This is a genomic window from Dactylosporangium sp. NPDC049742 (assembly GCF_040674675.1).
Taxonomy (GTDB): domain Bacteria; phylum Actinomycetota; class Actinomycetes; order Mycobacteriales; family Micromonosporaceae; genus Dactylosporangium; species Dactylosporangium maewongense.
In genome coordinates this window covers 1-50,714 of record NZ_JBFANF010000081.1, presented here as the reverse complement: position 1 = coordinate 50,714, position 50,714 = coordinate 1, and the positions used below count along the sequence as shown (strand labels likewise).

The 50,714-nt window shown below is 73.4% G+C and carries 30 protein-coding genes; 14 read left to right on the top strand and 16 right to left on the bottom strand.

Features of this window, described 5'->3' with window-relative positions; translation table 11 throughout:
- The 5 genes from AB0J72_RS52035 to AB0J72_RS52015 all read right to left on the bottom strand — a co-directional run.
- On the bottom strand, positions 1-734 hold a 734-nt coding region (locus AB0J72_RS52035), incomplete at its 3' end, for a hypothetical protein (protein ID WP_363414391.1).
- A gap of 12 nt (positions 735-746) precedes the next feature.
- Positions 747-1,322: a TetR/AcrR family transcriptional regulator gene (locus tag AB0J72_RS52030; protein ID WP_363414388.1), complete on the bottom strand. Its 576-nt coding sequence runs from the start codon at positions 1,320-1,322 to the stop codon at positions 747-749.
- Positions 1,323-1,392: 70 nt separating this feature from the next.
- Positions 1,393-7,779 (bottom strand): RHS repeat-associated core domain-containing protein, encoded by a 6,387-nt coding sequence (locus tag AB0J72_RS52025; RefSeq protein WP_363414385.1) that lies wholly within the window; start codon positions 7,777-7,779, stop codon positions 1,393-1,395.
- Positions 7,776-10,919, bottom strand: a complete 3,144-nt coding sequence (locus AB0J72_RS52020) for a VCBS repeat-containing protein (protein WP_363414382.1) — start codon at positions 10,917-10,919, stop codon at positions 7,776-7,778. Before AB0J72_RS52020 ends, AB0J72_RS52025 begins: the two co-directional genes overlap by 4 nt.
- Positions 10,920-11,047: 128 nt before the next feature.
- A complete protein-coding gene (locus AB0J72_RS52015; protein WP_363414379.1) occupies positions 11,048-14,251 on the bottom strand; it encodes a BTAD domain-containing putative transcriptional regulator in 3,204 nt (1,067 codons plus the stop codon).
- Between the two features lie 226 nt (positions 14,252-14,477).
- Between AB0J72_RS52015 and AB0J72_RS52010 the strand changes: the two genes are divergently transcribed.
- Positions 14,478-15,233, top strand: coding sequence for a DinB family protein (locus AB0J72_RS52010; protein WP_363414377.1), 756 nt, complete (start codon positions 14,478-14,480; stop codon positions 15,231-15,233).
- A gap of 76 nt (positions 15,234-15,309) precedes the next feature.
- Here the strand turns inward: AB0J72_RS52010 and AB0J72_RS52005 are convergent, their stop codons facing one another.
- Positions 15,310-17,439 carry a hypothetical protein gene (locus AB0J72_RS52005; RefSeq protein WP_363414375.1) on the bottom strand — a complete coding sequence of 710 codons (2,130 nt, stop codon included), beginning with the start codon at positions 17,437-17,439 and terminating at the stop codon, positions 15,310-15,312.
- Between the two features lie 135 nt (positions 17,440-17,574).
- Here AB0J72_RS52005 and AB0J72_RS52000 point away from each other — a divergent pair, with 135 nt between their 5' ends.
- Both AB0J72_RS52000 and AB0J72_RS51995 read left to right on the top strand, forming a co-directional pair.
- On the top strand, positions 17,575-18,501 hold the full coding sequence (locus AB0J72_RS52000; RefSeq protein WP_363414372.1) for a TIGR01777 family oxidoreductase: 927 nt from the start codon (positions 17,575-17,577) through the stop codon (positions 18,499-18,501).
- A 134-nt stretch (positions 18,502-18,635) separates the two neighbouring features.
- Positions 18,636-20,591 (top strand): acyltransferase family protein, encoded by a 1,956-nt coding sequence (locus tag AB0J72_RS51995; RefSeq protein ID WP_363414369.1) that lies wholly within the window; start codon positions 18,636-18,638, stop codon positions 20,589-20,591.
- A gap of 20 nt (positions 20,592-20,611) precedes the next feature.
- Here AB0J72_RS51995 and pflA read toward each other — a convergent pair whose 3' ends face one another.
- Complete coding sequence (gene pflA / locus AB0J72_RS51990) at positions 20,612-21,397, bottom strand: pyruvate formate-lyase-activating protein (RefSeq protein ID WP_363414366.1); 786 nt, start codon at positions 21,395-21,397, stop codon at positions 20,612-20,614.
- Between the two features lie 5 nt (positions 21,398-21,402).
- Positions 21,403-23,667 carry a formate C-acetyltransferase gene (gene pflB / locus AB0J72_RS51985; RefSeq protein ID WP_363414363.1) on the bottom strand — a complete coding sequence of 755 codons (2,265 nt, stop codon included), beginning with the start codon at positions 23,665-23,667 and terminating at the stop codon, positions 21,403-21,405.
- Between the two features lie 245 nt (positions 23,668-23,912).
- On the opposite strand from pflB, the gene AB0J72_RS51980 reads away from it, so the two are divergent.
- The 6 genes from AB0J72_RS51980 (at position 23,913) to AB0J72_RS51955 (ending at position 29,763) form a co-directional block, all read left to right on the top strand.
- Positions 23,913-24,695: a thioredoxin domain-containing protein gene (locus tag AB0J72_RS51980; RefSeq protein WP_363414360.1), complete on the top strand. Its 783-nt coding sequence runs from the start codon at positions 23,913-23,915 to the stop codon at positions 24,693-24,695.
- Complete coding sequence (locus AB0J72_RS51975; protein WP_363414358.1) at positions 24,692-25,309, top strand: vitamin K epoxide reductase family protein; 618 nt, start codon at positions 24,692-24,694, stop codon at positions 25,307-25,309. The genes AB0J72_RS51980 and AB0J72_RS51975 overlap by 4 nt, the downstream gene beginning before the upstream one ends.
- Positions 25,310-25,339: 30 nt before the next feature.
- On the top strand, positions 25,340-25,609 hold the full coding sequence (locus AB0J72_RS51970; protein WP_363414355.1) for a hypothetical protein: 270 nt from the start codon (positions 25,340-25,342) through the stop codon (positions 25,607-25,609).
- A 61-nt stretch (positions 25,610-25,670) separates the two neighbouring features.
- Positions 25,671-26,288, top strand: a complete 618-nt coding sequence (locus AB0J72_RS51965; RefSeq protein ID WP_363414352.1) for a CBS domain-containing protein — start codon at positions 25,671-25,673, stop codon at positions 26,286-26,288.
- Positions 26,289-26,432: 144 nt separating this feature from the next.
- A complete protein-coding gene (locus tag AB0J72_RS51960; protein ID WP_363414349.1) occupies positions 26,433-28,046 on the top strand; it encodes an RICIN domain-containing protein in 1,614 nt (537 codons plus the stop codon).
- Between the two features lie 187 nt (positions 28,047-28,233).
- On the top strand, positions 28,234-29,763 hold the full coding sequence (locus AB0J72_RS51955; RefSeq protein ID WP_363414346.1) for a S8 family serine peptidase: 1,530 nt from the start codon (positions 28,234-28,236) through the stop codon (positions 29,761-29,763).
- A 55-nt stretch (positions 29,764-29,818) separates the two neighbouring features.
- On the opposite strand, the gene AB0J72_RS51950 is transcribed toward AB0J72_RS51955, so the two are convergent.
- A complete protein-coding gene (locus AB0J72_RS51950) occupies positions 29,819-30,514 on the bottom strand; it encodes a CBS domain-containing protein (protein ID WP_363414343.1) in 696 nt (231 codons plus the stop codon).
- Positions 30,515-30,702: 188 nt separating this feature from the next.
- Here AB0J72_RS51950 and AB0J72_RS51945 point away from each other — a divergent pair, with 188 nt between their 5' ends.
- The 4 genes from AB0J72_RS51945 to AB0J72_RS51930 all read left to right on the top strand — a co-directional run bounded on the left by AB0J72_RS51945 (position 30,703) and on the right by AB0J72_RS51930 (position 37,549).
- A complete protein-coding gene (locus tag AB0J72_RS51945) occupies positions 30,703-31,137 on the top strand; it encodes a CBS domain-containing protein (protein ID WP_363414341.1) in 435 nt (144 codons plus the stop codon).
- The gene (gene ppdK / locus AB0J72_RS51940; RefSeq protein WP_363414338.1) at positions 31,118-33,781 is read left to right on the top strand and encodes a pyruvate, phosphate dikinase; all 2,664 of its coding nucleotides are present in this window, start codon (positions 31,118-31,120) and stop codon (positions 33,779-33,781) included. Before AB0J72_RS51945 ends, ppdK begins: the two co-directional genes overlap by 20 nt.
- Before the next feature lie 9 nt (positions 33,782-33,790).
- Positions 33,791-34,642 (top strand): universal stress protein, encoded by an 852-nt coding sequence (locus AB0J72_RS51935; protein ID WP_363414335.1) that lies wholly within the window; start codon positions 33,791-33,793, stop codon positions 34,640-34,642.
- Between the two features lie 84 nt (positions 34,643-34,726).
- A complete protein-coding gene (locus tag AB0J72_RS51930) occupies positions 34,727-37,549 on the top strand; it encodes a cation-transporting P-type ATPase (protein WP_363414332.1) in 2,823 nt (940 codons plus the stop codon).
- Positions 37,550-37,574: 25 nt separating this feature from the next.
- Here AB0J72_RS51930 and AB0J72_RS51925 read toward each other — a convergent pair whose 3' ends face one another.
- On the bottom strand, positions 37,575-38,084 hold the full coding sequence (locus AB0J72_RS51925; RefSeq protein ID WP_363414330.1) for an ArsI/CadI family heavy metal resistance metalloenzyme: 510 nt from the start codon (positions 38,082-38,084) through the stop codon (positions 37,575-37,577).
- A 337-nt stretch (positions 38,085-38,421) separates the two neighbouring features.
- On the opposite strand from AB0J72_RS51925, the gene AB0J72_RS51920 reads away from it, so the two are divergent.
- The gene (locus AB0J72_RS51920; protein WP_363414327.1) at positions 38,422-39,693 is read left to right on the top strand and encodes an MFS transporter; all 1,272 of its coding nucleotides are present in this window, start codon (positions 38,422-38,424) and stop codon (positions 39,691-39,693) included.
- Positions 39,694-39,725: 32 nt separating this feature from the next.
- Here AB0J72_RS51920 and AB0J72_RS51915 read toward each other — a convergent pair whose 3' ends face one another.
- The 6 genes from AB0J72_RS51915 to AB0J72_RS51890 form a co-directional block, all read right to left on the bottom strand.
- Positions 39,726-41,153, bottom strand: a complete 1,428-nt coding sequence (locus tag AB0J72_RS51915; protein WP_363414324.1) for a hypothetical protein — start codon at positions 41,151-41,153, stop codon at positions 39,726-39,728.
- A complete protein-coding gene (locus AB0J72_RS51910) occupies positions 41,150-41,647 on the bottom strand; it encodes a SigE family RNA polymerase sigma factor (RefSeq protein WP_363414321.1) in 498 nt (165 codons plus the stop codon). Before AB0J72_RS51910 ends, AB0J72_RS51915 begins: the two co-directional genes overlap by 4 nt.
- A 182-nt stretch (positions 41,648-41,829) precedes the next feature.
- Complete coding sequence (locus AB0J72_RS51905) at positions 41,830-42,816, bottom strand: nitroreductase (RefSeq protein WP_363414319.1); 987 nt, start codon at positions 42,814-42,816, stop codon at positions 41,830-41,832.
- Positions 42,813-45,215 (bottom strand): phosphoketolase family protein, encoded by a 2,403-nt coding sequence (locus AB0J72_RS51900; protein WP_363414316.1) that lies wholly within the window; start codon positions 45,213-45,215, stop codon positions 42,813-42,815. The genes AB0J72_RS51905 and AB0J72_RS51900 overlap by 4 nt, the downstream gene beginning before the upstream one ends.
- A 125-nt stretch (positions 45,216-45,340) precedes the next feature.
- The gene (locus AB0J72_RS51895) at positions 45,341-46,324 is read right to left on the bottom strand and encodes a nitroreductase family protein (protein ID WP_363414314.1); all 984 of its coding nucleotides are present in this window, start codon (positions 46,322-46,324) and stop codon (positions 45,341-45,343) included.
- A gap of 112 nt (positions 46,325-46,436) precedes the next feature.
- A partial coding sequence (locus tag AB0J72_RS51890; RefSeq protein WP_363414311.1) for a LamG domain-containing protein occupies positions 46,437-50,714 on the bottom strand: 4,278 nt, incomplete at its 5' end.

Below are 50,714 nucleotides of genomic sequence, written 5' to 3'. Positions count from 1 at the left end.
ACACCCACGCCAACCCCTGGATCTGGGGACGGCCCGCACCACCGAACCGCACACTCCGCCACAAGTTCGTGTACCACCTTTAACGAACGTTGCACGTAGGCGACCGGGTCCTCGCCGGCGGGCGCGAGCCCGATCGGGCCCGGGTCGCCGCCGCACGCCCACGTGACCGCCGCGTTGACGGCGCTCGCCGCGCCCGGCACCACCACGAACAGCGCGGTGGTGAGCAGGCCGGTGCGGGCGGGCCCGTACCGCTCGCGCAGCGTGCCCCACGTGTAGCCGCGCAGGCTCAGCTCCTCCGGCAGCGCCTCGAGCAGGACCGCGATGACCGCGTCGGTGGCGAGGAACGCCAGCAGCGCGCCCGGATCGAGGTCGCCCCAGCGCAGCCAGCCGGCGGCCGTGCCGGCGCCGAACACGACCGCGGCCGCACCGGCGACGACGGCCACGCCGAGGACGAACCCCAGGGTCGCCTCCCGCGGGCCGGTAAGGCCGAGCCGCGCGGCCGGGGCGCCGTCACGCCGCCGCAGGGCGAGGACGAGCGGCACGGCGATCCCGGCGACCAGCAGCGCCGGCACCAGCCGCGCGGGGAAGCCGGCCAGGCCGGCCCAGCGGGTGACGGCGTCGCCGGCCGCCTGCCCGGCGCCGAGCGCGACCGCCATGACGGCGGCGCCGAGCACGGCCCGCCAGGGGCGGACGGAGGAACGTCGGGTCGGCCGGTCCAGCGTCTGCGCGCGCATCGTCTGCCTCCGTCAACGTCCGGCGAACAGCCGGTCCAGATAGGTGTCCATCGCGGCGACCACGAGCGCCGCCCGCTCCCGTTCGGGCAGGACCAGCGCCTGCACGACGAGCCCGTCCTGCACCGCGAGGATCAGCGCCGCCTCGACGTCCGGGTCGAGGGCGGGGTCGAGGGCGTCGGCCCGCTGCGCCTCGCCGAGGAAGCCGGCCAGCCAACGCTTGAGGTCGCCGTCCATCTCGGCGCTGAGCGGCCCGATCGCCGGCGACACGGGCGCGGCCGCGGCGAACGTCAGCCACACCTTGGCGTCGCGGCTGCGGGCCTCGTCCACCGGCAGCCAGACGTGCAGGACCCGCCGCAGGGCGTCCCGCGGCGGGCCACTCAGGTCCAGCGCCCGGACCCGCTCCAGCAGGCCGTCGGCGACGTGTTTGTAGGCGGCGGTGACGAGCTCTTCCTTGGTGCGGAAGTAGTACTGCACCTGGGCGACGGAGACCCCGGCCTCGGCCGCGACGGCCCGGACGCTGACCGCCGCGATGCCGCCGTCCGCGACCACGCGGACCAGCGCGTCGAGCAGATGGTCCCCACGACCCATCGAAACTCACCGTCCTGTACGAACGTACTGTACATCTGCACTGTACGTTCGTACAGGACGGCCTGTCGAGTCACTCCTCGTCGTAAGGCCACTGCGTCAGGGTCGCGCTGTCGTCGCAGCCGAACGGGGTCCAGCCGCACAACGGCACACCGACGCCGTACCCGCCGACCTGGCCGAGGGCGTAGTCGACGCTGTTCACCATCTGCGGCCCGGAGCTGGAGGCGACCTTCATGGCCACCCTGCCCGTCAGCGGGCCCAGGGCGAGCCCCAGCCCCGTGGTGATCAGTTGCCGGTTGCCCTTGTCCGTCTCACCGCCGAGGTAGTACGCCCCGGCCGAGACCACCCCGATGCCGGTTCCGACCGCCGTACACCAGACGATCGGGCAGAAGCCGAACAGGAACTGCGCGAAGTTCAGGATGTTGCCGACCCTGCACACCGCCTTGCCGCTGGCACACTCGAACGGGTCCTCGTACCCGCCCCCTTGGTACTTCGGTTGTTTGGGGCCGATCACCGTCGAGTAGTTCTCGCAGACGCGCTCCTGCTTGGGCGTCGCAGCGCCCGGGGAGCACGCCGTCTGGTAGGACTTCAGCGGGCAGTACTTGTTGCCGTAGATGTCGTGACGGAACCCGTCGGCGGACTCCCAGCAGATCGCGCCCTTCAGGCCACCACCGCCGACGCCGCTGCACGGGACCGCGGCGCCCAGCTCCTCCTCGGGGGCGCACGGGGAGACCGTGACGGCGCCGACCATGCCCTCCTTGCAGTTGTGGTACACCCACACCTTGCCCTTGTACTTCACGATCGTCGTGCCCGTCGGCTTCTTGGGGTCGGCGCCCTTGTCCGGGATGAACACCCCGATCGGCGGCTCCTCCGCCGGCGGCGGCGGGGGCGGCGTCGGGGCACACTCGTTGCCACGGCAGGCGTAGCGGCCGTCCGGGTCCGACAGCGTCACCGGGCTGTTCTCGGCGTAGGAGTACCCGTTCATGCCCTGCAGCTTGTTCGCGTCCAGGATCGGGTCGACGGAGACGAACCGGCCCGCACGCGGGTCGTACTCGCGGGCGCCGAGGTGCACCAGGCCCGTGTCGTCGGCGTAACCGTTGAGGAACCCGCGCTTGGACGGCCAGGTCACCACCGGGCCGCGCGGGTTGCCGAACGGGTCCGCCCGACGCACCGTCCTGCTCAGGTCCGTCGCCTTGAACGACAGCCCGGCCGTGCCCTGGTGGTCGGCGCACTGCCAACTGAGCCCCTGCGGGGAGCGCACCGCGATCGTCTGGCCGGCGTGCACGTAGCTGCGGGTGCCGGAGGTGGCCCCGCCCGCCAGCCGGTACTCGACGTCGCCCAGGTGCAGCGTGGTGCCGGCCGGGTCCTTCGTCAGCAGCCGCGCCCCTTCGGCGTCGTACAGGTAGGACGTGGTGCCGGCGCTGTCGCTGACCGACTCCAGCTGGTTGGCCGGGGTCCACGTCAGCGTCTGCGACGGCCGGCCGGCGATCGACCGGGTGGTGACGTTGCCGCCGTTGTCGTAGCCGTACGTGTCGGTGCCCGTGCCCGCGCCGCTGGTGGTGATCTGCGTGACGGCGTGCGGCCGCCCGGTGCTGACCCCCTGCGCCGGATACGTGTAGCCGCGGGTGAAGTCCCCGCCGGCGGTGTGCGTCACCTCGCTGGTCCGGTTGCCGCCGGCGTCGTTGACGTACGACTTCCAGTACGCCACCGCGCCGCCCAGCCCGGCGACCGTCGGTGCCGTCGCGCAGTTGCCCGACGACGGGGTCCACGCGTCGCTCAGCCGGAACCGGTCGTCGTACCGGAAGCACTGCACGTCGTCCTGCCCGGCGCTGTACTGCGCGATCTTGTCGGCGATCGACAGCACGTTGCCGGAGGCGTCGTAGGTGTATGTGGCGTTCTTCGCCACGGTGTTCGGGATGTCGCCGTACACGAGATGGTTGGACAGCAGCTTGCTGCCCGGGTAGTACGACCACAGCTGCCGCAGGTTCTTGCCGGCCGCCGAGTCGCGCAGCTGCATGCTGGCGAGCATCCCCTCGGGCTTGTACTGGGTGTCCACGACGTACGTGCCGAGGTTCGACTGCAGCGTCAGCGGGTTGCCCTGCGGGGTGTAGCCGAACTGCAGGGTCTCGTCGGTGAGCCCGCCGTAGTTCGGCACGCTCGCCTTCGCCGACGCGGTCGCCGTGGCGACGGTCCCGTCCGCGTTGTAGGTCGACTCGGTGACGTAGTCGCCGGCGAGGGTCCCGGTCGTGGCGTTCGACGGGATCGTCACCTTGGTCTTCTTCGGCTGGCCTGCCGCCGTGTACTCGGTGACCTGCCGGGTGTAGGCCTGCCCGCCCTGGTAGCGGATCGCCGCGGTGGGCAGCCCGTGCGCCAGCGTGTCGTAGGTCCACTCGGCGGTCTTGTTCGTCGTGGTGCCGGTGTACTCGGTGGTCTTGCGGCCGAGCCCGTCGTACGTGGTGTACGTCGTGACGTTGCGGGCGCTCACCGACTTCGTGACCTTGCCCAGCAGGTCGTACTCGTACGTGTTCTTGCCGGTGTCCGGGTCGTTGGCCTCGGTGACCCGGCCCATGGGGTCCACGACGTACGTCCAGAGGTTCCCGGACCCGTCGGTGACCGAGGCGACCTCCCCGTTCGGGTGGTAGGTGCGGCGCATCACGTCGTGCGCGCCGTTCACCGGGTCGGCGACGTTGCCGCGGTACGTCCACAACGCCGTGAGCCGGTCGCGGGCATCGGTGAACGACGAGGTGGCCGAGCTGCCAGGCGGCGGGCTCAGGTCCTCGCGGTCGCCGCCGTACGCGCGGCTGCTGGTCCACTGGGTGACGCCGCTGAGCTGCCACGCCTGCATGATCAGCCGGCCCGCGCCGTCGTAGGTGGAGCGGGTCTGGCCCGGCACCTCCGTGTCGGTGGCCAGCCGCAGCGTCCCGCTCGGCGCGCCGGTGGCCCCGAACGCCGGCCTGGACACCTTCGCCAGCCCCCGGCTGTCGTAGAGGGTCTCGACGATGACCCGGTTGCCGCCCTCCGCCGGGCTCTGCTCCTGCCGGACGCGCAGCTTGCTGTCCAGCAGCGAGTAGCTGGTCCGGTACCCGGTGCCGGCGGTGTTGAGCCGGCTGGTGGCGATGCTCGACCCGCCGGTCTGGCGCAGGTCGTAGGTGAACTTCACCGACGCCGTCTCGTTGGCGGCCTTGCTGCGGCCCGGCGCCCACACGGACACGACCCGGCCGAGCTTGTCGTAGGCGAAGTCGGTCCGCCGGGTCGTCCCCGGCCCGCTGACGTCCTTGTCGACGACGGAGACGGCGCGGCCGTTGGCGGGGTCGACGTCGGTGTCGGTGACCCAGCCGAGCGGGTTGGTGACGGAGACCTTGGTGACCGGTCCCCCGGTGGCCGGCGTGTAGGCGGTGCCGGTGTGGTAGTTCTCGGCGTCCCACACGTCGACGGACCGGCCGTGCTCGTCCGCGACGGACCTCGTGGTGGTCTGGTAGGCCGGGTTCGTCGCGTTCGGCGTCAGCAGCTGCTCGACCCTGGAGGTGAAGCCCTTGGTCAGGGTCGTGGAGTAGGACGTCGCCCCGTCGTACCACATCCGCACGTCGGAGACGACGTCCGTGACCCGGTTCGGGGTGAGTGCGCAGCGCACCGCGACCACCTCGACCCGGGACAGGTGCTGGATGTTCGTGCCGGCGGCGTTGCTCGCGTACCACTGCCGCACGCACTGGTCGTCGGCGGTCGTGGACAGGTCGGCCTCGTCGTCGACCCGCTCCACCCGGCCGGTGCCGTCGGCCAGGAACGTGTTGGTGGTCCGGGTCTTGCGGGGCGCCCGCCCGCCGTCGAGCGTCGTCGTGACCTGCGTCGACTTCACGTTCGTCACCCACGCCCGCACGGTGATGCCGAGGACGTCCTGGGTGGCGGTCGGCCCGTACTCGTACGGGTCGGTCTTCGTCTTGTCGACCACGGTCGAGGTCTCGCCGAGGTAGTTGATCTGCTCCCGGACGGTGCCGGTGAACCGGTCCTCGTCGGCCCAGCTGCCGCCGTCGGAGTCGGGCACGGATGCGGTACGGGTACCGCTGCTGAGCTTGTCACCGTGCATGCCGCGGAAGTACGTCGTCTCCGTCTTCAGCCGCACGCCGGTCGCGGCGCCGCGCAGCACCCGCACCTTCTGGTAGCCGCGCCACAGCCCCCACGTGCGCCGGTTCGGCATCGCGATGGGGTTCTGGTCGGAGTGCCACGCCGGGTCGCCGATGTACTCGTAGGTGGTCTCCTCGTCCTCGGTGCCGTCGGTCGCGTCGCCGCCGTCGCCCTCGGCGACCTTCTCCACGCGGTACTTGTGGAAGTACTCCAGCTTCGGGCTGCCGGTGCCCGGCGGCACCCAGTACTGCGGGTAGCAGCGCCGGTTGTTGTTGTCGGGTGCGGCCGGCATGGTCTGCCCGGCGACGCAGTCCTCCGCCGAGTAGGTCACGGCGATCGTGTTGCCGGACTCGGTGAGGATCGAGCGCATCCGGTAGCGGGTGATGCTGTTGGTGGTGCCGGCCATGTCGACGCGGTTGCGCATCCCGACGGGGTTGAGCTGGACCGGGGGCGTGCACGCGTCGGCGTCGTCGGTGGTGCCGCAGCCCTTGATGCTGGACAGCCACAGCACCTTCTGCAGGTTGACGCCCGGGTCGTTCCACTGGTGGCTGAGCTTGGTCTGCGTCACCCGGCGCCACGTCCGGTTGCCGGTGGCGACCTCGGTGGTGACCGTGCTGAGCCGTTTCGTGGTGAAGAACGTCGGGGAGTAGCGGCCGGCGCAGCTGGTGCCGGAGCACAGCTGGTCGACCGGGGCGTCGGGGAAGTTCGCCGCGTTGGCCGCGGCCGGCACGCAGGTCGCGCCGGGGGTGATGCACCGTTCCTCGGTGCCGAACACGACCCGGGCCGGCGCGGTGCCGGCGAAGACGGTGTCGGCGCCGGCCGCGTTCTGCCGCGTGCCGTAGTTGATCTCCCGCACGTACAGGTCGCGGACGTACGGTGTCCCGGACGAGTCGGTGCGGTTGCGGGCGTAGTTGTTGACGTGCCGATCGTAGAAGTACGACATGGTGTTCTTGAACGGGTCGACGACGTAGTCGAGGTTCCACCGGTACGCCTGCTGGCACCAGCCGTTCGCGTTGCACGGCTCGCCGGTGTTGTTGCCGTACACCGGCTCGTACCCGACGGACTTGGTCTCGGTGGCCGCGTTGCCGTCCCAGCCGGGCAGCCGGTTGAGGCCGAAGTAGTACTCGGTGCCGTCGGTCGTCGTCACCCGCCAGTACTCGCCGTCGTCGTCGCCGTTGCCGGTGGCGAGGTCGGCGAGCTTCTCGACCTTCGCGCCGTTGTCGGCCGACGGCCGCCACCTGCCGTTCTCCAGCACCAGCGTGCTCGACTGCCCGTTCAGGGTCATGGTGGCGTTCTCGCCCACCCAGCAGACATCGCCGGTGCCGGTCCGGCCGTCGTCGGTGCAGCCGCGGTAGCCGCGCTCGATCGACCCGGGCTGCCAGTTGAAGCCCTCACCGACCCAGCTCGGCTGCGAGTTCGCGGCGGCGGTCATCCCGTCGACGGACTGCGAGGAGTACCCGAGCTGGACCTGCGGCATCGGCCCGCCGGCACCCGGCGGCAGCGGCACCGGGTAGCTCCAGTTGAACCCGCCGGCGCTGCCCCCCGCGCTCCACTTGTTGGCGGCGTTGAGGTCGGTGGCCTTGAAGTCGCCGCCGTCGGAGTCGGGCCCCGCGGCGAGCGCGACGAGCATGCCGGAGCGGGCCTGCGGCGCGGCCGCGGTCGTCGCGTCGAGCCGCTGGTCCAGCAGCGCCGGCGCGGTGACGGCGGCCGACACCACCCCGGTGACCGGGTCGTTCGTCGAGTCCAGCGGCTGCTCCTGGCAGCCCGGCAGGCCCGGGGTGCTCAGCGCGCACTCCGGCAGCGCGACGAGGCGCAGCCGGCGGGACCAGTCGGCGCCGTAGGCGTCGCGGAACCCGGTGTAGTTCACGCCGACGACGACCGCGCCCGCACCGGTACGGCCGTCGCTGCGGCCGACCCGGAACACGACGTCACGCCCGCCGGTGCCGTGCGCGAGCAGGCTCACCCGTACCTTGCCGGGCACGGTGCCGAGCGACTCGCCCGACAGCCGCTGCTGCGGGCCGAGGGCGGCGCCCGCCCGCGCGCCGACCGGTAGCCCCTGCGCCCAGGCGAGGGCCGGGGCGGCCGCCGCCTGCAGCGGGGCCGCGGCGGGCAGCTGCACCTCGGCGGTGCCGGCGGCCGGCCAGGCGACCGTCGGCGCGGCCGTCACGGTCGGCTGCGGGTCCTTCGCCGGCGCCTTGTACACCGCGTCGCGGCCCTGCACCAGCGGCTGGTCCTTCGGCAGCTTGAGGTCGACCGGGGCGGCGTTCGCCGGGATCACGGCGACGCCGTCGGCCAGCAGCGTGAGCGCGAGGGCGACGAGCCCAACCCACCGCGCCCTCACAGCGCACGCACCGTGGCCGGGTCGAGCGTGCCGGTGACGCTCGTCGAGTTCCACCAGCTCAGCTCGGTCTTCGCCGCGCCGGCGACGAACCCGCCGGTGACGACCTTGATCGTGGTGCTGGTCGTGCCGTCGAAGCAGACGATGTCGAACCGGCCGTTGCCGTCGATGTCGCCGCCGGTGAACCGCCAGGACGCGGCGGTGGACGTGCCCGGGATCGCCATGCACGACGCGGGCGCGAAGGACATCCCGGTCGAGATCGCCGCGCACACGCCCGAGCCGGACTTCAGGATCTCGTACAGGTCCTCGTCGCCGTCACCGTCGGCGTCGCCGCTGAAGGTCGTGATGGTGTTCGTCATGCACTTGACGCCGGCGCCGGAGCGGGACACGGGGTTCGTGGCGAGGGTGCCGTCGCCCGGGGCCCGGAAGCGCCAGAGGCCGGTGTCGCAGTTGCCGTAGTCGTACCAGACGAGGATCTCCGCCTTGCCGTCCTTGTCGAAGTCGCCGGCGACCGGCATCTTCAGCCGGTTGCCGTCCCAGTTGCCGGGGCCCGAGTCCCACGACTGGGCCGGCCCGTTGAAGCCGGTGCCGTCGGCCTTCGCCTGGAACAGGAACGTCCGCTCCTGGTTGCCGTCGTAGCGGTAGAACGCGGTGATGTCGGTCCTGCCGTCGCCGGTGAAGTCGCCGGCGACCGCCTGGACCCGGTCGAAGCACCAGCCGCCGGCGCCGGAGTCCCACAGCTGCGCCGCGGCGCTGTAGCCGTTGCCGTCCGACAACCACCACGACAGGGTCATGCGGCAGCCGCCATAGTCGCGGAACATGGCGACGTCGGCGCGGCCGTCCCCGTTGAAGTCGCCGCTGAGCCCCTTGACCGTCGCCATCGGGTACGCCTGCGGGTCGTTGACCACCGGCGTCACCGGCGTGGTCGTGCCGCTGCCGTCGGCCTTCGTCGTCCACCGCATGAGCGACGTCCGGTAGCCGCCCGGGTCGACGACGGCGACGATGTCGGCGTTGTCGTCGCCGGTCGCGTCGGCCCGCTTCCGCGCCGGGGTCCCCGGGTTCGCCAGGAACATCCACAGGCCCGGCGTGTGGAAGCTGCCGACGTTCGGGGCCTGCGGCGACCGGTTGCCGCTGGCGTCGACCGCGACCACGCTGAGGATGTTGATCCCGCCGGAGCCGTCGACGGGCACGATCGGCACGGTCGCCACGCCGTTCGCCGCGGCCGGCACCCAGATGTTCGGGGTCCGCTCCACGGTGCCGACGGAGTAGTAGTAGCCGACCACCCGGTCCAGGACCTGGTCCACCGGGCTGAACGTCACCGTGGCCGGCGCCCCGGCGACCGCCCCCGGGCCCGCCGGGAACGGGAAGTCCTGCAGGTCGCTGCTGGTGAGCAGCGGCTGCGCCGGCGCGGTCCCGTCGACCACGAAGTGGCACCACGGCGAGTAGCCGCTGTAGTGGTTGCCGTCCCACGCCCGCACCCGCCACTGGATGTTGTGGCCGTTGGGCAGCGACGAGCCGGGGACGTTGACGGTGATCGTGCGCGGTGCCGGCAGGCCCGGCGAGTCCGGCACGGTCACCACGCCCGTGCCGGCGGTCAGGTCCTGCCACTCGAACTTGCCGACGATGTTCTGGTCGGTCTCGGCGTCCTGCACCTTGGTGCTCAGCTGCACGCCGTTGTTCGCGCCGATCGCCGGCTGGCCGCTCGTGCCGCTGGAGTAGCAGCCGATGGTGCTGCCGTCACCGGTCGCGGACTGGTCCGAGATCGTCGGCGGGGTGTTGTACTGCACGACCAGGTTCGTGTTCGCCGCCGACAGCTTCTTCCACTGGTGGGAGTCGCTCTCCGAGCCGAGGAACACGAACGTGTAGGCGCCGAACCGGGCGTCGGCCCAGCTCTGCATCTGCGAGGTGAGGATCCAGCTCGGGTTGTTGCCCGGCGCGCTGCAGCTCTGCGCCGACCGCGCCCCGTACGACGTCAGGACCACCGGCGCCCAGCCGAGCCGGCTGCCGTTGAGCCCGGACCCGATCGCCCCGCTCTGCGCCAGGGTCAGGTCGGTGCCGGTGCAGTTCCACGAGTGCGTGACGAGGGTCTTGAGCTCGGCAGCGATGATCTGCTTGCCGTGCACGGCCGTCAGGCCGAACTCGAAGTACGCCCGCCAGTTGGTGCCGCAGCACTCCGGGTTGCGGCCGACGCGGGCGACGTCGCCGACGCCGCCGGAGTAGCTGTAGTTGTCGCTGTTGGCGTACGCGAAGCTGGTCCGCGGCAGGCCGATCTGCGGGTCGACGTACAGCGGCAGGGTGAGGCTCTCGTCGGCCAGCCACGCCGGGTCGGGGCGCAGGACCAGCTCGCCACCGGTCAGCTCGGTCGCGACCGCGCCGGTGCGGGTGAGGTCCTCCGCGCCGCGGGCGGTGCCGCCGCCGGAGGCGTCCCACATGCCGGCCGGCGCCGAGGCGAGCACCGCGGTGCCCGCGCCGTCGAGGACCTCGAACGTGCCGTCGGCGCGGGTGCGGGTGGCGGGTCCGGTGACGGCGACCGCGATGCGGCGCAGCGCCGGGTCCGCCTGCGCCGCGCGGGTCTTCACCACCAGCACGTAGTTGAAGCTGTCGCTGAGCGCCCGGACCCGCAGGTCGACGCCGGCGAGCACCTCGGGGTAGACGACGCTGTCGCCGTCGACCCGGCCCGCGGGCAGCGCCGCCGGCCAGCGCAGCGCGAACGCCCCGGCCGCGGTCTGCACCGTCGCGAAGGGCTGGGTGCCGCCGGTGGAGAAGGTCACGGGCAGCTCGGCGGCCTTGGCGGCGAAGCCGCCGGCCTTCGCGGGCTGCAGCGCCGTGTCGATCGGCGTCCAGCCGCTCGCGGTCTTGACCCGCTTCGGCGTCGCGGACGCCTCGTAGGTCATCGAGCCGTTCGGGTTGGCGAACGTCTGCGACTTGGCGGTGCGGGCGCCGACCACCTCGAAGCGCTTGCCGCACAGGCGCGCGGACGCCCTGGCGGTCTTCTCGTCCTGCTGCACCGCCTCGGCGGCGCACGCGGCGCTCGGCGGGGCGGCGACCGCCGTGTGCGGCACGACGGTGACCCAGCCGAGGCCGAGCCCTAACCCGGCGAGGACCAGTCCGGCGCGCCTGCGCGCCGAGGAGAACCTGCCCATAGTTGTCCCTCCGTGGAACGGGCGAGCAGCAGAGACGTCGGGGCGATCATGGGCAGCGCCGCTCTCATCCGGCTCACGCGCCGCTACCCGTACCCCGCCCGTACCGCCCGCCCGTACCCCGCGGGGGCTCAGTCGGGCGTCGCCGCCAGCTCGTCCCGCAGCTGCGCGGCCTCCGGCACGCCGAGGTCGTCGTAGAGCGCCAGGGCCCGCGCGAAGTGCTCGCGGGCCAGGTCCGGCTCGAACGACGCGCGGTGGGCGTGACCGAGCCCGGCGTGCGCCCTCGCCTGCTGGTCGCGCAGCCCGGCCCGCACGGCGGTGTCGAGCGCGGCGGTGTGGTGCGCGAGCGCGTCCGCCGGCCGGTCGGCGGCGGCCGCCGCCTCACCGAGCCCGTTGCGGGCCCACGCCTCACCGTGCCGGTCGCCGGCCTCCAGGAAGAGGGCGAGGCTGCGCGAGTGGCGCTCGGCGGCCCGCCGCGGCTGCCCCAGGTGCACCTCGATGATGCCGAGGTCGGTCAGGGCGGTCGCCTCCCCCGTCCGGTCGCCGATGCGCCGGTGCACCGCGATCGCCTCCCGGTGGTGCCCCGCGGCCGTCTCGAAGTCGCCGAGCTGGTAACGGACCATGCCGAGGTTGATCAGCGTCCGGCCGACGCCGGCGTCGTCGCGCTGCGACCGGAAGATCGCCAGGGCCGCACCGAAGTGCCCGGCGGCCACCTCGTAGCGGTGCAGCCGCTGCTCGACGGCGCCGAGCCCCACCAGCGCCCGGGCCGCACCCACGGGGTCGCCCGCCTGGTCGAGCACGGCCCGCGCCCGGGTGAAGTGGCCGGCCGCCGTCGTGAGCCGCCCCAGCTGCTGCTGCGTCGCGCCCAGGCCCAGGTCGGCGTACGCGGCGCCGGGACGGTCACCGGCGAGCTCGGCGGCGTCGTGGGCGGCCTGGTGCACGACGAGCGCCTCCTCGGCGGAGCCACCGGCCAGGTAGCGGAACAGCGTCCGGGCCAGAACCCCGGCGTGGACCGGCCAGCCGTGCCGGGCCGTGTACCGCACGACCGCGGTCAGGCCGGGCAGCTCCGCGTCCAGCCACGCCCGGGCCGCCGCCCGGTCCGGCAGGGGCGGGGTCGTCGCCGTCGGCGGCACCGCCGGGCGGTGCCGGCACTCCGCCGGGAACAGCACGTCCATCGCCGCCGCGGCGGCGGCCGCGCAGTGCTCGAACAGCCGCGTCCTGGCGGCGTGCGCCGCAGCGTCGTCGGCGAGCCCCAGCGCGTACGCACGGAGCAGGTCGTGCATCCCGAACCGTTCGCCGGCCGTGACGTCCAGCATGCGGCCCCGCACGAGCAGCCACAGCATCCGCCGGGCGTCCGGCACGGTGACGTCGGCCAGGGCCGCCGCCGCGTACACGTCGACGTCCCCGCCGGGGTGCAGCGCCACCAGCACGAACAGGTGCGCCACCGCCGGCGGCAGGTGCCGCAGCGACCACGAGAACGCCGCCGGCACCGAGCCGCGCGGGTCGCCGCCGGCGTCGAGCAGCGACAGCCGCAGCCGCTGGTCGCCGAGCTCGGCCACCAGCTCGGCGAGGGTCGCCCCGCGGCGCGAGACGACCAGCTCGGCGACGACCCGCAGCGCCAGCGGCAGCCGCGCGCACAGCTCCGCCAGGGCGACCGCGGACCCCGGCTCCGCCTCCGCCCGGACACCGATCAGCCGGCGCAGCAGCGCCCCCGCCTCGACCACCGACAGCAGGTCCAGGTCGACGCGGTGGGCGCCGTGCACCGCCACCAGCCCGGCCAGCCGGTCGCGGCTGGTCACCAGCACCGTGCACGACGCGGTCCCCGGCAGCAGCGGCCGGACCTGCTCGACCGACGACGCGTTGTCCAGCAGGATCAGCATCCGCCGGTCGGCGATCTGCGTGCGGTAGCGGGCGGCCCGCTCGTCGGCGTCGGCGGGCAGGTCGGCGCCGGCCACGCCGAGCGCCCGCAGCAGCCGGCGCAGCGCGTCGGTGGAGCTCATCGGCTCCTCGGGGTCGTAGCCGCGCAGGTTCACGTACACCTGGCCGTCCGGGTACCGGTCCCGGACCCGGTGCGCCCAGCGGATGGCCAGGGCGGTCTTGCCGACCCCGGCGGTGCCGGAGATCGCGGCGATCACCACCGCGGACGGCTGCGCCGCCGGCCCGGTCCCGGCGATCCGGTCCAGCTCGGCCAGCTCCGCCCGCCGCCCGGCGAACCCGGGCACGTCCGGCGGCAGCTGGGCCGGCACGACCGGCGCGGCGGCGGGGACCGGGCCCGGCCCGGCCGTCTCCTGCCGCAGCACCCTGCGGTGGGCGTCGATCAGGTCCGGTCCGGGCTCCACGCCGAGGTCCTCGACGAGCCGCCGCCGGATGTCGGCGTAGACCGCGAGGGCCGCCGCCTGCAGGTCGCCGGCGGCGAGCGCGGCGATGAGGCGGGCGTGCAGCGGCTCGTGCAGCGGGTCGGCCATGGTGAGCTCGCGCAGCACCGGCAGGCACCGGCCGGGCTGCCCGGCGGCGAGGGCCGCGTCGGCGAACCGCAGCGCCACCGCCACCCGCTCGTTCGCCACGGCCGTGACCAGCGGGTGGTGCCGCAGCTGCGGGACGTCGGCGAGCGGGCTGCCCCGCCACACCGCCAGCGCCGCCTCCAGCAGGTCCAGCGCCTCCGCGGGCGCCGCCGCCCGCGCCCGCTCCACCCGCTGCCGGAAGCCGGCGAGGTCGAGCTGGTCGGCGGTGAGGTTCAGCCGGTACCCGCCCGGGGTCCGCTCGATCAGCCCGGCCCGGTCCGTGTTGTCGGGGTCGAGGGCGGTCCGCAGCCGCGACACGTACGTGTGCACCGCGTGGGCCGGCGCCGCCGGCGGATCCACGTCCCACAGCAGGTCCACCAGCTCCGACACCGCGACGGCGGTGTTGGCCGACAGGGCCAGCCGGCCCAGCAGCAACCGCTGGCGCGCCGAACCGATCGCGACCAGGTGCGCACCGCGGTGGACGGCCGCCGCCCCCAGCACCGACACCCGCACAGGGAGTTCGGCGCCGCCCCGCGCCCTGGCGGGCCGCTGCCTGGGCGCGGCGTCCCTGATCGATGCCACGGCCGGTGCGGGTGCCGCCGGCTGCCGGGCCGCCGCGAGCCGGAACGCCGTGGCCTGCGGGCCCGTCAGGCGCAGCCCGCCTGCCAGGGCCTCCACCGACTGCGGCTGCGGCCGTCGCGTCCGCCCCTGCTCCAGGTCGCGCACCGCGGCCAGGCTCATCCCGGCCAGCTCGGCCAGCTGCCGCTGGCTGAGTCCCGCCGCCCGGCGTGCCGCGCGCAGCAGCACCCCGAACTCCTCATCAACGCCGATCATCTTGCGGCCCCCCGGATCCATCGATGCGCACGCACCCTAATGCAGGTACGCACGGCCGGTGCACCGCCGACGCCGGGATTGCCGTGCATCGCACCGAAGCCGCTGAAAGTGCTCTTTGCGCCGTCTGTGTCGCCTGTACCGACCGGCGCCGTGGGCACGGGCGTAGGGTCTGGCGTGGCACACGCCAGTTGCCGCCATGAGCGGCGGTCGATACGGGGGGACAGCGATGGCGACATTCGGCCGTGACGACGAGCTGCGGGGCGCGCGGTTCACGGACGCGGACCTGCGGGGGGCCCGGTTCGCCGGGGCGGACCTGTCCGGGGTCGTGATCCGGGGCTCCGAGCTGCGGGGCGTGGAGCTCGACTCGCCGTGGCTGTTCGAGGGCGGCAACGTCCTGCTGGTCAACGGGGTCGACGTGCTGCCGTTCGTCGAGGCGGAGCTCAACCGGCGATTCCCGGGGCGGGCCGCCCGGCAGGCGGAGGACCCCGACGGGCTGCGGGCGGCGTGGACGGCGGTCGAGGGCGCGTGGGCGGCGACCGTCGCGCGGGCGGCGGCGCTGCCGGACGGCGCGGTCGACGAGGCGGTGGAAGGCGAGTGGTCGTTCGCGCAGACCCTGCGACACCTGGTGGTCGCCACCGACATCTGGCTGGGCAAGGCGATCCTGCGGGTCGAGCAGCCGTTTCACCCCATCGGCCTGCTGTACTCCGGCGCGGAGCAGGACGGCCACGACACGTCGGTCTTCACGGCCGGGACGCCGCCGTTCGCGGAGGTGCTGGAGGTCCGGGCGGGCCGCGTCGCGATGGTCCGCGACTTCCTCGACGGCGTCACGGCCGACGAGCTGGCCGCGACCCGCCACAACCCGCACGCGCCCGAGCACGAGAAGACCGTGCGCTCGTGCCTGCACGTGATCCTGGAGGAGGAGTGGGAGCACCACCGCTACGCCGTGCGTGACCTCGACGCGATCGAGGCCCGCGCGTCCTGACGTGAGACCGGCGGACGCGGGCGGCGGCCAGGCCACCCGCGTCCGACCGGCTGGTCGACCCGGGTACGGGCACTCGTCAGGGCAGGTACGCGATCTGCGGCACCCACACGGTGGTGTCGTAGCCGTTGTTGCCGTTCTTGTTGACGTTGAAGTACAGCCACTCGCCCTTGGTGACGGGGATGTCGACCGGCGCGAACGGCAGCGTGGTGCCCGGCGCGACGATCGCGGGGCTGTCCCATGCGGGCCACACCGTGACGACGGGCGACCTCAGGGACGACGTCTCCCGGTTGATGGCGATCCGGACGCCGTCGGCCCCGCTGCCGTTGGCGGTGGAGATGCCGCCGCCGCTGGCGCTCACCCGCACCGTCCCGGTTCGTGGGGCCCGCCAGGCGCGGGCGACGTCGTAGCTGTTGCCCGGGTGCATGCCGACCGAGTCGACGAGCGCGAACTGCTCGGCGCCGTGCCAGCGCAGGTCCTGGTCGCTCCAGTCCATCTTGAAGTAGCGCATGCCGGGGCCGTTGAACCGCTGCACGTAGTCCAGTCCGTTCTCGCCGTGCTTGCCCGTGTAGTCGGTGCCGAGGCTCACCGTGCTCCGGTCGAAGCCGGCGGCGTTCAGGGTCACCTTCTGCCGGTACAGCCAGCGGAACTCCTTGGAGATGTCCGTGGTCGGCTCGTCGCGCGGCCAGACGAAGTAGTAGCCGAAGTAGACGTAGAACTCCCGGCCGACCTCGCCGTTGTCGGAGCCGTCGAGGTTCACGATCGTCTCGTAGGGCGACAGCGTCGGCTTGTTCACCGCGTCGCTGTTGAGCAGCCAGTTCGGCGTCTCGAAGTGCGCCGGGTCGTCGCCGAAGGCCAGGAAGACGCCCCGCCCGGCGCCGCCGCTGCCGCCGGCCATCAGGTACTTGCCGAGGTAGGTGCTGTAGGCGGCGTCGCCGTGGGTGCTGTAGTCGTTGGTCTCGCCGGCCTGGACGACCCAGCCCCCGGTGCCGTTCATGCCGTCGGAGGTGAAGCCGCCGTTGCGGTCGATCTTCATCCACTGGCTGACGGTGCCGCGCCGGGCGGCGTCCAGGACCTCGTCGACCGGTGCCCGGGCCACCGACGGGACCCCCGGCTCGGTGAAGTAGACGTAGAAGTAGCCGTCCTTGACGACGAACGGCATGCCGCCGATGTTGCCGTTGGCGCCGGTCTGCTGCTTGACCTCCGCGGCGATGGTCTTGCCGAGGATCTGGAAGTGTTCGCCGTCGTCGGTGGAGTACGCGAGGCCGCCGGCCCACCAGCCGGACGTGGCCGGGTTGGCGTTCTCGATGTGGCAGAACGCGAGCAGGTGCCCCTCGGGCGTGCGGTAGATGTTCTCGATCCACCAGGTGCCGTCGAACTGGTTCAGGTTGGTGAACCGGACGCTGGCCGGGTCGTGGTAGACGGGGGTCTGCGCCGGGTGCCTGAGGTCGCCGTGGAACTTCTGCAGCCGGTTGCCGGAGGAGTGGTAGAAGTCGAAGGAGCCGTTCTTCGGCACCACCGAGACGCTCCCGTCCAGGGCGTCGTTGATGCCGATGTGCTCGAAGTCGTCGGGGCCCATCACGAGCTCGGCCTGGTCGAGGGTGAACTTCGGCGGGTGGCCGTAGCTGATCCGCGGGAACCATGAGGTCGAGTCGTTGTACGTGGTGCCGTTCTTGTTCACGTGGAACAGCAGCTGGTCACCGGCGGCGACGGTGGTCTGGAAGATGTGCTGGGCCATGAAGCCCGGCCGGATCTCCTGGTACGGCTCCGACGGCCAGACCTTGGTGAGCGTGCTGCCGCTGCGCTGGCGCACGAACGCCCGGACGCCGTCGATGTCCTGTCTGGCCGGGTCGCCGTAGTCACGGCTGTCGATGGTGCCGCGCACCGTGACCGTGCCGGCCCGCGGCGCCGTCCAGCCGATCACCGCGTCGTTGACGTCGGGGTGCATCCCGCCGCGGGCGATGATGCAGAACTCGCAACTGCCGCGCCACCGGTGCTCGAGCGGCTTCCAGTCCATCTCGCTGTAGGCGGTGCCGTCCCACTGCAGATAGGACCATTCGTTGGTGTTCTTCGTCTCGGCGAAGCCGATCGCGTACTGGTAGTCGTCGGGCAACGCCTCGACCGCCGCGGCGGCCGGAATCGGACGCAGGATCTGAAGCAGCATCAGCGCGCAGGCGACGAGCGCGAGCATGCGGAACCGTCTGTTCAACGTGAGCCCCCCGTGGCTGCCGAACCGGATGCGTGCACCGTACTGAAGGCGGTCGAAGTCAGCAACCCGTACTTGAGCGACCGCTCAAACCGTGTCAGACTCCGTTTGAGCGATCGCTCAAGGGGAGGAGCAGTCATGAAGGTCGTCGTCGCGGGCGGGTCCGGCGGGCTCGGGCGGGCGGTGTCGCGGGACCTGACCGCCCGCGGGCACGAGGTGGTCGTGCTGAGCCGCTCGCCGGCCGCGCCCGGGTCCGGGCGGTGGGTGCGCTGGGACGGCGCGACCGTCGGCGCGTGGGCCGGTGAGCTGCGCGGCGCCGCCGTCGTCAACCTGTGCGGCGCGCTGGTGGACCGGCCGCCGACCGCCGCGAACGTCGCGCTGCTGACCCGCTCCCGCGTCGAGCCGACCCGGGCGCTCGCCCGCGCCGCCGCGGAGGTCGACGCCCGGGTGCCGGTGTGGGTGCAGATGAGCACCCTCGCCATCTACGGCGACGCCGGCGAGGCCGTGCTGGACGAGACCGCGCCCGCTGCCGACGGGCCGGCGCAGATGGCCGGCGTCGCCAGGGCCTGGGAGGAGGCGGCGGCGGACGTGCCGGCGCGGCGCAGGATCGTGCTGCGCACCGGCATCGTCCTGGAGCCCGGCACGCCGGCGATGCGGCGGCTGACGGGGCTCGTGCGCTGGGGGCTCGGCGGCCGGGTCGGCGACGGGCGGCAGTGGATCAGCTGGCTGCACGTCGCCGACCTGCTCGCCGTCGTGCGCCGGTGCCTGGACGACGGCCCGGCGTTGAGCGGGGTCGTCCACGCGACGTCGCCACAGCCGGTGCGCAACGCGGAGCTCATGGCCACTCTCCGGCGGGCGCTGCACCGCCCGCCGGCACAGCCCACCCCGGCCACGCTGGTGCGGCTCGGGGCGCGGGTGCTGCGGACCGACCCGGCGCTCGCACTGACCGGCCGGCGGTGCGTCCCGGCGCGACTGGAGGCGGCGGGCTTCCGGTTCGCCCACCCCGAGCTGCGGGGCGCGGTCGCCGACCTGCTGGCCGGGGGCTCGCGCCCCCTGCCAGCCTGAGCACGTCCCGCGCCGCCCCGCCCAGCGCGGTGGCCCACCGGTCGCTGACCCTGATGAGGTGATGTCGCCGGAGCCCGTCGCCACCACAAGCCCGGAGACGTTTGGAGCACTGCCGTACGGGCAGCGGCCCCGCCGTGTCCACGACTGCGCCGACGGCGGCTCCGGCGCGGTCGCCCCACCTGTCGGCGCTCGACGGCGTCCGGGCCGTCGCGCTGTGCGCGGTCCTCGTCGTGCACGGCCTGCCCGGCCTGCTGCCGGGCGGGTTCCTCGGCGTGGACCTGTTCTTCGTCCTGTCCGGCTTCCTCATCACCTCGCTGCTGCTCCGCGAGGCCGAGGCGACGGGCCGGATCTCGCTGGGCGGGTTCTGGCTGCGCCGGGCCCGGCGGTTGCTGCCCGCGCTGGTGCTCATGGTCGCGTTCGTGCTGCTCACCGCCCGGTGGCTGCTGCCCGCGCAGGACCCGGCGCCGCTGCGGACCGACGCGGTCGCCGCGCTCACCTACTGGGCGAACTGGCGGATGGCGGACCGGGGCGGTGACTACTTCACCGAGACCGCCGCCGCGTCGCCGTTGCAGCACACCTGGTCCCTCGCCATCGAGGAGCAGTTCTACCTGCTGTGGCCGCTGCTGCTGCTCCTGGCGCTGCGCCTGCCGCGGCGGCGGCTCGTCATCGGGATCGGCGCGCTGCTCGGCGCGGCCGCCTCGGCGGTCACCGCCGCGGCGCTGCCGGCCACCGACGGCACGGACCGGCTCTACTTCGGCACCGACACCCGGGCCTGCGCGCCGCTCATCGGCTGCGCGCTCGCGGCGGCCCTGCCGGTGCTGACCCGGCACGCCACCCTCCGCCGTTGTGCCGCGGCCGCCGGTGTACCGGTGATCTGCGCCGGCCTGGCTGCCGCGCGCGGCGACTCCCCGTGGCTGTTCCAGGGAGGGCTGGCACTGTTCGCGGTCGCGGCCGCCGCGGTCGTCGGCGAGCTCGCCGCGGCTCCGTCCTCGCCGGCCGCCCGCCTGCTGAGCGGCCGTGCCGTGGTCCTGCTGGGGCGGGTCTCGTACGGCGCGTACCTGTGGCACTGGCCGCTGTTCGCGGTCCTCGACGCCGACCGCACCGGGCTCACCGGCGTCCGGCTCTTCGCGGCCAGGGTGACCGCGACCCTGCTCGTGGCCGCGGTCAGCTTCGTCCTGGTGGAGCAGCCGATCCGCCGTGCGGGCGCGGTCGCCGCATGGCGGCGGTGGCTGCTGCCGGTGGGCGCCACGGCGACCGCGGCCGCGGCGACGGTGCTCGCCCTGCTGGCGGGGCCGTCCGCCGTTCCGCCGCCCTCGAACGCGGTCGCCGCGCCTCCGCTGGCCACGGTCGCCGCCCCGCAGAGCACCGGCGCCGCACCCACGGGCGGTCCGGTGACGGCCCGCCCCGGTCGGCGCGCCGGTCCCCCGCGGGTGATGGTCATCGGCGATTCCGTGTCGTGGACCCTCGGCGCGTACTGGCCCGGCGACCCCCGCTTCGAGCTCGACAACCAGGGCGTCCAGGGCTGCGGGATCGCGGTCCTGCCGGAGCTGCGCTACGGCGGCGACCCGCACCCCAACCTCCCGTACTGCGCGACGTGGCAGTACCGGTGGGGCAGCTCCGTGGCGAAGGCCGAGCCCGACGTGGTGGTCGTGCTGCTGGACCGGTGGGAGCTGATGGACCGCCGGCTCGACGGCCGGTGGACCCACGTCGGCGAGCCGGACTACGACGCGTACCTCGGCGGCCAGCTCCGGACCGCGATCGACCTGGCCGCGGGAGGCGGCGCCCGGGTCGCGCTGCTGACCGCCCCGTACACGCGACGCCAGGAACGACCGGACGGCGGTCTGTGGCCCGAGGACACCCCGGAGCGCGTCGACGCGTGGAACCGGCTGCTGCGCGCCACTGCCGCCGGCCACCCCAGCCACCCGGTCGTGCTCGACCTCAACCGCGTCGTCTGCCCCGACGGGAAGTTCACCTGGCAGGTGGGGAACGTCCGCGTCCGCAGCGACGGCCTCCACCTCACCCCGGAGGGGGTCCGCCTCGTCGTCGCCCCGTGGCTCGCCCCGCAGCTCGCCGCTCTCGCCACCACGTGACCACGCACGCGGCGCATCAGTCAGTACACGGTGAGGCCGGCGGCGGTGAAGGTGTCGCGGACCCGGGTCAGCAGCGCCTCGCCCGGGGGCGGGGTGTCCCGCAGGGTGAACGGGATGCCGAGCCGGTCGTACTTGGCGGTGCCGAGGCGGTGGAAGGGCAGGACGTCGACGCGTTCCACGTTGCCGAGGCCGGCGGCGAACCCGGCGACGCCCTCGACGTCCGCGGGGTCGTCGGTGAGCCCGGGGACGAGGACGTACCGCACCCAGACCGGCGTGCCGCGGCCGGCGAGGCGGCGCGCGAAGTCCAGGGTCGGGGCGATGGAACCGCCGGTGAGCCGGTGGTAGCGGGCCGGGTCCCACGCCTTGATGTCGAGCAGGACGAGGTCGGTGACGTCGAGGAGGTCGTCGCCGGCGCGGGCGCCGAGCGCGCCGGACGTGTCGAGGGCGGTGTGCAGGCCGAGCTGCCGGGCGCCGGTGAAGAGCGCGTGGGTGAACGCGGGCTGCAGCAACGGTTCGCCGCCGCTGACGGTCATGCCGCCGCCGGTGGTCCGCACGAATTCGGTGAACGTGCGGACCTGGTCGATGACGCCGCCGGCGGTGGTCCCGGTGCCGTCCCGCATCCGCCAGGTGTCGGGGTTCTGGCAGTACAGGCAGCGCAGCGGGCACCCGGCGAGGAACGCCACGAAGCGGGTGCCGGGCCCGTCGACGCCGGTGGAGACGTCCCACGAGTGCAGCCGGCCCGGGACCGGACGCCACCATTCGGGGGGAAGGACGGTGGCGTCCGGCCGGGTCTGGGAGGAACGCATCGGGGTCATGCCGAGCCGTGGAAGGTCCGGTTCACGACGTCGCGCTGCTGCTCCGGGGTGAGCCGCACGAAGTTGACGGCGTAGCCGGACACGCGCACGGTCAGCTGCGGGTACCGCTCGGGGTGCTCCATCGCGTCCAGCAGCGTGGCCCGGTCGAGCACGTTGACGTTGAGGTGGAACCCGCCGGCGGCCGTGTAGGCGTCGAGGATGCGGGCCAGGTTGGTGACCCGTTCGGCGTCGGCGCGGCCGAGGCCGTCGGGGGTGACGGTGCTGGTGAGGGAGATGCCGTCGCGGGCCGCCGCGTAGGGCAGCTTCGCCACCGACAGGGCCGAGGCGACCATGCCGTGGGTGTCGCGGCCGTTCATCGGGTTGGCGCCGGGCGCGAACGGCTCGCCGGCGCGGCGGCCGTCCGGCGTGTTGCCGGTGTGCTTGCCGTACACGACGTTGGAGGTGATGGTGAGCACCGACTGGGTGTGGATCGCGTCGCGGTAGCTGGGGTTGGCGCGGACCTTCTCCATGAACGTCTCGACCAGCCACACGGCGATGCTGTCGGCGCGGTCGTCGCCGTTGCCGTAGGCCGGGTAGTCGCCGTCCACCGTGTAGTCGACGGCGAGGCCGGTGGCGTCGCGGACCGGCGTGACGCGGGCGTAGCGGATCGCGGCGAGGCTGTCGGCGGCGACGGAGAGCCCGGCGATGCCGCAGGCGAGGAACCGGCGCACCGGGTAGTCGTGCAGCGCCATCTCGATGCGCTCGTAGGCGTACTTGTCGTGCATGCAGTGGATGATGTTGAGCGCGTCGACGTACGTGCGGGCGAGCCAGTCGAGGGTGCGGTCGAACGCCGCGAGCACCTCGCCGTAGTCCAGGACCTCGCCGGTGAGCGGTGCGGTCGCGGGCGCGACCTGGACGCCGCTCATCTCGTCGCGGCCGCCGTTGATCGCGTACAGCAGGGCCTTGGCGACGTTGACGCGCGCGCCGAAGAACTGCATGTCCTTGCCGACCCGCATCGCCGACACGCAGCAGGCGATCGCGGTGTCGTCGTCGCTGTGCCGCCGCAGCAGGTCGTCGTTCTCGTACTGGATGGCGCTGGTGTCCATCGACACCTTCGCGCAGAAGCGCTTGAACGGCTCGGGCAGCGCCGGCGACCACAGGACGGTCAGGTTCGGCTCGGGCGCCGGTCCCAGGTTGTACAGCGTCTGCAGGTACCGCAGCGACGTGCGGGTGACGAGGGTCCGGCCGCCGGCGCCCATCCCGCCGATCGACTCGGTGACCCAGGTCGGGTCGCCCGAGAACAGCTGGTCGTACTCGGGGGTGCGCAGGAAGCGGATGATGCGCAGCTTCATGACGAAGTCGTCGACGAGCTCCTGCGCGCCGCTCTCGGTGAGGACGCCCTCGTCGAGGTCGCGTTCGAGGTAGATGTCCAGGAACGTCGAGGTGCGCCCGAGCGACATCGCGGCGCCGTTCTGCTCCTTCGCGGCGGCGAGGTAGGCGAAGTACAGCCACTGCACGGCCTCCCGCCCGGTGCGGGCGGGACCGGCGATGTCGAAGCCGTAGCTCGCGGCCATCGTCTTGAGCTCGTCGAGGGCGCGCAGCTGCTCGGCCAGCTCCTCGCGGTCGCGGATGACCTCGGCGGTCGACGGCCGGTCGTCCAGGGACGCCTTGTCGCGGCGCTTCTCGGCGATGAGGAAGTCGACGCCGTACAGCGGGACCCGGCGGTAGTCGCCGATGATGCGGCCGCGCCCGTACGCGTCGGGCAGGCCCGTGATGACGCCGGCCTTGCGCGCGGCGAGGATCTGCGGCGTGTACGCGTCGAACACGGCGGCGTTGTGCGTCTTGCGGAACCGGGTGAAGATCTCCTTGACGAGGGGGTCGAGCTCGTACCCGTAGGCCTTGAGCCCGTTCTCCACCATCCGCAGGCCGCCGAAGGGCATGATGGCCCTGCGCAGCGGCGCGTCGGTCTGCAGGCCCACGATCAGCTCGTGCTCGCGGTCGATGTAGCCGGGCGCGAAGGCGGTGATCGACGCGGGCGTGCGGGTGTCGACGTCGTGGATGCCGCGCTCGCGCTCCTGCGGGAACATGGCGGTCAGCAGGCCCCACACGTGCGTGGTCCGCCGCGTCGGGCCGGCGAGGAACGTCTCGTCGCCCTCGTACGGGCGGACGTTGGCCCGCACGAACCCTGCCACGTCGACCTGGTCCCGCCACGGTCCGCCGCGGAAGCCGCGCCAAGCGGCGAGCCCAGCGGTGGTTTCGGTGGGGGCGCTGATGGTGGTCATCGGTTCCTCCTCGGGTCGGTTCCAGCCTTGTCCGCGGCGACCGGAGACGGCAGGGCCGTTGGTCCCGCCGCCTCCGGGACACCCGTCACCGCGGCCGCGGTGCTCCCTGGACGAGGGCTGCCGGTCCGGGCTGCCGGTCCGGGCCGTCGGTCCCGGTCAGGAAGGGTCTTCCGCCTCATCCGCCGTCTCGCAGTACGGGCGGAGGCTGACAGCGCGTACACGCATCCGACAGGGGGACCGCCGACATGGGGACACAGGCACGCACGCCGTCACGGCAGGCCCGGCAGGCCCGGGAGGCACGCGAGGCACGGCAGGCGCGGGCGGAGGCGCAGCGGCGCACCCGGCGGCGGCACCGGAACCTGGGTGTCGCCGGTGGTGTCGTCATCGTCGCGCTGCTCGCCGCGATCGCGTTCGTCCTCGTCGACGCGGCCGGCGGCGACGACCCGCCCGCACCGCCCGCCGCGCAGTCGACGGCGGCCCCGGCCGGCGCGACCGCCACCGGCGCGATCGTGACCGGGACGGGTCCGGTCACGGTGACGATCTACCTGGACTACCTCTGCCCGTACTGCGGGCGGTTCGAGCGGGCGAACAGCGGCGACCTGGAGCGTCTCGTCGCCGCCGGCACGGTCCGCCTGGAGCTGCACCCGCTCGCGTTCCTCGACCGGGCGTCGCAGGGCACCCGGTACTCCACCCGCACCGCCAACGCCGTCGCCACCGTCGCCGACCGGAGCCCGGCGAAGGTGCTCGCGTTCAACGCCGCGCTGTTCGAGCAGCAGCCCGCGGAGGGCGGGCCCGGCCTGACCGACCAGCGGATCGCGGCGATCGCCACCGGCGCGGGCGTCCCCGCCGACGTCGCGGCGTCGTTCACCGAGCGCCGCTTCGAGCGCTGGGTCGCGACGTCCACCGACTGGGCGTTCCAGCACGGCGGCGTCACCGGCACGCCGACGGTCCTGGTCAACGGCAAGGTGTTCGAGGGCGACCTGTACACGGCCGGTCCGCTGGCCGCGGCCGTCGCGGCCGCGGCATGACCGCCCTGGAGCGGGTCCGGCGGCTGCGGCACAGCAACGGCTGGATCTACGGCACGATGCTCGTGTCGGCCGTGCTGAGCCTGGTCGCGTCATTCGTGCTGTCGGTCGACGCGGTCCGCCTCGCCGCCGACCCGGCCGCCGACCTGACCTGCAACATCAACGCCGTGCTGTCCTGCGGCACCGTCGGGCGGTCCTGGCAGGCGCAGCTGTTCGGCTTCCCGAACGCGTTCTTCGGCCTGGTCGCCGAGCCCGTCGTCATCACCATCGCGGTCGCGAGCCTCGGCGGCATGCGCTTCCCGCGCTGGTTCATGCTGGCGGCACAGGTCGTCTACACGCTCGGCGTCGGGTTCGCCTACTGGCTGTTCTACCAGTCGTCGTACGTCATCGGCGCGCTGTGCCCGTGGTGCCTGCTGGTCACGGTGTCCACCACGCTGGTCTTCGCCACCCTGACGCACGTGAACCTCCGCGACGGCCACCTGCCGCTCCCCCGCCGCGCCGGACCGGCCCTGCGCGCCGCGATCGACGCCGACCTCGACGCCGTCGCCGTCACGATCTGGCTGCTCGTCCTCGCGCTGCTGGTCGTCGTGAAGTACGGCAGCGCGCTGGTCGCCTGACCGAGCACCCGCCGAGGACGGAGCCGACCCATGACACACACGCTGATCGTCACCGCCGTCGTCCTGATGGTGTACGGCGCTGCCGCCGCCACCGTGCTGACGATCTACCGCACGGCCGACGTGAAGGCCCCGCGCCTGGCCCGGATGGAGTCCGACGCCGCCCGGCGCCTCGTCGCGGGTAGCCTCGACCAAGTCGGATACCGGCGGACCATGGCCGTCCTCGCCGCGCTGGACGACGTCGCCCATCCACTCGCCGTCCCCGGACCGCCCCGTCAGGACGACGGCCCGGCGACCAGGTGACCTTCGGCCCGTGCGGCCGCAACGGCCACGGAGCACCGTGGACCGTGAAGGGGGTAGGGCCATGAAAGACCTATGTGTCCGTGACGTGATGAACCCGTCGGTGGTGGTCGTGACGGCCGACTGCACCGATCGGCACGTCGCCGACGTCATCACCGAGTTCGGGGTGAGCGGCGTGCCGGTCGTCCGCGACGACGACCGGGTGATCGGGGTGATCTCCGAGGCGGATCTGCTGCCCCTGCTGCGCCCGGGCGCCGGCGACGCGCCGGCGGGCACCGCCGGCACGATGATGTCCACGCCGCCGGTCACGGTGACCGCCGGGGCGCTGGTGAGCGCCGCCGCCGGGCTGATGGAGCGGCACCGGGTGAAGCGGCTGCCGGTGCTCGACGACGACACCGGCACCCTCGTCGGGATCGTGACCCGCCGGGACCTGCTGCGCGGCGCGCTGCGCTCCGACGAGGCGATCGAACGGGAGCTCATGGACGAGCTGCTCATCCAAGGGCTGTGCCTCGGGGACGACGGCGTCACCGCCGACGTCCACGACGGCACGGTGACCTTGTGCGGCGGCGCCGCGCGGCGGCGGGACGCCGTGGTCGCGGCCAGGATCGCCGGCGGGCTCGACGGCGTGGTCTCCGTGGTCGACCACATCAGCGTGCCGGCCTCCCCGCAGCCCCGTGGATGACCGCCCGCCGGCTGGACGGCAGGGTCGTCCGCGCCCGGCCGGTCGCGGTCGCTGAAAGTTACAGTGGCGTTTGACTTCATCGATGCACTCCGATAGCTTCGCCGACACCCTTGGGAAAGCCCTTTCCCCGTGAGGAGTCGCGTCATGAAGCGTCGCTGGCGCATCAGTGTGCTCATCGGGACGGCGGTGACCACGCTGCTGGGCGTGGGCGTCGTCGTCGCCCTGCCGGCCGCGTCGGCGGCCACGGTCGACACGTCCGCCTGGTACGTGATCGTCAACCGCAACAGCGGCAAGGCGATGGACCTGTGGGAGTGGTCCACCGCCGACGGCGCCCCGGTCAACCAGTTCACCCGCAACGACCTCGCCGTCCAGCAGTGGCAGTTCGTGCCCACCGACAACGGCTACTACCAGATCAGGTCGCGGCACAGCGGCAAGGTCCTCGAGCTCGCCAACGCGAGCGACGGCGCCAACCTGTACCAGCAGACCGCCGCCGCCGGGAACAACCGGCAGCAGTTCACGCTGAAGGACTCCGCCGGCGGCTACGTGCGGCTGCTCAGCCGGCACAGCGGCAAGGCCCTCGACGTCTGGGAGTGGTCGACCGCCGACGGGGCCCGCATCTCGCAGTACACCGACACCGACGGCGCCAACCAGCAGTGGACGCTCGCCCGCGTCGGCAGCGGCACGCCGACGACGTCGCCGCCGGCCGGCGGGTGCGGCACCGGCGCCTTCAACGCCGAGGCGGTGCTCAACGGCGGCACGTGGACGGCGCGCAACGGCGGCACCACCGCGTACACGGGCACCGACATGCGCGCGGCCGTGCAGGCCGCCGTCAACAGCCTGCCGGCCGGGCGGACCTCGAAGCAGCGCGTCGTCGTCCGCGGCTCCGGCACGATCAGCGCCGGCGCCCGCATCTCGCTGCCCAGCTACACCACGATCGACGTCTGCGGCACGATCAACGTCACCGGCACGGGCTCGGGCGACCAGGCGCCGATCTACTCGCGCGGCACCACCGACGTCGAGGTGCAGCACCTCACGCTGACCGGCGCGCCGCTGTACGGCATCTTCATGCGCAACGTCACGAACGTCGTGCTCGGGCAGATCGACATGCGGCTGTCCGGCGGCCTCGGCGTGCGCATCGACAACCGCGGCGACACCAGCCAGTGGACCCGCAACGTCCGGATCGGCACGGTGTACGTGTCGGGCGCGAGCTCGCACGCGGTCGAGACGTACGGCGTCGACGGCATCACCATCGGCACGGTGACCGCGCGCAACGTCGGCGAGTCGGGCCTGCTGCTCAACCAGACCGTCAACGCGACGGTCGGCACCATCGATGCGGAGAACGCCGGGACGGGCACCGGGTACGCCGCGTTCCGGATGGCCAACCGCAACGGGCGCATCGGCAGTTCGTACACCACGAACATCCGCGTCGGGACGGTCCGTGCGCGCGGCGGCGGCCGGGGCATCTTCTGCGTCTCGGAGAGCGGCGGCGCCGTCGTCGACCGGGTCGACATCGCCGACACCGGCAACAACGCCGTCCTGATCGAGAACTGTTACAACGTCACCGTCGCCACGAACGGCGGCACGATCAGCGGCGGCGGCGAGGTCCGGCTGGCCGAGCGGACCGAGTTCCCCGGCAACACCGACATCACCCTGCGCAACTTCACGCTGACGAACAACCGGATCGTCGAGAACCCGTGCACGGACCGGCTCACGATCTCCAACGTGACGCTGAACAACTCGACGATCACCCGCTGCTGAACCCCACCTGGCGCCTGTCGGGTCATCGGTCGCCGCCGCGACCGAACCGCCGATACGTCCGGCGGGCGGCTGACAGGCGCCGGGTGCGGTTCGGTGGCGCTCCAGGTCCGGGCCCTGCCGTCCGGCGGCTCCGGCCCGAATGATGGGGCCAGGCCCGTCGATCACGGGCATCCGGAGGGAGTCCAGAGTGCGCAACACACGCAGGCGAGGCCTGCTTCGGGTGGCGGCCGCGGCGGCGCTGCTGCCGGTGGTCATCGGCGGCACGGCCTGCGGCACCCAGTCGGTCGCGTCGGCGGCGCACCCCGCGTCGAACGCCTGGGCGTCGAACATCTGGATGGGCACGGCCGCCTCGGGCGCGGGCCTCTCGCTGGCCGACGTGCGCAAGACCATCGGCGCGAGCACCGGCACGGCCGCCGGCCTCACCGGCGCCGGGGTCGGCGTCGCGCTGATCGACACCGGCATCGCGCCGGTACCCGGGATGCCCGCCGCACAGATCATCAACGGGCCGGACCTGTCGTTCGAGTCGCAGTCGTCGAACCTGCGCTACCTCGACACGTACGGGCACGGCACGCACATGGCCGGCATCATCGTCGCCAACGACCCGACCACCGGCACCGTCGGCCTGGCCCCCAAGGTGAAGCTCACCTCCGTCAAGGTCGGCACGTCCAACGGCGCCGTGGACGCGTCGCAGATGATCGCCGCGATCGACTGGGTGGTGGCACACCGCAACGACGACCCCGCCAACCCGATCCGGGTCATCAACCTGTCCTACGGCACCGGCGGCACGCCGAACTACTGGACCGACCCGGTGGCCTTCGCCGCGGAGCAGGCCTGGAAGGCCGGCATCGTCGTCGTCGCCGCCGTCGGCAACGACGGCAAGCAGATGACCGACCCGGCCACCGACCAGTTCATCCTCAACGTCGGCTCGGCCGACACCCGCGGCACATTGTCCACATCGGACGACACCATCTCCACGTTCACCAGCCTCACGTACAACGGCCCGTCCAACCGCCGCACCGACCTGCTGGCACCCGGCCAGTCGATCCTGTCGCTCGCCGACCCCGGCTCCAACATCGACGTGTCCTACACCTCCGCCCGGGTCGGGACGACCCTGTTCCGCGGCAGCGGCACCTCCCAGGCGACCGCGGTCACCAGCTCCGCCGTCGCGCTGCTGCTACAGGCCCGCCCGTCGCTCACGCCGGACCAGGTCAAGCACCTGCTGATGACCAACGGCGACGTCCTGACCAGTGGCAACGCGGCCGGGCTGGGATACCGCGAGCTCAACCTCGCCAAGGCCCTGACCGCGCCGACCCCGAACGTGAAGCAGAACTTCACCTGGTCCAACGGGTCCGGCCCGATCGAGGACGCCCGCGGCGGCAGCCACGTCGTCCGCGACAACGTCGCGCTCACCGGTGAGGCCACCATCTGGGGCACCCTCAGCACCGGCGCCTGGGCGTCCCGCAGCGCGACGCAGAGCTCGTGGTCGGGCGGGCAGTGGATGGGCCACCAGGTGACCGGCAGCGGCTGGACCGGGACGTCCTGGGCGTCGAAGACGTGGGCCGTCTCGGCCTGGTCCGGCACGCCGTGGGGCGCCGCCGCCACCTGGTCCGACCCGGGCTGGTCGGGCCACTACTGGTCCGGGCACTACTGGTCCAGCGGCACCTGGAGCGGCCACTACTGGTCCAGCGAGGACTGGTCCACCGCCAGCTGGGAGTGAACCCCGGCAACGAGGACGCCCAGGCGCTGCGCGCCTGGGCGTCCTCGCGCACCGGTCAGAACATCGCCGGGGCGCGGTAGGGCTTCGGCTGGTCGGCGGTGTCGTCCCGGTCGAACGACAGGTGGCTGACCACGTCGACGACGCCGTCGACGCGCTCGATCTGGCGGACGAGCGGCGGGACGAGCGAGCCGCGGTCGACCTCGCCGAGCAGGGTGACGACGCCGTCGTCGACCTCGACCCGCAGCTGCGAGCGATCGATGCCGACGAGGTCGTCGACGGCCTCGGTGAGGATCTCGCGGCGGATGTCCTCGTCGGAGCGCAGGAACACCTTCAGCAGGTCACGGCGGGTGACCATGCCGATGAGGCGGCCCAGGTCGTCGACGACCGGCAGGCGCTTCAACTCGTCGTTCTCCATGATGCGGGCGGCGGCGACCACGGACGTGGTGCTCAGCACGGTGACGGCCGGGGCGTTCATCAGCTCGCCCGCGGCGGTCGCGTGGGCCTTACCGCGCGCCTGGCGGGTGTGCCGGCCCTCGAACAGCCGCGGGTGGTCGTCGTCGCCGGCGAACTCGATCTTCGGCACCAGGTCGGCCGAGGACACGACGCCGACGACCCGGTCGTGCGCGTCGACCACCGGCACCGCGTTGATCTCGTGCGCCTCCAGGAGGTCGACGATCTCCTTGAACGGCGTGTCCTCCTGCACGGAAATCGCGCCGATCGTCATCACGTCGGCAACGTTCCAGCGTCCCATGGCCTGCCTCCTGCTCATTCCGTCGCTGTCTGCTGAGCCGAACGTATGGCCCGCCGGCACCCCGCGGCAGGGCACAACGGCACCTCCGCGGGTGCCGTTCGACCGGCCCGCGCCACCGGGTCCAACGGCCCTGTCCGCGACCGGAAACCGTGCCTACCGTCGAAACGGGAATCTCCTGGAGGTGCACCGTGACCGTGCCGACCATCGGCGACCGCGCCAGCCTGCAGCACCTCGTGGACGTCGTCGAGGCGTCCCGCGCGTCGCACGTCGCGGTCGTCGACGACTTCGGCCGGCTGCTCGGCGCCATCGACACCGCCGACCACCCCGACCTGTTCGCCGGCGCCGACGGTCCCCGTGTCGCGGGCACACCCCGGCACCGGCGCCGCCGGGACGCCAGGCGCCACACGGCGGCCGGCGACCTCATGGCCGACGCCGTCGTGGTCGGCGAGGACTGGTCGACGGCGCGGGCCGCGCACACGCTCACCACCGCCGGGGCGGACGTCGCGTACGTCGTCGACGACCTGGGCTGCGTCCGGGGCACCGTCACCATCCGCCAGTGCCGACCGGCGCCGGCGGCGCACACCGTGCCGAAGGAGGCCGGCCGTGACCAAGTACGTGTATGACTTCGCGGAGGGCAGCAAGGAGCTCAAGGACCTGCTCGGCGGCAAGGGCGGCAACCTCGCCGAGATGGCGAACCTCGGGCTGCCCGTGCCGCCCGGCTTCACCGTCACGACCGACGCCTGCCGGGCGTACCTGCGCGGCGGCGACGAGCCGTTCGGCCTGGCCGACGAGATCGGCCTGCACCTGGAGCGGCTCGAACGGCAGGCCGGCCGGCGGCTCGGCGACCCGGCCGATCCGCTGCTGGTGTCGGTGCGGTCCGGCGCGAAGTTCTCGATGCCGGGCATGATGGAGACCATCCTGAACGTCGGGCTGAGCGACGCGACCGTCGCCGGCCTCGCCGCGCAGACCGGCGGCGACGACCGGTTCGCCTGGGACTCCTACCGGCGGCTGATCCAGATGTTCGGCAGGACCGTGTGCGGAGTGCCCGGCGAGGCGTTCGAGCAGGCGCTCGACGACGCCAAACGCGCCGCGGGCACCACGGACGACCTGGGCCTCGACGCGGCCGCGCTGCGGGGGCTCGTCACGCGGTACCGCGAGATCTTCCGCGAGCACACCGGCCGCGACTTCCCGCAGGACGCACGGGAGCAGCTCGACCAGTCGATCCGCGCGGTCTTCAACTCGTGGAACGGCGAGCGGGCCGTGCTGTACCGCCGGCAGGAGCACATCCCGGCGGACCTCGGCACCGCCGTCAACATCGTCGCCATGGTCTTCGGCAACCTCGGCCCGGACTCCGGGACCGGCGTGGCGTTCACCCGCGACCCGGCCACCGGCGCGCCCGGCGTCTACGGCGACTACCTCGCCAACGCCCAGGGCGAGGACGTCGTCGCCGGCATCCGCAACACCGTGCCGCTGCAACAGCTCGCCGCCGACGACAAGCGCGCCTACGACGAGCTGATGGTCATCATGGCGAAGCTGGAGGCGCACTACCGCGACCTGTGCGACATCGAGTTCACCATCGAGCGCGGCAAGCTGTGGATGCTGCAGACGCGCGTCGGCAAGCGGACCGCGGCGGCCGCGTTCGTCATCGCCGCGCAGCTCGTCGACGAGGGCGTCATCGACCTCGACGAGGCGCTGCACCGGGTGACCGGCGCCCAGCTGGCCCAGCTGATGTTCCCGGCGTTCGACCTGACCCAGGCGCCCGAGCGGCTGGCCCGGGGCATCGCGGCGTCCCCGGGCGCCGCGGTCGGCGCGGTGGTCTTCGACGCGAAGCGGGCGGCGGCGCGGGCCGCACGGGGCGAGCGGGTCATCCTGGTGCGGCGCGAGACCAACCCCGACGACCTGCCCGGCATGATCGCCGCGCAGGGAATCCTGACCAGCCGCGGCGGCAAGACGTCACACGCGGCGGTGGTCGCCCGCGGCATGGGCAAGACGTGCGTGTGCGGCGCCGACCGCATCGAGGTCCACGATGGACACTTCACGGTGGACGGCCGGACCGTGGCCGAGGGCGACGTCGTCTCGATCGACGGCAGCACCGGCACCGTGTACCTCGGCGCCGTGCCGGTGCAGGAGTCGCCGGTCGTCCGGTACTTCGAAGGCACGCTCTCCCCCGACGCCGACCCGCTGGTCGCGGCCGTCGACCGGATCCTCGCCCACGCCGACAAGGTGCGGCGCCTCGGCGTGCGGGCCAACGCCGACACCGAGGACGACGCCGCCCGCGCCCGCCGGTTCGGCGCCCAGGGCATCGGGCTGTGCCGCACCGAGCACATGTTCCTCGGCGAGCGGCGGCCGCTGGTCGAGCGGCTCATCCTCGCCGGCACCGACGACGAACGCGACAAGGCCCTCGCCGATCTGCTGCCCCTGCAACGCGCCGACTTCGAGCGGCTGTTCGAGGCGATGAACGGGCTGCCGGTGACGATCCGGCTCATCGACCCGCCGCTGCACGAGTTCCTGCCGCCGCTGGACGAGCTGGCCGTGCGGGTCGCCCTCGAGGAGTCGCGCGGCGAGCCGGACGGGCACGACCGGGCGCTGCTCGACGCGGTCCAGCGGATGCACGAGGAGAACCCGATGCTCGGCCTGCGCGGGGTGCGGCTCGGCCTGGTCGTGCCCGGACTGTTCGCGATGCAGATCCGCGCCGTGGCCGAGGCGACGATCGCCTGCCGCGAACGCGGGATCACGGTCCGGCCGGAGATCATGGTGCCGCTCGTGGGCGCCGTGCAGGAGCTGGAGGCCGTCCGCGAGGAGGCGCTGCGGCTGCTCGGGTCGCTCGGCGTGCAGGCCCGGGTCGGCACGATGATCGAGGTGCCGCGCGCCGCCCTGACCGCCGGCGAGATCGCCCGCGCGGCCGACTTCTTCTCCTTCGGTACCAACGACCTCACACAGATGGGGTGGGGCTTCTCCCGCGACGACGTCGAGGGCGCGTTCTTCACCCGCTACCTGGAGCTGGGCATCTTCGGCGTCTCGCCGTTCGAGTCGATCGACCGCGACGGGGTCGGCAGGCTGGTCCGCATCGCGGTCGACGAGGGCCGCCGGGCCCGGCCGGACCTGCACATCGGGGTCTGCGGCGAGCACGGCGGCGACCCCGCCTCCATCCACTTCTTCCACGACGCCGGGCTCGACTACGTCTCCTGCTCGCCCTTCCGGGTGCCGGTCGCCCGGCTCGAGGCGGGCCGCTGCTCGGTCGTCGCGACCGGTTCCGACTCAAGGTAAGGAGCTGTCATGAACATCCAACGAGTCGTCGTCGGGTACGACGGATCCGACGAGGCCCGCAAGGCGGTCGACTGGGCCGCCGCCGAGGCCGTACGGGCGGGTGCCCGGCTGCAGATCGTGCACGGCTACCAGGTCTCGTGGCCCGGCGTGTACTACGACGTCACGGCCGAGCTGATCGAGGCGGCGGAGCGGGCCGGTGAGCAGCTCGTCGCCGAGGCCGTCGCACGCGTCCGCGACCGCCACGACGGGCTCGACGTCGTCGGCGTCGCCGTCCACGCGCCCGGCGCGGCGACGCTGCTCGACCTGGGCGAGGCCGCCGGCCTGCTGGTCGTCGGCAGCCGCGGCGCCGGCGGGGTCAGCAACCTGCTGCTGGGCTCGGTGAGCCAGCAGGTCGCCACGCACGCCCGCACGCCCGTCGCGGTCGTGCGCGGGCACTCCGACGCGGTCACCGGCCCGGTCGTGGTCGGGGTCGACGGCTCGCCGTCGGCGGAGGCGGCCGTGCGGCTGGCGTTCGAGGCGGCCGTCGCGCGCGGCACCGACCTCGTGGCGGTCCGCGCCTTCGTGCCGCCGTCACCGGTGCTGGTCCCGCGCGAGGCGGCCGAGGCGGCGGAGCGGGCGGCGCTGGAGTCGTCGCTGGCCGGGTGGCGCGAGCGGTACCCCGGCGTGAAGGTCGAGGCGCTGCTGGCCGCCGGACGGGCCGCCAAGGTGCTCATCGGCGTGTCGCACACGGCGCAGCTGGTGGTGGTCGGCAGCCGCGGGCACGGCGGGTTCGCCGGGCTGCTGCTGGGGTCGGTCGGGCAGCAGCTGATGCAGCACGCCGAGTGCCCGGTGCTGATCGCGCACGCGCCGTCGGCCACCTGAGCCGCTGGTCCTACATCGAAGGTCCCGCCTGAGGCGGGACCTTCGCCGCTGGGCGGCGGGGGTGGACGATGAGAGGGTCGAGGCATGACCACGACGTTGACGGACCCGGCCGGGCTCAGCGCCACGGAGGTCACCGCGCTGCGGGAGCGGCACGGGCGCAACGAGCTTCCGGCCGCGCCGCCACCGTCGATCGTCGCGCGGATCGGCGTGCAGCTGCGGGACCCGCTGATCGTCGTGCTGCTGGTCGCCATGGTCGTGACCGCGGCCCTGCGGGACGTCAGCGACCTGATCGTCATCGCGCTGGTGATCGTCCTCAACACCACTGTCGGCGTCGTGCAGGAGCTGCGCGCCGACCGGGCGGTGGCGGCGCTGCGCCGCATGGCCGCCCCGTCCGCCAGGGTCCGCCGCGACGGCGCCGACGTCTCCGTCCCCGCCGCTGAGCTGGTGCCCGGCGACGTCGTGCGGGTCGAGGCCGGCGACATCGTCCCCGCCGACCTGCGGGTCGTCGAGGCGGTCCGGCTGGCCCTGGACGAGTCGGCGCTCACCGGCGAGTCGATGACGGTGGCCCGGTCCGCCGGCGACGAGCTGTCCGCGGGCACCGTCACCGCCACGGGGCGCGCCACGGGTGTCGTCGTGCGCACCGGCCAGCACAGCGCGCTGGGCCGCATCGCCGCCCTGGTCGCCGGGCAGCCGCGGCGGCAGACGCCGCTGCAGCGCCGGCTCGTCGGGCTCGGCAAGGTCCTCGCCCTGACCGCGGTCGTGCTGTCCGGGGTGGTGTTCCTGGTCGGCGTGCTGCGCGGCCAGCCGGTCACCGAGATGCTGCTGGCCTCGGTGAGCCTCACCGTCGCCGCCGTGCCCGAGTCGCTGCCGGCGGTCGTGACCCTGGCCCTCGCTCTCGGCGCGCACCGGATGGCGCGGCGGTCGGCGATCGTGCGCCGCCTACCCGCCGTGGAGACCCTGGGCTCCGTCACCGTCCTCGCCACCGACAAGACCGGCACGCTCACCGAAGGGCTGATGAGCGTCGAGCGGCTCCTGCTGCCCGGCGGCGGCGAGATCACCCTGACCGGCACCGGCTACGCCCCTTCCGGGACCGCGACGCCAGAGCCGGGCGCCGCCGGGCTCGAGCTCGCCCGGGCGCTCGTGCTGTGCAACGACGCGGACCTCGACCACACCGGACCCGCGTGGGTGCCGGTCGGCGACCCGATGGAGGCCGCCCTGCTCGCCGCCGCCGGACGCTGCGGTGTCGACCTGACGGTGCGGCGGGAGTTCCCCCGCGTGGCCGAGGTGCCGTTCGATGCCGTGCGACGCCGCATGACCACCGTTCACGCCGACCCTGCCGGCGGATACCTGGTCGTGTCCAAGGGCGCACCCGACGTGCTGCTCGCCGCCACACCGCCGGCCCCCACCACCGACGACCACCGGGCGCCTGCCACCGACGGCCACCAGGCGCTCGCCGCCAAGGACCATCAGGCACTCGCCGCGGAGCGCTACCAGACGCTTGCCGCCGACGGCCACCAGGTGTCTGCCGTCGAGGGCTACCGTGCGCTTGCCGCCGAGGGCTACCGGGTGCTTGCCGTCGCGGGTGCGCACCGGGACTCCGTACCGACGCCGGAGGACGCCGAACGGGACCTGCGGCCGCTCGGGCTGGTCGCTCTCATCGACCCGGTGCGGAAGGCGGCGCCGGCGGCCGTGGCCGCGTTGCGGGACGCGGGCATCGAGGTCATCCTCATCACCGGGGACCACCCGGCGACGGCTGCGGCGATCGCCGAGCGGGTCGGCCTGGCCACCCCTGGCGCAAGGGTCGCGCTCGGCACCGACCCGACCAGCCTCGCCGCGGCACCCAGCAACGACCCGGCCGCCGCTACTCGTCCCCACAGCCCGGACGGGGCCACGCCTCCCCATGCTCTTGACGGCACCGCGCCACCTCACGGTCTGGCCGGCGCCACGCATCCTCACGGCCCAGGCATCGCCGCGCCAACTCACGGCCCTGACGGCACTGCGCCACCCCACAGCCTGGGCATCGACGCGCGGCAGAACGGGGCGGGCGGTGCGGTGCCAGTCGTGTATGCGCGGACCAGTCCCGAGCAGAAGCTGACCATCATCGAGGGGCTCCAGCGCGGCGGTGCTGTCGTGGCCATGACCGGTGACGGTGTGAACGACGCGCCGGCCCTGCGCCGGGCCGACATCGGGGTCGCGATGGGCCGTGGCGGCACCGAGGCCGCTCGCCAGGCCGCGGACCTCGTCCTCGCCGACGACAACCTCGCCACCGTCGCCACCGCGGTGCGCGAAGGGCGGCGCATCTACGCCAACATCCGCCGCTTCCTCGTGTACGCGCTGTCCGGTGGCGCCGCCGAGGTGCTCGTCATGCTCGCCGGACCGTGGCTGGGCATGCCTGTGCCGTTGCTGCCGGCGCAGATCCTGTGGATCAACATGATCACGCACGGGTTGCCGGGCGTCGCGCTCGGCGGGGAGCCAGCCGACCCTGGCCTGATGCGGCGGCCGCCGCGCCGCCCGGACCAGGCGATCCTCGGTGGGCTGGCCGCGCCGATCGCCGTCACGAGCGCGCTGATCACCGCCACGGTGCTGGCCGCGGCGCTGTGGACGCGGCACGCCGGCGGGCCGTGGCAGAGTGTGCTGTTCCTGGTGCTCGGCCTCGCGCAGCTCGGCGTCGCCCTCGCCCTGCGGGCCCGTGGCGGCGGGCAGCGCAACTGGAGCCTGGACGCCGCCGTCGGGCTGTCCCTCGTCCTGCAGCTCGCCGCCGTCTGGCTCCCGCCGCTGCAGTCCCTGCTCGGCACGACGCCGCTGACCCTGCACCAGGCGCTGGCCTGCGCCGCGGCGGCCGCCGTCCCGGGCCTGGCGACCTTCCTTCTCGGCTATCACGTCCGGCGGGCCGCTCCGGCCAGATGACCGCTGGGTACGGCCGGACCGCCCGCTACGCCGGTCCGGCAGGCGCCACGACGGGCGACGGCACGACCGGCGACGGCACGGCGGGCGAGGGCACGGCGGCGGGCGCGCTGTCGGACGGCTGGGTGCCGGTGCAGCAGGTCTCCACGACGATGGGTTTGTCCCCCACGTCGGAGTCTCCCTTGACCACGTACACCTCCCATGGCTCGTCGCCCGGGCCCCGCACCCAGACCTTGTCCTGCAGCGCGTAGCAGCACTCGGTGTCGCCCTCGGTCAGGGTGATGAGTCCCGCCCCGGTCAGCCGGCCGGTCGCGGCGTCGACGGCCTCGGTGGTCTCGACCTCGACGCCGAGGTGATCCAGTGCGGTCGGCCGGCCGGGTTCGCCTTCCAGCAGGACGAGCTTCAGCGGGGGTTCCGCGATCGCGAAGTTCGCATAGCCGGGGCGGCGCTTGGCCGGTTCGGTGCCGAACAGCTCCGAGTAGAACGCCACTGACGCTTCCAGGTCCGGGACCCGGAGCGCGAGCTGGACACGGGACATCGCACACCTCCACACGGTTGGCTCAGGCCTTCCTCCAAGCAGCATGCCCCACCGCGCCGGCGGGATGGCGGCCGCCACACCAGCCGGTCCTGCGCCTCGCCGCGTTCGAATCGCGTTGCGCGCCGGGGCGTCGATGGTTACGGTCGGCCAACCGAGTGCCCCAGGAGTTGAGATGCCCGGTCGTTCGAGCACGCGTTGACGTTTGGGCCGTGAGCGGCCCCGGTCATCGCGTGCTGCCTTCGAAAGCGCGGCACAGCGAGCACCCCCGCCTGAACCCGTTCACGCTTCTGCGGAACGGGTGGCGGGCCGTTGTTCTCGGCAACCCGAGGGGTCTTCCGTGCCGTCCACGTCTTCCGCTGTGCCCGACTCCGCGCTCTGGCGCGACGCCGACTTCCGCAGGCTCTGGGTGGGGCAGAGCGCCTCGCAGCTCGGCGAGCACGCGAGCCTGGTGGTCCTGCCGCTGATCGCGGTGCTGACGCTGCATCTCGACGTCGGCGGGCTCGGTGCGCTCCGGGCCGTCGGGCAGGCGCCGTTGCTGCTGCTGTCGTTGTTCATCGGCGCCTGGGTGGACCGGTGGCGTGCCCGGAACGTCATGATGCTGGCGGACCTCGGCCGGGCGTCGGTGCTGGCCGGGGTCGCCGCGGCCGCCCTCGCCGGCGGCCTCGACCTGCCGGTCCTGCTGGTCGCGGGCTTCGCGCTGGGGACGATGTCGGTGTTCTTCGACGTGGCGTACCAGGCGTTGCTCGTACGGATGCTGCGGCGCGACCAGTTGCTGCGCGGCAACAGCGCGCTCGAGGGCAGCCGGTCCGCGGCGCAGGTCGGTGGTCCGGCGCTCGGTGGGGCGTTGGTGTCGCTGCCGTCGGCGTCGATCGCGGCGGTGGCCAACGGGCTGTTGTTCGTGCTGTCGTTCGGGTCGGTCTCGCGGATCCGGCACCGCGAGCCGGCCCCGAAGCGCGCCGGCCGGGCCCCGCACGTGTGGCGGGAGGTCAGGGAGGGCGTCCGCTTCGTCGCCGGTGAGGCGTCGCTGCGGGCGGTGTGCCTGGCCTCCGGTGCGTTCCAGTTCTCGTTCGCGGCCGTGATGACCGCGTATCTGGTCTACCTCACCGAAGACCTGCGCCTGCCGGGCGGCGCGGTCGGGCTGGTGCTCGCGGCGACCGGACCGGGGGCGCTCGCCGGGGCGCTGCTCGCCGCCCGCCTGCCCGGCAGGTTCGGCCACGGCGTGGTGCTGGTGTCCGCGGCGACGATCGGCAACGGCGTGCTGCTGCTCGTGCCGGCGGTGCAGGGCGCCCCCGCGGTGACGGTGCCGGCGCTCGTTGCGATCAACCTCGTGGTCGGAGCCTTCGGGCAGCTGGTCAACGTCACCGTCATGGCCATCCGGCAGGCCCTGACCCCGGACAGGATGCAGGGCCGCGCCGCCGCGACCATCACGTTCGCCGGCATGGGCCTGACCCCGCTGGGCTCGCTGCTCGGCGGCTTCCTCGCGGGCGAGCTGGGGCTGCGCACCGCGATCGTCGTGGCGGGCGCCGGCATGATGCTGTCACCCTTGGTGATGGTCCTGTCCCCGCTCGTACGTCTCGGACGGGAGCTACCCGTGCCGGAGGACCGCTGAGCCGCGGCCGGCAACGGTCCGAGACGCCGCCGCTACGGCCGGGCCGTGCGGCGGCGGCGACGACGGACCAGCCGGATGACGAGGGCGGCGATCAGCAGCACCGGTGACAGCACGCAGAACGCGAGCACGCCTGCCTGCGCGATTACCGACCAGCGGGCGGGCAGCGCCGCCGGCGCTGGCACCGGGCCACCGAACCGCCCGTCGCGGAGCAGGTCCTGCGCGATGTCGATGGAGCTGACGTCGCCCGGCGGGTCCAGCACGACGCTCACGGTGCCGTCTGGTCGCAGCGCCAGCACGCGGACGTGCCGGGTCTCTGACCAGCCCGTATCGTCCGATTCCAGCAGGACTTCGTCTTCGAGTTCGTATTGCACGACGACGAGGGTGTCGCCGTGCCAGCCGAGCGCTCGCACCGCCGGACCGGTCACCGTCGGCAGCGCCGGCCCTTCGCGGTCCGCGCCGGTGGCGGCGTCCACGTAGGAGACGCGCCATCGCCGGGCGGCGAGCCGATCGTGGTCGCACTCCTTGGTGTTCGTGCAGCCGTCGATGGTCAGCAGTGCCACGGCCGAACTGTCCGGTGTGTAGGCGCCCGCGCCGGCCAGCCGCCGGTCGCCGAGGTCGCGGGTCCACAGCCGCCGGCCGGCGGCGTCGTAACCGCGCAACTCGGTGCCGCCCGCGGAGGGCCTCGTCGCGACGAACCCGTGGCCGTCCGGCGCGAACGCCGCCACCCATGCCGAGGCGACGGGGTCGCGCGGGAACACGTCGTCGACCGGGACCAGCGCGCCGCTGGCCAGGTCGACCAGGATGTACTGTGCCCGTGGGCGGTCGGTTGCTGGGTCATAGTCGTTGTTGTCGCCGTGCAGCACCAGGACGGCGCCGCTGTCCGGCCGCCACGCCGCGACCTCGAAGCAGCAGGCCGGCGGCCCGTCGCCGTAGCCGCGGCTGCGGCCGGTGCGCAGGTCGGTGACCACCAGCCACCCGGGCGGACCGCCGGTCAGCATGCTCTGCGCGACGAGGTTGCCGTCCGGAGACAGCCGCACGTCCTGCCCGGCACGCAGCATGTCGTCCGGATAGCGCAGCATGCGGTAGGCGCCGTTACGCCCGACAACGGCGAGCTTGCCACCCTCCTCCTCGAAGGGGTAGGGGTCGCTGGACAGCCCCCAGCTGTAGCCGCCGAACAGGACCGTGGCCGGGCCGGGCGGCGCCATGCCGACCGTCGCCTGGAAGAAGTACGGCAGCTCGATGCCGGCGGGGACGGCCGGGTCGCCCCCGGACGGCTGGGGTTCCAGGTGTACGCCGGGCAGGACGGCCACGGCCGCGCACAGCAGCGCCACGACGACGGCCGCGACGACCCGGCTCCGGCGCCGCTGCCGGCGGCCGCGCCGCCACGGGTCCTCGGGCAGCCGGGCGGGCGGCATCCGCTCCCCCAGCTCACGCAGCGTGTCACGCAACGGCACGGTCATGACATCACCTCGGCCAGTTCGGGCGCTTTGACACGGAGGGCGGCGAGGGCGTCGCGGGTCTGGCTCTTCACGGTCGAGACCGAGCAGCGCAGCACGTCGGCGGTCGCGGCCTCGGTCAGGTCCTCGAAGTACCGCAGGACCAGCACGGCCCGCTGCCGGGGCGCCAGCTTCGCCAGCGCGGCCTGGACCGCGAGCGCGGTCGTGACGGCGTCGGCCCGGTCCGGCACCGCGCGGTCCGGCAGCTGATCGCTCACGTGCACCTGCCGCCAGCGCCGCCGCCACAGCGACACGTGCTGGCTGACCATCACCCGCCGCACGTACGGGTCCGGGTCCCCGCCGGCCACCACCCGCTCCCAGTGCCGGGCGACCCGGACCAGCGTCACCTGCACGAGGTCCTCGGCGGCGTGCCGGTCACCGCACAGCAGAAACGCCATGCGGGACAACGCCGCCAACCGGCCCGCCACGTACGCACGGAACGACTCCTCAGCCTCCACGACACCTCCCTACCGGGACACACGCCCGCAGTCCCGCGCGCGGACGGGTGCGTGGGGGGATGCATCGTAACCACGACACCGCCGCCGCGGCAGAAGTGCCGGTCCGCTCCGCTATGTCATCGAAAAATCCTGGCCGTCCGCTGAGACGGACGGCCAGGATGCTGAGACGGGCGGCGGTGCTGTCAGTCGACGATCTCGACGACCTGCTCGACGGGCAGGCGCGGCGTGTGGGCCGGGCCGGCGTGGTCGGGGTCCGTGGTGCCGAGGCGCAGGACCAGGTACGGGTAGCCGACCTCGCCCAGCATGCGCCGCAGCGCCTGGCGGGTGAAGTCGAGCTCGACGGGGCTGCTCAGCGGCAGGACCGCGGCGCCGTGCTCGGTCGCGGCGAGCCAGATCTCGCTGAGGGCCTCGCCGGCGCGGAGCCAGTCGGAGGGTTCGTCGCCGTCGCCGTACAGAACGGCGTAGGCGGCGGCCTCGTCGTGGCCGGAGCCGGCCGGGAGGTTGCCGCTGACGCCGAAGTCGCGTTCGGCGACCGTGGTGAGCGGCAGCTCGGCGGGGATCACGGTGTCGGGCAGGCCGGTGCCCGACGGGCGGTCGCCGCCGACCCACTCGGCCGTCTCGGCACGCATCCGTTCGTCGTGCCGCTCCGCGTCGCCGGCGTGCTCGATGACGACGGCGAGCTGGAGGACCTGGTCGCGGGTGAGCAGGTGCAGGCGGGCGCCCTCCTGCCCGGCCGCGGCGACGAGCGCCTCGCGCACGGCCGCGGACACCGGCTCGTCGCTGACCACCCGCCGGTCGGTGCGCCGGACCTGCAGCAGCTGCAGGCGCCGCATCGCGCCTGGGTCGGCGGGTCCGGCCTGCGCGGCGTGCACGACCGCGAGCGGCGTCGCGGCGTCGGCAGCGGTGGACCCGTCGTCGGCGGATCGCGAGACGTCGTACGTCCAGCCGGAGGCGTCCAGGGCGACCCGCGCGTGGTGCAGCGCCGCGCCGCAGCTGACCAGCAGGAGGCGCCCCGCCGGGTCCTGCTCGTGCAGCTGGCGGCCGGGCACGGCGAACAGCGACAGGGACGAGCCCTGCACGACCCACCGCCACGGCTGGGTGTTGTGCACGGAGGGCGCCAGCCGGGCGGTGTCCGCCGCCCGGGCCAGCGTTTCGGTCGCCGTGCTCATCCCTGTGCCGCCCAGTCGCCGAGGGTCCAGTCGCGGACCTCGGGCATGTCCTCGAGGTGCTCCACGACGTAGGTCTCGTGCTCGGCGAGCTTCTGCTCGCACCACGCCTTCAGCTCGGCGGCGCCGCGCGGCAGCCGCTTCGCGTTGTTGATGGCGTCGATGACGAGGTGGTAGCGGGAGGCGCGGTTGCGGACGGTCATGTCGAACGGGGTCGTGGTGGTGCCCTCCTCGATGAAGCCGCGCACCCGGAACCGGTCGGCGTCGGGGCGGCCGTGGACGAGCTGGTGGATGGCGCCCGGGTAGCCGTGGAAGGCGAAGACGACGTCGACGTGGTCGGTGAACAGCTCGGTGAACCGGGTCGTGCTCATCCCGTGCGGGTGGTCCTTCGGGCGGGGCAGCGTCATGAGGTCCACGACGTTGACGACCCGGACCTTGAGCTTCGGCAGCCGCTCCCGGAGGATCTGTGCGGCGGCGACGGTCTCCATCGTGACGACGTCGCCCGCGCAGGCCAGCACGATGTCGGGGTCGCTGGAGCCGTCGTCGGTGCCGGCCCAGTCCCAGATCCCCGCGCCCGCCGCGCAGTGCTCGATGGCCTGGTCCATGCTCAGCCACTGCAGCTGCGGCTGCTTGTCGATGACGATGAGGTTGATGTACGAGCGGGAGCGCAGGCAGTGGTCCGCGACGGACAGCAGCGTGTTGGCGTCCGGCGGCAGGTACACGCGGGCCACGTCGCCGCGCTGGGTGAGCACGACCTGGATGAGCCCGGGGCCCTGGTGCGAGAAGCCGTTGTGGTCGTTGCGCCACGCGGTCGAGGTGAGCAGCACGTTCAGCGACGGCACCTTCGCCCGCCAGTCGAGCCGCTTCGCCTCCTGCAGCCACTTGCCGTGCTGCACCGTCTGCGACGCGGAGACCATCGCGAACGCCTCGTACGTGGCGAACATGCCGTGCCGTCCCGTGAGGGTGTAACCCTCCAGCCAGCCGTGGCAGTTGTGCTCGGAGAGCACCTCCATGACCCGCCCGTCGCGGCCGATGGCGACGTCGGCGGGGGTGACCCGCTCCATGAAGGCGCGGTCGGAGACCTCGAAGACGGCGCCGAGCCGGTTGCTGTTGGTCTCGTCGGGGCAGAAGAGGCGGAAGCGGTCGGGGTTGCCGCTGTACACGTCGCGCAGCATCTCGCCGAGGCGCCGGGTCGACTCCGCGCGGGAGTCGCCGGGCTCGTCGACGTCGACGGCGTACTTGCGGAAGTCGGGGATGTCGAGGTCGCGGGTGAGCAGGCCGCCGTTGGCGTGCGGGCTGGCGCTCATCCGCAGGTCACCGCTGGGGGCGAGGCCGGACACGAGGGCGACGGGTGCTCCGGCGTCGTCGAAGAGCTCCTCCGGCCGGTACGAACGCAGCCAGCGCTCCAGGATCGCCAGGTGCTCCGGGTTGTCCTTGACGCCCGACAGCGGCACCTGGTGGGACCGCCACGTGCCGGTGACCTTGATGCCGTCGACCTCCTCGGGCCCGGTCCAGCCCTTCGGCGACCGGAGGATGATCATCGGCCAGCGGGGCCGGGTGCCGTCCCAGTCGGTGCTGCGGGCGGCGGTCTGGATGGCGTGGATCTTGCCCCACGCCTCGGCGAGGGTGGCGGCGAATCGGTGGTGCATGCCGGGCAGGTCCGAGCCGCTGACCTCGAGGACCTCGTAGCCGTGGCCCTCCAGCAGCGAGCGCACCTCGGCGGGGTTCTTGCGGCCGAGCACCGTCGGGCCGGCGATCTTCGCGTCGTTGAGGTGCAGGATCGGCAGGACGGCGCCGTCGCGGGCCGGGTTGATGAACGAGACGCCCTTCCACGACCCTTCGAGGGGGCCGGTCTCGGCCTCGCCGTCGCCGACGACCGCGACGGTCAGCAGGTCGGGGTTGTCCATGACGGAGCCGAACGCGTGGACGAGGACGTAGCCGAGCTCGCCGCCCTCGTGGATGGAGCCGGGCGTGGTGACGGAGACGTGGCTGGGGATGCCGCCGGGGCTGGAGAACTGCCGGAACAGCCGCAGCAGGCCCTCCTCGTCCTGCGACACCGCCGGGTAGACCTCGCTGTAGGTGCCCTCCAGGTAGCCGGCGGCGACGAGCGCGGGGCCGCCGTGGCCGGGGCCGGCGAGGTAGATCGCCTGCTGGCCGGTGAGCCGGATGAGCCGCGACACGTGCGCGTAGATCAGCGACAGGCCGGGGCTGGTGCCCCAGTGACCGAGCAGGCGGGGTTTGATGTCCTCGGGAGCTAGGGGGCGGCGCAGCAGCGGGTTGCCCTGCAGGTAGATCTGGCCGATGGTGAGGTAGTTGTTCGCTCGCCACCACGCGTCCAGCTGGGCGATCTCGTCGTCAGTGGGCCGGCCGAGGGCAGTGGTGCGGTCCGCGACAGTGGTCACCGGACGTCCTTTCTCCGATATGCGTGTTCAGGTTTGCGGGTTGCAATGTCAACAATCCATCCCGGGCATATGAGGCCGAGGCTACGCGAGCCGTCGCCGCCGTGCAGGCGGGACGCGCCAGAAGATCACGGTTGGCCGGGCAGGCCGATGGTGTCGGTGCCCGAGCGGCGGATGGACGGCGGGGCCGGGTCCAGGTCGTCGACGGGCACGCCGACCCGCATCGCGATCGCCGGGTGGCCCACGCCGCCGAGCAGCCGCCGCAGCGCCACCCGGACCGCCGGCACCTCGACGACCTCGCTGATCGGCGAGGCGGCCAGCCCGCGGGCGGTGAGGGTGAGCCAGACGTCGGAGAGCGCCTCGCCGGCGGCGACCCAGTCGGAGGGCTCCTCCTCCTCGACGGTGAGGATGACGTACGCGGTGCCGCGGTCCGACCCGGTGCCTGGTTCGAGCGCCGCCGGGCGTGCCACGTTGAAGTCCCGGGGCGCGATGGTGCGGTGGGTGTCCGGGACGGTGCTGCGGGGCGAGACGCCGTCACGTTCGTCCCGGGCGCGGGTCGTCCAGGCGAGCAGGTCCTCACGGATCCGCGCGTCGCCGTGCTCCACCTCCCCCGCGTGCGCGACCGCGGAGGCGAAGGCCGTCACCTGGTCGTCGCGCACCACGTGCAGGTGGGTGCCGTGCCGCTCGGCCGCGGCCCGCAGCTCGTCGAGCACGGCGTCGCCGGGGCGGGTGTCGCTGAACGGCCGGCGGTCCGTGCGGCGCTGGTAGATCGCCCGGTAGAGGAAGGCGTCCGCGGTGCACTGCCGCCCCTGGCGGATCCTGGCGACCAGGTCCGGCCGGTCCGGGTCCGGCAGCCGGACGATGCCGGCGTCGTAGCCGGCGGCGAGCAGCGCCACGGTCGCGTGGTGCAGCGCGGTGCCGCAGCTGAGCAGCAGAAGCCTGCCGTCGGGGTCGATGCCGTCCAGGCGGCGGGACCGGTCGGCCCACAGCTCGGCGTGGTTGCCGGCGAGCCGCCACCGCCACGGCTGCGTGTTCAGGATCGACGGGGCGCGCAGCGCCGCGATCGAGGCCTCGGCGACCTGGTCGATCTCGGCTCGCAGGTGCGGTGTCATGGCGGCCTCCCGTTCAATGGGCTCACATCGACTCTCGCCCACGCCCGGGTTCCGTGGCAGGGCCGGTGGTCCCGTCCCGGCGGGACCCCCGACCCTCACGGCCGTCAGCCGGTCATTGCACGAGCCTGAGGCTGGTGCTGGGGTAGCCCCAGGTCGGCGCGTCCCACACCTGCTGCAGCCCGAGGTTCCACTGACCGCCGTAGATCCGGTGCTCGCGCAGCACCCCGCCGGTGAGGTCGGTGAAGACGGCGATGTCGGTGGTGCCGTCGCCGTTGTAGTCGCCCGTGGTCAGCCGGGAGTTGGCGATGGGACGGTTCCAGGTGGGTGCCTGGATCGGGTGGATCGGCGCGCCCAGGCTGCTGCCCTGCCACACCCAGACGCCGAGCTGGCCGTTGCCGTAGTCCAGGAACCCGGCGATGTCGCTGCCGGCGCTGTACCCGAAGTGGCCGGCGACGATGCGCAGGCTGGTGATCGGGTAGCCCCAGGTCGGCGCGTCCCACACCTGCTGGAACCCGAGGTTCCACTGCTGGCCGTAGACGGCGTGGACGCGCAGCTGGCCGCTGCCGCCGTCGGTGAAGACGGCGATGTCGGTGTACCCGTCGGCGTTGTAGTCGCCGACGGCGAACCGGGAGCTGGTGATCGGCCGGTTCCAGGTGGGTGCCTGGATCGGGTGGATCGGCGCGCCCAGGCTGTCGCCCTGCCACACCCACACGCCGAGCTGGCCGTTGCCGTAGTCCAGGAACCCGGCGATGTCGCTGCCGGCGCTGTACCCGAAGTGCCCGGCACCGATCCGCAGGCTGGTGATCGGGTAGCCCCAGGTCGGCGCGTCCCACACCTGCTGGAACCCGAGGTTCCACTGCTGGCCGTAGATGACGTGCATGCGCAGGTGGCCGTTGTTGACCTCGGTGAACAGGGCGACGTCGCTGTAGCCGTCGGCGTTGTAGTCGCCCACGGCGAACCGCGAGTTGGCGATCGGCCGGTTCCACGTCGGGGCGTGGATCGGGTGGAACGGCGAGCCCAGGTTGTTGCCCTGCCACACCCACACGCCGAGCTGGCCGTTGCCGTAGTCCAGGAACCCGACGATGTCGCTGCCGGGGCTGTAACCGAGGTGCCCGGCGACGAACCGCATGCTGGTGATCGGGTAGCCCCAGGTCGGCGCGGTCCACACCTGCTGCATCGCCGTCTGGCCGCCGTACTGGACGAACAGCCGCAGGCCGCCGTTGCCCATGTCGTTGAAGACGGCGAGGTCCTCCTTGCCGTCGGCGTCGAAGTCGGCCTTCACCGACGGGGTGCCGGCGGGATCGTCGTCGATCTGGCTGTACGTCGCGGCGGTGGGGCTCGACGTGGTGCCGGCCGGGTGCACGGCACCGGTGAACGCCGCCACCTCGTCGATGTCGCCGGCGAAGAACTCGGCGGCGGTGCCGGCCTGCTGGGTGCGGCCGACGTTGAACGTGCCGCCCGCGTTCCAGGTCGCCGGGACGGGCGCCTCGCGCTGGAGCAGCCCGTCGACGAACAGGCGGATCCGGCCGGCCTGGGCGTCGTACACGGCCTCCAGGTAGGTCCAGCTGTTGACCACCGGGGCGGCGAGCGAGGTCACCTTGACCACGGTCGGTGCGTCGGCGTCGGTACCGGTCACCGCGTACGACCAGCGGTTGACTGCCTGGTCGTACCGGACTGTGAAGGCCGCGCCCCGGCTGCCCTGCTGGGACAGCACGGCCCGCGACACGCTGGTGTCGGTGATCCGGACCCACGCGCTGACGGTGTACGACTGGTCCGTACGCACGACCGGCCCGGTCGTCGCGGCGCCGGACACGCCGTCGAAGCACAGGCCGCCGCCGAGCTCGTAGCCGTCGCACCAGGTCGTGCCCGGCGCGTCGGTGATGGTCAGCGGTCGCAGGTAGCCGGAGTCGTCGGTGACCTGCCGGGGCACGTCCTCGTCGTAGTCGGCCATGCTCCAGGCGCCCGAGCGGACGGGGGTGACCAGCGGGTTCAGGTCGACCCGCGGGTCGATCACCCGGTCCCAGACCCGGACCTCGGCGACGTCGCCCAGGAACCGGCCGGTGCGGGAGCCGTTCTCCTTGCCCTGGCCGATGAGCAGGGCACCGGTGGCGTTCCAGTTCGACGCCCGGGCCATGGAGGCGGCGAGGGTGCCGTTGACGTACAGGTTCGCGGTCTTCGTGCCCGCGTCCCACGAGACCGCCAGGTGGGTCCACTGGTTGAGCACGGGTGCGGCGCTCGACGGGGCTCGCGTGACGGTCGTGTTCGCCGCGTCCGCGCCGTACATGGTGAGCGTCCAGCGGTTGACCGGGGTGGGGGCGTAGGTGACCGCGAACCCGCAGGCGGCGGTGCCTTCCTGGCACAGGACGGTGCGGGTGGTGTCGAGGCCGCCGGTCGGGCGGACCCAGGCGGCGGCGCCGAAGCTGCGGGACGTGTCGAGCACCGGGCCGGCGGTGGCGGCGAGGTCGTCGACGCCGTCGAAGCGCACCGCCCGGTCCGTGCCGGTGGTCGCGTGGGTGCCCGGGACGCGGCCGTCGGTCCAGGCGGGACCGTTGGACAGGGTGGCGTTCGGCCCGCCGGCCGGCGTGGTGGCCAGGGCGGTGCCGGCGCCCTCGTCCATCCGCCACACGGCGGTGGGCGCGGACGGGCTGTCGACGAGGAACCGGTAGTCCTTCGGCGGCGAGGCGTTGCCGGCGGCGTCGCGGGAGCGGACGGTCAGCACGTGCTCGCCGACGTGGGTCGGGGTGACCCAGACGGTGGCCGGGCCGCCGGTGCCGGTGGCGTTGACGTAGGTCTTGGCGCCGCCGTCGAGCTGGTACTCGTAGTCGACGATGTCGGTCTCGCCGTTGGCGCCGAAGGTGAACCGGCCGCTGCGGCCGACGGACCCGCGCATGGTGTCGTTGGGCGGCGACTCCAGGTACAGGCCGTCGGCGGTGGTCGCGGTCGGCACGACGCCCGGCGGTGTGGTGTCGAGCGAGAACTCGCACCACGGCGACCAGCCGGACGTGCCGCCGAGGCCGTCGGCGGCCTGCACCTGCCAGCGCATCATCTGGCCGGTCGGCGTGCCGGCCGGGACCTGCACCTCGGCGAGTGTTCCGGACGGGACGCCGGTGTCGCCCTTGGGCCAGCCGGCGACGGCGGTCCAGGCGGTGCCGTTCCACTGCTGGAGCGCGAACGACGCGGACAGCTGCCCGCTGTTGTTGCCGTCGGGGTCGGAGATGTTGGCCTTGAGCCACGGTGTGGTGGAGCGCAGGACCGGCCGGGTCGCGCCGGTGACGCAGGGCTGCCCGGCGGCGGTGTAGTCGGTGTGCGTCGACAGCGCCGCGGCGGCCGGCGTGTCGGGCAGGGTGTTGTACTCGATGGACATGGCGGTGGAGGCCTGGTCGAACTTCTTCCACCGGTTGCCGGTGCTCTCGTCGGTGCCGTCGCTGTCGCGGGCGGACAGGCCGAGGGTGTAGCTGCCGCGGCCCTGGCCGAAGTTGATGATGTCGTTGACGAGGGTCTGGTTGGAGAACTCCATGTACATGTTCGGTTGTGGGTCGTTGGTGCAGCCGGCGCCGGTCGACGGTTTGTGGGCGTTGCCGGACTTGGTCTCGACGAACAGGTTGAGGGCGGGCCCGGACCAGGTCTGCTTGCCGCTCGTGGTGAGGTCGCCGGTGCGGTACAGGCTGACCGGGGTGGCGGTGCAGGACCAGGAGTGGGTCATGGTGGTGATGAACTTGGCGCCGCGGATCTGTTTGCCGGGCAGCCAGGTCAGGTCGAACGCGAAGAACGACCGGTAGGTGCCGGACCCGTCGGTGTTGACGCCGACGCGGACGATGCCGTCGTCGCGGTTGGCGTTGGTGGAGTTGGTGTACCCCCAGCGGGCGCGGCCGACGCCGGTCCACGGGTCGATCACCACCGGATACGTGACGCTCGGGTCGGCGAGCATCGCGGCGTCCGGGACGATGACGAGCGACCCGCCCTCCACCGTGGTGGGCAGGTCGGCCTTGCGGGCGTTGTCGGGCACGTGCCGCAGCGCCGACTGCTTGCCAGCGGTGAGGGACCGCTGCGCACTGGGTACGCCGGCGGAGTCCCACATGAGCGCCTGCCCGGCGGACGCGGTGACCTTCCCGGCGCTGTCACGGGCCTCGTAGCCGCCGCCCGGCCTGTTCCGCAGCGACCACCCGGTGCTGCTCAGCCCGAACTTCAGCTTGGCCAGGGCCGGGTTCGCCGCGGCCTGCCGGGACTTGACGATCAGCGAGTACCCGAAGCCCTCCACTGTGGACTGCACCTGCAGGTCGACGTCCGGCAGGACCGACTCGTAGACGGCGGTGTCGCCCTCGATGCGGGGCGCGGGCAGCTTCGACGGCCAGGTCAGCTTGAGCGCACCGCCGGCACCGTTGAGGGTGAC

Bases quoted from the DNA above. Each gene is read 5' to 3' on its own strand.
- AB0J72_RS51980 (WP_363414360.1), top strand. From the start codon at position 23,913: ATGGGGACACAGGCACGCACGCCGTCACGGCAGGCCCGGCAGGCCCGG.
- AB0J72_RS51975 (WP_363414358.1), top strand. From the start codon at position 24,692: ATGACCGCCCTGGAGCGGGTCCGGCGGCTGCGGCACAGCAACGGCTGG.
- AB0J72_RS51925 (WP_363414330.1), bottom strand. From the start codon at position 38,084: ATGTCCCGTGTCCAGCTCGCGCTCCGGGTCCCGGACCTGGAAGCGTCA.
- AB0J72_RS51905 (WP_363414319.1), bottom strand. From the start codon at position 42,816: ATGAGCACGGCGACCGAAACGCTGGCCCGGGCGGCGGACACCGCCCGG.
- AB0J72_RS52030 (WP_363414388.1), bottom strand. From the start codon at position 1,322: ATGGGTCGTGGGGACCATCTGCTCGACGCGCTGGTCCGCGTGGTCGCG.
- AB0J72_RS51965 (WP_363414352.1), top strand. From the start codon at position 25,671: ATGAAAGACCTATGTGTCCGTGACGTGATGAACCCGTCGGTGGTGGTC.
- AB0J72_RS52020 (WP_363414382.1), bottom strand. From the start codon at position 10,919: ATGGGCAGGTTCTCCTCGGCGCGCAGGCGCGCCGGACTGGTCCTCGCC.
- AB0J72_RS52015 (WP_363414379.1), bottom strand. From the start codon at position 14,251: ATGATCGGCGTTGATGAGGAGTTCGGGGTGCTGCTGCGCGCGGCACGC.
- AB0J72_RS51970 (WP_363414355.1), top strand. From the start codon at position 25,340: ATGACACACACGCTGATCGTCACCGCCGTCGTCCTGATGGTGTACGGC.
- AB0J72_RS51930 (WP_363414332.1), top strand. From the start codon at position 34,727: ATGACCACGACGTTGACGGACCCGGCCGGGCTCAGCGCCACGGAGGTC.
- AB0J72_RS51935 (WP_363414335.1), top strand. From the start codon at position 33,791: ATGAACATCCAACGAGTCGTCGTCGGGTACGACGGATCCGACGAGGCC.
- pflA (WP_363414366.1), bottom strand. From the start codon at position 21,397: ATGCGTTCCTCCCAGACCCGGCCGGACGCCACCGTCCTTCCCCCCGAA.
- AB0J72_RS51960 (WP_363414349.1), top strand. From the start codon at position 26,433: ATGAAGCGTCGCTGGCGCATCAGTGTGCTCATCGGGACGGCGGTGACC.
- AB0J72_RS51950 (WP_363414343.1), bottom strand. From the start codon at position 30,514: ATGGGACGCTGGAACGTTGCCGACGTGATGACGATCGGCGCGATTTCC.
- AB0J72_RS51895 (WP_363414314.1), bottom strand. From the start codon at position 46,324: ATGACACCGCACCTGCGAGCCGAGATCGACCAGGTCGCCGAGGCCTCG.
- AB0J72_RS52000 (WP_363414372.1), top strand. From the start codon at position 17,575: ATGAAGGTCGTCGTCGCGGGCGGGTCCGGCGGGCTCGGGCGGGCGGTG.
- pflB (WP_363414363.1), bottom strand. From the start codon at position 23,667: ATGACCACCATCAGCGCCCCCACCGAAACCACCGCTGGGCTCGCCGCT.
- AB0J72_RS52010 (WP_363414377.1), top strand. From the start codon at position 14,478: ATGGCGACATTCGGCCGTGACGACGAGCTGCGGGGCGCGCGGTTCACG.
- AB0J72_RS51915 (WP_363414324.1), bottom strand. From the start codon at position 41,153: ATGACCGTGCCGTTGCGTGACACGCTGCGTGAGCTGGGGGAGCGGATG.